Raw genomic sequence first — 52,896 nt, 5'->3', positions numbered from 1 at the left:
GGACAAGGTAACTTCGGTTCTATTGATGGAGATAGTCCTGCAGCAATGCGTTATACGGAGGCAAGAATGCGTAAGATATCGGATGATATGTTGGCAGATATTGATAAAGATACCGTAGATCATTCCCTAAATTTTGATGACACTTTAAAAGAACCAACTGTATTGCCCACAAGAGTTCCAGGATTATTAATCAATGGAGCTTCTGGTATTGCTGTTGGTATGGCAACAAACATGCCTCCTCATAACTTGTCGGAAGTTATAGATGGAATTCATGCGTATATCGATAATAACGATATTGAAATTGACGAATTAATTCAACACGTAAAAGCACCAGATTTTCCAACAGGTGGAATTATCTATGGATATGACGGTGTGCGAGAAGCGTTTAAAACGGGACGTGGAAAAGTTGTCATGCGCGGAAAAGCTGTCATGGAAGAAGTACAAGGTAGAGAATGTATCATTGTTACTGAAATTCCATATCAAGTGAATAAGGCGGATATGATTAAGAAAACAGCCGATCTTATTAATGATAAAAAGATTGACGGTATTTCTACTATTCGTGACGAATCTGATAGAAAAGGTATGCGTATTGTATACATTTTAAAACGTGATGCAATTCCAAATATCGTTTTAAATAAATTATACAAATACACAGCGTTACAATCATCATTTAGTGTAAATAATATTGCATTAGTTCATGGGCGTCCACAATTGTTGAATCTTAAAGATATGATTCACCACTTTGTAGAGCACAGACACGAAGTTGTAACACGAAGAACAGAATACGAATTAAAGAAAGCAGAAGAGCGCGCACATATATTAGAAGGATTAATTATTGCTTCTGATAATATTGATGAGGTAATTGCCATCATTAGAGGTTCGCAAAATGCTGAAGATGCTCGTAACAATTTAATTAAGCGTTTTGAATTGACAGAAATTCAAGCGAAAGCAATTGTTGAAATGCGATTACGTCAGTTAACAGGTCTGGAACAAGACAAGTTACGCGGAGAATATGACGAAATCATGAAGAGTATTGAAGATTACCGTGATATTTTGGCAAATAAGTCAAGAAGAATGAACATCATCAAAGATGAACTTGATGTTATTAAGGATAAATACGGTGATGAAAGACGTTCATTAATTGAGTATGCTGGTGGAGATGTAAGTATTGAAGATTTAATTCCAGATGAAAAAGTAGTAATTACAATTTCGCATGCGGGTTATATTAAGCGTACTTCATTAAATGAATATAAAAGACAAAATAGAGGTGGTGTCGGACAAAAAGGTAGTGCAACGCGAAATGAAGATTTCTTAGAGCATTTATTTGTTGGGACAAATCACCAATATATGTTATTCTTCACACAAAGAGGAAAATGTTTCTGGATGCGTGTGTATGAAATTCCAGAAGGAAGCAAAACATCGAAAGGTAGAGCAATTCAGAACTTAATCAATATTGAAAAAGATGATAAAGTAAAAGCATTTATTTGTACGCAAAACCTGAAAGATGAAGAATACATCAATAGTCATTATGTAATTATGGCTACGAAAAAAGGTCAAGTTAAGAAAACACCTTTAGAGCAGTATTCTCGTCCACGTACTAATGGTATTAATGCAATTACTATTAAGGATGGAGACGAATTACTAGAAGCTAAATTAACAACAGGAAACAGTCAAGTAATGTTGGCAGTAAAATCTGGAAAGGCAATTCGATTCGAAGAAGAGAAAACACGCCCAATGGGAAGAAATGCTTCTGGAGTTCGCGGAATTAGATTAGCCAATGATAATGACGAAGTTGTTGGAATGGTAGCTGTGAATGATATGGAAAGTAACATTCTAGTAGTTTCTGAAAACGGATACGGAAAACGATCTAGCTTAGAAGACTACCGAATCACAAATCGTGGTGGAAAAGGAGTAAAGACTATTTCTGTAACGGATAAAACAGGTGAGTTGGTTGCTATTAAAAATGTAACTGATGACGATGGTTTAATGATTATCAATAAATCTGGAATTGCGATTCGTATGGCTGTTTCTGATTTAAGAGTCATGGGACGAGCAACACAAGGAGTTCGATTAATTAATATTAAAGGAAAAGATTCTATAGCGGCTGTTGCTAAAGTAATGAATGAAGAAGAGGAAGTGGAAGAAAGTATTGAAGGTCTTGAAAACACAGGTGTTACAGAAGATGGCACGGCTGTTGATATAGATGACAATAGTGACAACGAAACAGAAGAATAATAATAACAAAAACCTCAATTATTTTAAACATTAGTAAAATGAAGAAGACAATTTTAATTTTCTCAGCACTGTTTATTACAGCCTTTTCTTTTGCGCAAAAGAAAGAATTAAGAAGTGTTGAGAAAGCATTAAAAAAGGGGAATACAGCAGAAGCAAAAACAATGCTTTCTAGTATTTCTTCTACAATCGAAAGCGCAGATGCTAAATACAAAGCACAATATTACTATTTAAAGGGAAAAACGTATCAAGATTTAGCCGATAAAGGTATGGATACGGATGCGTCTTTAAAAACTGCTGGAGAAGCGTATAATAAATTACTTGCTTTTGAAAGAGAGCAAAAAGAATTTAAGTACACTAAGCAAGCGAAGCCTAATTTACAAACAATGATTAGTAAAATGGTGGACAAAGCTATTAGTGCGCAAAATGGAAAAGATTATGCGAAAGCTTCAGATCTTTTATATTTAACGTATACGTTGCAGCCTGAAAATAAAGATTTCTTATACTTTGCAGCATCTAATTCTATTACAGGAAAAGATTATGATAAAGCTTTGAAATACTATGAAGAGCTAAAAGAAGCAAACTATACAGGTGAAAAAACACAGTATTTTGCAATTAATGTTTCTACAGGGAAAAAAGAGCCATTTCAAGACAAAACGGTTAGAGATTTATCTATAAGATCAAAATCTCATGCAAGTCCAACGCAAGAGAAATCAAAATCAAGATTACCAGAAATCGTAAAAAACATCTCTTGGATTTACACAAATCATGTAGGTGACAACGAAAAAGCGTTGAAAGCTGTAGAAGATGCAATTGCGATCAATCCTAACGATCCTTCTCTTTTATTGACAAAAGGAAATATCTACTACAAAATGGGAGATACGGCGAAGTTCAAGGAAATCATGAAGGAAATCATTACTAAAAACCCTAATGATGTAGATTCTTATTACAATATTGGAGTAATTAGTGCAGAGAACGGTGATGTTGAAGAAGCAAGATCTGCTTACAAAAAGGTGCTAGAATTAGATCCAGGATATATCAATGCAGGAATTAACTTGTCTAAAACATATTTAGATGAAGCTTCTAATGTTGTTGATAAAATGAATGAATTAGGAAATTCTTCTGCTGATAACAAGAAGTTTGAGCAGTACCAAAAGCAACAAACTGATTTATACAGAGAGTCATTAACAATCTTAGAAGGAATCATTGAGAATGTTCCTGATGATGTTAGTATCTTAAAGCAGTTAAAAGGATTATACTCTTTCTTAGGTGAAGATGAAAAATTCAAAAAAGTAAAAGCTAAATTAGCTGAGCTAGGACAATAGTCTGCTTACTTTATATAAAACAAAAAACCTCGCAATGTAGATTGTGAGGTTTTTTTATGTTTATTTTTTAAGTTTCTTTCTGTATAAAACTTAAGCTTAAATGATTTTCTTAATTACACGAAGTCTATGTGTATGTCTGTTGGTTTCCACATTAAAAATTCCTGAATGGTCAATACGATCAATGCGAACTTTTCCATGTGCATGAATAATATAGTTGTCTTCCATAATGATTCCGACATGAATAATTTTTCCTTCTTCATTGTCAAAAAATGCCAAATCACCAGGTTCACTTTCTTCAATAAAACTTAATGCTTCACCTTGGGTTGCTTGTTGAGAAGCATCACGCAACAACTTATAGCCATTAAGCTTATATACCATTTGTGTAAAGCCAGAACAATCAATTCCGAAAGGTGTTTTTCCGCCCCATAAATATGGCGCACCTAAATACATGTATGAAGTTTTAATGATATTTTCTTTAGAAATAATTCCGCTTATTGTGTTTCCATCATGGTCATGTGAAAGTAATTCCATGGAGTTTAATACAGATCCGATAGGAATAGGCATTAATAGTGTTTCATCTGTGATAAACTCTACTAAGTCGGAAGATAAAATTAAATCTTCTTTGTCTTTTTCTTTGTAAATATCTTCAGTAACTTCTAAATACTGTTTATTATCAATCCAACCTTCATACTTATCAAAGGCAATGCGAACCTTGCTCCATTTCTTACGTTGTTCCAGTACTTTAAAATGTTCTCCATACAGCACTTGCGATACAAGTTCACTCATATCGCTTGGTTCGGCACGAAGCGGAACAATACTTAAATTGCAAATTCCGTATTGCATGTATTAAAATCGGGTGTTTTTTTGGATTGAAAAATTAAGCTCTTTCAACAACAAATGCAGAAGCACCACCACCGCCATTGCAAATAGCTGCGGCTCCTATTTTTGCATCATTTTGTGCTAAAACATTTAATAAAGTAATTAGAATACGTACTCCAGAGCATCCTAATGGATGTCCTAAAGAAACAGCTCCACCATTTACATTCACTTTATCATCAGTAAGTCCAAGGATTTTCATATTTGCCAATCCAACAATAGAGAATGCTTCATTGAATTCAAAATAATCAACATCGTCAATACTTACATTTGCTTTTGCTAATGCTTTTGGAAGTGCTTTTGCTGGCGCAGTTGTAAACCATTTTGGTTCATGTGCTGCATCGGCATATCCTTTTACAGTTGCTAAAGGTGTCAATCCTAATTCTTCTGCTTTTTCAGCACTCATTAATACCATTGCTCCAGCACCATCATTAATAGTAGAAGCATTTGCGGCAGTAACTGTGCCATCTTTTGTAAAGGCTGCACGTAAATTAGGAATCTTTTCCATTTTTACGTTCTTGTATTCTTCGTCCTCGTTCACAATAACAGGTTCACCTCTTCTTTGTGGAACTTCAACAGGAACGACTTCATTTGCGAATTTTCCATCTGCCCACGCTTTTGCAGAACGTTCATACGATTGTATTGCAAAGGCATCTTGGTCTTCTCTTGAAAAATCATATTCTGTAGCGCATGCATCTGCACAAACGCCCATTGCTACATTGTCATATACATCTACCAAACCATCTTTCTGCATTCCGTCTTCCATTTTAGCAGGACCAAATTTTGTAGCAGTTCTTGCATGGTAATAATGTGGAATTAAACTCATATTTTCCATTCCTCCAGCAACAACAATATCAGCATCGCCTAAAGCAATAGCTTGTGTTGCTTGCATTACAGCTTTCATTCCTGAAGCACATACTTTATTTACGGTAGTACATGGAACTGTATCTGGAATTCCAGCAAAAATTGCGGCTTGTCTAGCAGGAGCTTGTCCAGTACCAGCTTGAACAACATTTCCCATAATCACTTCTTCAACGTGTTCTGGAGCTAAATTTATTTGTGCCAAAGCACCTTTAATAGCTGTTGCTCCTAACTTTGGAGCTGGTATAGTAGATAAAGCACCTAAAAAACTTCCGATTGGAGTTCTTGCAGCTGCAACAATAACAACTTTTTTACTCATGATTTTTGCTTATAGTTTAATAGTTGCGAATTTAATTATTTTTTAGAAGAATTCAGTATAAATTATCAATTTAAGAGATAAAAAAAAACAGAGTCTTATAACAAGTTTACAACATGAAAATATGACAGATAGCATAAGTTGATCAACTTATAATTTAGGCTTTGTCTGGCAGACTTCTAAAAATTGGGATTTACAAATATATAAGACACAGTTAATTTTAGTACTTTTGATTATTAACATATATTCGTTTAATGAAGAAGCTCATCACTAAGTTATATAAAAATCAATCGTTTATATATAAACTACTTTTGCACATTCTTACCACAGTATTGGTAGTATATCTTTTCCCGAAAGGAGGAAAGTTTCAGTATGAGTTTCAAAAAGGAAAACCTTGGCAGTATGAAACTTTGGTAGCTCCTTTTGACTTCCCTATAGCAAAAACAGCTAAAGAACTTGAAGAAGAGAAAACGTTGCGTACCGCCAATGCCAAAACTTATTATGAATATAATAGCGAAGTTGTAACACGTGTTAAAAACAATTACGACAAACAATTCAATCAATTATTTTCTATAGACAGTCTCATTGATACAGGCGGATTTAATAGCTTAAAACGTAAAACGAGTCAATTACTAGATAATTTTTATCGTAGTGGAATCATTGCTGTAGTCGATGAATCTAAATCAAATAAGTTGGTAGAATTGATTGAGAATAATGAGGACAAAGGAGCGGTGAGTTATGATCGCTTTATAAAGCTAAATAACCTTCGAGAATATATTAAAAAGTTTGCAGAACGAGAAGGGCTTGAAAACTACGAAACGCTTATATATAATCTCTTTTTTGAAATTCTTGATCCCAATGTTGCTATAAATCAAGAACATACAAACTCTGTACTAGCACAGGAATTAAGCGGAATTTCTCCTGTTCATGGAAATGTGCAAAAAAACATTCGAATCATCGCCAAAGGAGAAGTGGTGGAAGGACAGAAGTTAAAACAATTAAATTCACTCAAAAAAGAATACGAATCACAGGTTTGGAATAAGTCAAACTACAATTGGATTGTATTTGGGTATATTATTTTAGTAGCATTAGCCTTAATGATGCTGTTATTATTTATTCGAAAATACCGCCCGGAAATTTATGAAAACAACAATAAAGTCACCTTTATCTTTATGAATATTGTATTCATGATTGTATTGACGACTTTGGTTGTAAAGTATGATTCAAACTACGTATATATAGTACCTTTATGTATTTTGCCTTTAATCTTAAAAGCGTTTTTTGACGCACGTTTAGGTTTATTTGCACATGTACTTACAGTATTGTTATTAGGTTTTATTGTGCCGAATAGTTCGGAATATATCTTTTTACAAATTATTGCAGGAATCGTTACCATTTTAACCGTCTCAGAGCTATATAAGCGAGCGAATCTCTTTATTTCTGTCGGACAGATCACATTGATCTATATCGTAGCTTATTTTGCGTTTTACATAACACATGAAGGTGGAATTAAGTTTTCGGAAGTCTTCAGTAGAAACGAATCGGGGAGTTTACATGTAATTTGGATTTATTTCATGCAATTTATGCTCTGTGGATTGGCAACTTTATTTGTACAGCCATTAATTTATATTTATGAAAAGATGTTTGGACTTGTGTCAGATGTATCTTTATTGGAACTCTCTGACACCAATTCAAAACTATTGAAACGACTCGCAAACGAAGCGCCAGGAACTTTTCATCATTCACTTCAAGTTGCAAATCTAGCGGAAGCTGCAGCAAGTGAAATAGGAGCAAATACCATGTTGGTTAGGGTAGGAGCATTGTATCATGATATTGGAAAAATGACCAATCCGACGTTTTTTATTGAAAATCAGGCAACTTCGGTAAATCCACATGATGAATTGGCGCCAGATGAAAGTGCAAAAACCATTATAGATCATGTATTGGATGGAATTGAAATAGCTAAAAGCAACAAATTACCAGATAGAATCATCGATTTCATTCGTACACATCACGGAACTTCTACGGTGTATTACTTCTATCAAAAAGCAAAAGAACTAGATGAAGATGTAGCTATAGAAAAATTTCAATATCCTGGACCGATTCCATTTTCAAAAGAAACGGCAATTCTCATGATGGCAGATTCGGTAGAGGCAGCTTCTAAAAGTTTAAAAGAACCTACATCACAAAAAATAGATCAATTTGTAGAACGCATTATAGACAAGCAAATGGAAGCGCAGCAATTTATGAATGCTGACATCACTTTAAAAGAAATTGTAACCATAAAAAAAGTGCTCAAAAAGAAGCTAAACAACATATATCATTTACGAATTGAATATCCAGAATAATCAGTAGGTAATTGAAAATTAAATTATTGCAAAAAAAATAGAAAAAAACACTAAAAAAAAGCCTTAAATAGTTGCTTCATACAAAATGAACTGTTACATTTGCAACCGCAATTTCACAATTGTGTAAGTTCTTAAATCATAAGAAATATTGGAGAGGTGGCAGAGTGGTAATGCAGCAGCCTGCTAAGCTGTCATCCTTCGGGATGCCTGGGTTCGAATCCCAGTCTCTCCGCTTTTTTTGATTTTTTTGTAACTTTTCGGGGTGTAGCGTAGCCCGGTTATCGCGCCGCGTTTGGGACGCGGAGGTCGCAGGTTCGAATCCTGCCACCCCGACTACATTAGAGTTACGGGCTCGTAGCTCAGCTGGATAGAGCACCTCCCTTCTAAGGAGGCGGTCATAGGTTCGAATCCTATCGGGCTCACAAGAAAAAAGCCTTACTAGCAATAGTAAGGCTTTCTTGTTTTTTAAATATTAATATTTAAAATCGTGTAGAATTTCGCTTCACCAATTTCGTTTCAAGTTCAATAATTTTAGGAACGATATCTTTTTTCTTTTTCTTAGCTTTTAACTCTTTATATAATTGTTTAAATGCCATTTTTCCCATTTCAAAACCTGGTTGATTAATTGTTGTCAAAGAAGGTGTAATGGCAGAAGACATAAACCAATTGCTAAAACCAACAATAGAAATATCTTCAGGGATTTTGATATTTTGTCTATTGAATTCAGTAATTGCGCCAATGGCAACTAAATCGGTATTGACAAAAATGCCATCTACATCTGTATGTTCCGATAAAATTTTCCGAGCAAACATTTCGCCTACTTCAAAAGTCATGTCGTCAAAAATATAAACCAAAGAAGGATCGTATGTCATATTATTATCGAGCAAGGCTTTCTTATAACCCAAAAAACGATCAATAGAATTTTGTGGTAACAATGGACCTCTAAAATGGGCAATACGCTTGCATCCTGTATCAATTAAATGCTGAGTTGCTGTGTAAGCTGCTTTTCTATCATCTATAATAACTTTAGAACATTTGACAATTTTGGCAATCTTATCAAACATTACAATTGGTTTCCCTTGATCCATGATATCGGTAATGTGTTTAAAATCGGCTGTTCCGTTAGCGAGTGATATCAGAATTCCGTCGACACGTTTATTCATCAACAAGTCAAGTTGTTTCTTCTCTAAGGCATACGACTCATTCGATTGCAAAATGATAACCAAATACCCTTTCTTTTCTGCCTGACTTATAATTCCTTTAATCACGCTTGAAAAAAAGTGATGTACAATCTCAGGAATAATCAAACCGATTGTTTTAGATTCTTCCGTTCGTAAATTAACGGCGAAAGCATTGGGCTTATAGTTCAATGTTTCGGCAAGCTCTTTAACTAAAGCACGGGTTTTTTTACTAACATCAGGATATCCTTTTAAAGCTTTTGATACTGTAGTGACAGAAATCCCTAAAGTCTCTGCGATATCTTTTAAAGTAACTGGTTTCATGGAAACTAAAGTAGTTTTTTTATTTAAAGAATGACCAAAATACAAAATCGAAAACGTTTTCGGTAAAATCGAAAACGTTTTCGATGAGAAAAATGTAAAATAGTAGCATCATAAATATAATTTAGCTAAAAATTAATCCAAAAAACTATAAATAATACAATGAAAAACTATACTAACTTAAAAGGTCTTTGTTCCTTATTATTACTTTTGGTTACGACGTTATCATTTGCGCAAACCAAAATTTCAGGTACTGTAAATGATCAAAAAGGAATGCCTATCCCAGGTGTAAATATTATTCTTGACGGAACTACAAAAGGAGCCGTTACTGATTTTGATGGAAAGTTTGCTATTACAAATGTGGAAGATGGAACTTATACATTGAAAGCTTCTTCAATAGGATATTCAACGTACAGTCAATCAATAACAGCAAACGGAAGTGCTATTGTACTTAAAATAACATTAGCAGACGATGCCGAATCTTTAGATCAAGTAATTATTACAGGTGTAGTAAATCCGAGGTCAAAAATAGAATCGAGTATATCTGTTACAAGTATGCAGCCTGCAACTATAAAACAATCGGCACCAAGAACTACCGCAGAAATTTTTAGAACAATTCCTGGTATTCGTGCAGAATCATCTGGTGGAGAAGGGAACGCAAACATCGCAGTACGCGGTGTGCCAATATCTTCTGGCGGATCTAAATACGTACAATTACAAGAAGATGGCTTACCGGTATTATTATATGGTGATATTTCTTTTGGAACAGCAGATATTTTTACTCGATTTGATTATAACGTAAAAAGAATAGAAGCAATTCGAGGAGGTTCAGCGTCAACATTAACGTCAAACGGACCTGGTGGAATTATCAATATTATCAATAAAACAGGAAAAAATGAAGGTGGAGCTATCGGAACTACATTTGGTCTGGATTACAACTCGTTCAGAACTGATTTTAGTTATGGTTCAAAAATAGGAGATGGTTTATACTTTCACACAGGTGGATTTTACAGAGCTGGAGAAGGTGTCCGTGAAACAGGATTTACAGCCAATAATGGAGGACAATTGAAATTAAGCTTAACAAAAGAGTTTGAAAAAGGTTCAATACGTGTGTATGCAAAATACCTTAATGATAGAGCTGCTGCATACTTACCAATGCCAATACAAGTAACAGGTACAAATAGTGATCCAGATTGGGGAAATGCGCCAAACTTTGATGCTACTACAGGATCGTTACACAGTGCAAATTTGACACAAACAGTTGGACTTGGTGCTGATGGACAATTACGTAGAGGTGATGTAACAGATGGAATGCGTCCAATATCAACTTCAGTTGGAATGCAAGCTAATTTTGATTTAGGAAATAACTGGAAAGTAAGTAACAATGGACGTTTTTCTTCTAATAACGGAGCTTTTGTATCGCCATTTCCATCGCAAGTAGCAGATGCAACTACTATAGCAGATTCTTTTGGAACAGGTTCAACACTAGCTTTTACAGATGGAACTCCAGTAAGTGGAAGCAGTTTAGTTGCTAGAATTCACATGTTTGATGTAGAACTAAACAACTTCAATAATTTTATGAACGATTTCAAATTATCTAAATCGTTTGATAATTTAGATGTTACCGTAGGATATTTCAAATCATTTCAAAGTATTTCAATGTCATGGTTATGGAATTCATATTTACAAGAAGTAAACGATGATAATGCACGTTTAATTAATGTATTTGATGCAACAGGTGGCGCGTTGAGTGAAAATGGTTTGTATGCGTATGGAACTCCTTTTTGGGGGAATTTACACAGAAACTATGATACGGACTACAATGTTTCTGCTCCGTACGTGAATTTTATACTAGAAGCATCTGATAAGTTTACTATTGATGCAAGTTTACGTTATGACAAAGGACGTGTTTCAGGTTCATTTACAAGTGGAACAGAAAGAGAATTTGATGTCAACAATGATGGAGTTATTTCTGTGCCAGAGCAAAATGTATTTGCTGTTGATACTGCAAATCCTACTGCCGTAGATTACGATTACGACTATGTATCGTATTCATTAGGATTGAACTATAAATTACAAGACAATCAAGCTGTTTTCGGGCGTTACAGTAGAGGTGCTTCTGCAAAAGCAGATCGTATTTTATTCTCGGGATTAGATTATTTAGATGGAGATCGTATAAATGCATTAGATTTTATCAATCAGGCAGAAATAGGATATAAGAGAGGTTTTGAAAACGGAGCAATCTATGCAACAGCATTCTACGCAAAAACAGAAGAAGAAGGCGGATTTGAAGCATCTACAAATAGTATCGTTGAAAATGATTACAAGTCATTGGGTATTGAATTAGAAGGTTTTTACAGATTTAATGACTTCAGTTTACGTGGAGCAATTACTTGGACAGACGCAGAAGTAGATTCTGGAGACAACGCAGGAAACACGCCAAGAAGACAACCAGATTTCATTTATAACTTAATTCCATCATATAACTTTGGAAATGAAAAACAAAATTCAGTTGGATTAAGTTTCATAGGACAATCGAAAGCATTTGCACAAGATTCTAACGAATTGGTAATGCCAGGATTTTTAATAGTAAACAGTTTTGTTAATGTTGGGATCACAAAATCACTAAACGTAAACATAGCAGCAAATAATATATTTGATTCTTTAGGAATTACAGAATCAGAGGAAGGAAGTATTGTAGAAGGACAAACAAATATTGTAAGAGCAAGACCTTTACCTGGAAGATCAATCTCTCTTACATTACAATACATGTTTTAATTATTTGAATACCATAAGTTTTTTAATTAGTTTAAAAGAGTTGATGTCAACTGATATTGGCTCTTTTTCTCATAAAAAATCACATACTATGAAAAGCTTTTTTTATAGCTGTATACCATATTTTCTTTGTGTATATTGAAATAGATTAAGTTTCTTATTTTGAGGATACTACGATTAGTAAGTAACTAGTTGAAAAGAGAAGAAATTGCGTTTGAAAACATTCTAGAAAAAATAACTGAGTAGCATGAAGTTTAAGAAACCTAAATTAAGTTTTTGGCAAATATGGAATATGAATCTTGGGTTCTTCGGAATTCAATATAGCTTCGGATTACAACAAAGTGCAGTAACTCCAATATATGATTTTTTAGGAGCTGATCCATCGCAAATTCCTTTATTACATCTTGCAGGACCTATGACTGGTTTATTGATTCAGCCCATAATTGGAGCAATGAGCGATAAAACATGGCATTCAAAATTTGGGCGAAGAAAACCTTATTTTTTTATTGGCGCAATGATTTGTAGTATTTGTCTCTTAGCATTTCCTTTTAGTAGTTCCTTATGGATGGCTGCAGGTTTGCTTTGGATTTTAGACGTAGGAAACAATACAGCAATGGAGCCCTATCGAGCTTTTATAGCAGATAAATTAGATAAAGAACAACAACCATTAGGATTTCAAATGCAGAGCTTCTTTACTGGTTTGGGACAAGTGTTAGCAAATGTCTCTTTGTTTATATTTCCAATGATTTTTATTGGAACAACAGGTTCTTTACCAACTTGGGTGTATGCATCCTTCTTTTTAGGAGCAGTTTGTTCTATTGGTTCCATTTTATGGACTATGAAAACCACAGATGAAATTCCTCCAACAGAAGAAGAGTTACTAACTTTAAAAAGTGAGAAGCGAAGTGTTTTTTATCCTTTTATTGAAATATACGAAGCAATTGGCGATATGCCTAAGGTAATGTGGCAATTGGCGCTGGTATATTTATTTCAATGGTACGCATTGTTTTGTTATTGGCAAAACTCTTCTAAAAGTGTTGCGCTTTCTGTATGGAATGCCACACCAAAAAGTAATCCGGAAGCTTATGAACAAGCTGCAAGTTGGACAGGCTTGGTAAATGGTTGGTATAATGCTGTTACTTTTTTAGTTGCCTTTGCGTTGGTTGGGTTCGCAAAAAAATACAGCCCAAAACGTGTACACGCTTTTTGTTTAGTCCTAGCGGCTATTGGATTCTTAGTGTTTCCACACATAGAAAATAAAAACATATTATTCTTTGCCATTACTGGATTTGGTATTGGTTGGGCTAGTATGATGGGAATTCCGTATTTAATGGTGGTACACAAAATTCCAAAGGAGCGTTACGGTGTGTATATGGGAATTATTAATATGATGATTGTCATTCCAATGTTGCTTCAAACCGTATCATTTGGCTATATACTAGAACATTTTTTAAACAACGATCCGCGAAATGCCATCACATTTGCAGGTGTATTATTATTAATTAGTGCTGTATGTACATTATTGATTCAAACAAAATCAAAAGAAAAAGTTGCAATTACATGATAAATCAATCATACATACAAGCTAAAAAACTACTTTTTAAAGCGAGTTCTGAAAAAGGTTTTTTAGCGAGTGCCGAAAATATCACAAATTATAAACGTGTTTGGGCGCGCGATGGTGTTATTTGCGGACTTTCTGCCTTGTTAGATGGTGATGAAACTTTAGTGAAAACATTCAAAAACACACTACAAACTCTTGCGAATCATCAACATGAATTAGGACACATTCCATCTAATGTTTTTTTTAAAGAAACTAATGAAATTGAGGTTAGTTTTGGCGGATTAGCAGGTCGCGTAGATACTATTTCATGGTTTATAATAGGTGTTTGTAATTATTGTTGGGTAAAGAGGGATGATGAATTACTAGAAAAATTACTCCCAAATATTGAAAAAGGATTCAAGCTATTGGAAGCATGGGAATTCAATAACAATGATTTAATATATACGCCACGATCTGGGAATTGGGCAGATGAATATATTACTGAAGGACATACATTTTACGATCAAGTTTTACGCTTATGGGCGTTGCGATGTGTACAAAGGTTAAAACCGTCTGAGAAGTTTCAAATAAAGATTGATCGCATCACAGAGAAATTAAACGGAAATTATAGAAAAACAAGCTATCAAACACCTTTTCATCCAAAGGCATACAACAATTTGGAAGATACTTCTTATTGGATGGCTTCTGTAAATCCTTCAGGGTACCAAACGATGTTCGATGCATTTGCAAATTCCATTGCACAACTATTACAACTTGGAGATTCTGTTTTTCAAAAAGAAGTAACACGTTATTCTGAAGAATTGCGAGAAAGCTTACCGCTAAATTTATTACCTGCATTTTGGAAAACGATTCAAGAAGAAGATGACGATTGGAAATTGCTTGTCAATAATTGTAAATATGAGTTTAGAAATTTCCCATATGAATTTCATAATGGCGGTACTTGGCAAATGGTAAATGGTTTTTACGGAATGAGTTTGGTAAGTCAAAATTATATAGAGAATCCTCAAAGTGTGTTGAAAGCAATACAGCAATTAAACGCTAAAGAGAATTATGGCTTCTATGAAAATTTCAACACTAAAACTCAGAAAGCTATCGGAGTTCCGCAGTGCACATGGAGCGCCGCAGGAGAAATATTATTAGAACAATACATTAACGGAAAAAGATTATTAGTTTGATCACAAATAAAGAAATAGATATTCTTTGCGTAGGTGAAGCCTTGGTAGATTTTATTGGACATCAAGAAGGTGTGCTTACCAACAATACCAGAGATTACCATAGATATTTAGGTGGATCGCCAACCAATGTAGCGATGAATACGGCACGTTTAGGACTCAGCACAACGTTGGTGGCAAGTATTGGCGATGACGGATTGGGTGCGTATATTTTAGAAAGATTAGATGAAGTTGACATCAACGTTGACCATGTTAAAACTGTTGCTACAAATCCTACATCAATTATTTTTGTATCACGATCGCTACACACGCCAGATTTTATTCCATATCGAAATGCAGATGTTTTAATTACAGAAGATCAAATACCAACAAGTTTATTGGAAAAATCAACTATTTTTCACACTACTTGTTTTGCGCTAAGTAAAAATCCTGCTCAAAAAACAATCATTTCAAAAGCGAAAGAAGCATCTGAATTAGGTTGTAAATTGAGTATTGATATTAATTATTCTGAAAAAATATGGAAGGATAAAGAAAATGCGTTGCAAATTATCAAAGAATATTGTAGTTACAATCCGTTGGTGAAAATTAGTGAAGATGATATTTCACGCTTATTTGATGATGTATTAACTCACGAAGAAGTTTTTGATTTTTTTCATAATTTAGGTGTTGATTTGGTTTGCTTGACCTTAGGTAAAGAAGGTGTGAAACTATCACAACGCAACCAAAAAGTAATAGACATGCCAGCCATAAAAATCAATAAAGTTATGGACGCAACGGGTGCAGGAGATGCCTTTTGGTCAGGATTTTTGTTTGCTTACCTAAAACACAATACCATTGAAAATTGCCTTCATATAGCATTAAACTTAGCAGCACTTAAACTTCAAAATGTAGGTAGATTGCCCAATAATATCAATATACTGTCTGAGCTATTGAAAAAATAAGTTACACATTTTCACAAACAAACCAATCTCCTTCAAACCTTCCACCAAAAAGTTCGAACTTTGAAGGTTCGAGGTCACATTTAAGCTAGAAACCACATCAATTTGACGTGGTTTTTTGTTTTTAGAAAAAATCAAACGTATGCTTTATTATAAAATTAAAGAATTTGAGCGATAGCTCTCGTTTTCTTATTTGCTGTAGTGAGTATGAAAAGAATTGTTTAAGTAATCGGACTGTGGTCACTGAAATAAACTGTTCTATATAAAGAGTCTTTTCGGTAGAAAGGGATTATCAATAAAATTTAGGGGTATTATAGCTAAGTGTAAATCAATAGCTATATTTTACGTTGCTTCAAAAGTTTTTTATAAAGGTTCTAAGTGTAATAGATGTATCTAATGCTAATTTGCGTCGTATCCTATTTTGAGAAGATTTATAAGCATTCAAATTCACTTTCATTAAGTTCATGATTTCACTACGACTTCTATCTAAATGAACGAGCAAGCAAAACTGTATTTCCCGTTTTGTAAGATTTGGAAATTTACTAATTAACTTCTTTTGAAATAATGGGTTCGTTTCGTCTAGACTTTCAATGATATGGCTATAAGCACTTGTGTCATTCAAACGCTCATTCGTATTGATGATTAGTGACTTCACATGTTTTTTTACGTCTAAAATGTCTTTAGTGCCTGCAATTTCTTTAAGATCTTTCAACCATGTTTTGAGCAGTTGGTTTTTAACTAAATTATCTGATTTAATATTGTCTAACAGCGACTTGTTTGCTTCTAATTCTAATTTTGATTGAACAAACTTCATTTCTGCAAGTTCGGCTTTAATCTTTTGATTGTTCTTTTGAGCTCTAATTCTTTTAATGTAAATTCTGGAAGCAATTGCAATGCTTATTAAAACTACGACAAGTAATAGTAAGATTACTTTTGATTGATCGCTGTTTCTTTTTTCGTTCTTTAATAAGTCGGATTCTATTTTTAGTTTTTCAGTGACATCATTATAAACGGTACTGAAATAGGATTTAGAAAATGAAATTTGAGCTTTTGATATTTCTTCATAATACGATTGAAGTAATAAAGTACCTAAATCTAAAGCATCATTTTTTGAGGTTTCTTTCGTTACTTTTTTAGCATACGAATTTAAGAGATTACTAAATTTAAGCTTATCTGTTCTATCAATTACTTCTGGAGTATTTTTATAGGCTTGCAGCAAACCATCCATATAAGTAACAAATTTAGATTCTGGATAATGATGTAAATACAATTCGGCTAAATACAGTTTTGCTCGAATGGATTTCGTATTATGATGTGTTCTATATTTTTGTACATTAATATAGATTTCTTCTGCTAAGGTAAAGTTTCCTTTCTCGACATACACATGTGCCAAATTTTCTCTTACATTCCACATGGCTAGTGTATCTCTTTGCGAATTTTTTGAAGGAGACATCTCTACTAAGTTTTTTAATGCTTTATTAAAGCATATTTCTGCTTTTAAAGTATTTTTTAATTGTCGTAATTGGAGATACCCAAGGTTATTATAATATGTGGATAGTCTGAATGATTTTCGTTGTTTTTCTTCTATTTCAATCATTTGATTGAGCAACGATTCTGAAATAGTCCATTTATCAGTTTCTCCAGCAATGGAGCTCAATACTCCTAAAACTTCTAAAGAATTAATTAAATCATCATTTCCACAGTTTTCATGAAATATTTCCAAAAGTTCTTCTAGCATTTTTTGCGCAGGTTGATACATTTTTTGCGCTCTTAAATGCCTCACATAATTTACAGTAACAAAGTAGATATAGCGATTAGACTTCTTTTTTAAAGCCAGTGACAACGCTTTATGAAAATAAAGGTTTGTATCTTCATATTTCTTGACTCTATTACTAAGCCCTGCATACCAAACATAAAGTACAATAGTTTTAAGATCATCTTCACCATTCATGGCGTTTTCTTGAAGAATAGCATATGTTCGTTGTCGTTCTATTTTTATGATTTCTTCATCGCTATGCAATTCTTCAAACCAGTCTTTGCCAACATAACTATTTAACTCTTCAACGGTAAGGTTGGGTATTTTACAGAAATCAATTTCTTGAGTATCTGCAAACATGTTTTTTGCACATAAAAAAAATAGTATCACAAGGGTTCTTTGCAGCATTTTCAAATAGAAATATGTTATTTTTTTATAAATCATAATATACAACAATGAAACAAATAATAAATTGAATTTTAAAACTATAATCATTCTTTTTTCTTATAAGTACCCTTTTAAAACCCCTTTTAAAGCCTTGCAAATAATAACTTCTTGAAAATTTACCCAATTCCCTTCAGAATTTATTTTCTACTGAAAAGGTTGATGAAAAGAGGTTTAAACGCCTTAAAAAATTATGAAACCCCATTAGTACCCTTCAAATACCAATCATGTATTTAAGATTTGATTTTATTTGTTGTAAGATTTTTTGAAACCCCTAAAGTTATCCCCTTTTTTCGAGGTGTAATTATTTTCAAATTGAATAAGAACTTATAAAACCTACACATGTACAATTCTACTTTTTTAAAACTTATTTTTTTTAGGTCTTTACGCATTACAAATAGTAAGAACCCCAATTTTATAAAGGTACGACTCATTTTGTCTGCAATCCCATTATGTTTTTACGCATAATTCATACTCAAGAGATTAATATTTTACAGAAATAATAGAATAAAATATGAAAAAAATACTATTTATTTTAACAGTACTAATTCCAATGATTAGTTTTTCACAAACTCCAGAAGGTTTTAACTATCAATCAGTAGTACGAGATGCTTCAGGAGATGTATTACTTAACCAAAATATTGGAGTTGAATTTAAGTTACGACAAGCTTCAGCTACTGGAACAGTTGTTTATACTGAAACCCATACGCTAACAACAAATACTTATGGTATAATATCAACTATTGTTGGTCAAGGAACTTCTTCAGATGATTTTACAGCAATAGATTGGTCTTCACATTTATATTTTATAGAAATAAGTGTCGATGTTACTGGAGGAACAGCTTATACTAGTATTGGAACCTCTCAATTAATGAGTACGCCTTATGCTTTAATGGCTAAAAATGTAGAAAATGGTGATGATTTAGGAAACCATACAGCCACAGAAAACCTAAAAACAGGAGGAAATTATATTTCTAATGATGGAGACGACGAAGGTATAACTATAGATGAAGAAGGTAGAGTTGTAACCAGTAATGTAATTACTCTAGGAGAAAACGAAGCAGAGAGCGATGCCATAGGTTCAATTCGATACAATCCAGAAACAAATGATTTTGAGGGTTTTAAAAATGGAAAATGGCATTCGTTAACAGGATATTCATTAGGGAATAATACATTATCTGGTACCATGACAGCTCCAACATTAGGAGCATCAGAAGTTCAAGCTAGCAATGAATCTACTAACGATCGCTTTGGTGATCGTGTAGCCATAGATGGCAATATAGCTGCTGTGACTGCATATAGTGATTCGTCTATTGCTGGTCAGGTATATATATTTATAAATGATGGAGCTGGAAATTGGACAGAACAAACCATATTATCTGCAAGTGATGCTTTTGCAAATGATGATTTTGGTAGAAGCGTGTCCTTAGAAGGAAATAAATTAGTAGTTGGAGCCATATCACAAACAAATACATCAGGAATAGCAAGTGGAAAGGCCTATTTATTTGAATATGATGGCATAAGCACTTGGACAGAAACAGCAATTTTTGAACCTAGTAATGGAGCAGATGGTGATCGATTTGGAGAAGATGTCGATATAGAAGGAAATATGGTATTGGTAGGGGCTAGAAATGCCTTTATTGGTGGAGGCGCTTATTCTTATGAGGATAATGGAAATGGTACTTGGACAGAAAATACATTAGAACCAACAATTGCTTCTAACTATGATCAAACACGATTTGGTGAAGCCGTTATATTGTCTAATGGAAAAGCGTATGTAGGCGGACCAGATCGTTATAATAGCGGTAGTGCGCAAGTAGGAGCTGTTCAAATTTTTGAACAAGCTGGAGATGGTACTTGGTCAATAACTCAAGATTTAAGAGGCGGCAATAGTTATCGCTTTTTTGGAACAAGTATCGCGGTAGATGGAGAATATATGGCTGTAGGAGCTGCTTGTCAATCGGATAGTTGTGACGGACGCGTATATATTTATAGAGTTGATGAGAATGGTGATTATTTAGAGGCCAATCGTGTGATGGTTCAGAATGATGATAAAGATAGTTTTAACAATCAACAATTTGCTTCAGATGTCGTTTTAGATGGAAATCACCTATACGTATCCTGTTTTGGAGGCGGTTCTGGAACAGAAGGAGATGCTGTTTATGTATTTGAAAATGATGGAAATCATAATTGGTCACAAATAGCAAAAATCACTCATGGAGCTGGTTATTTTACTTGGTTTGGAGGAAAAGCTATTGGTTTTTCAAATGGAACTTTAGTGGTAGGTGCTAAGTACACTAATTTTCCAAATGATTCTGGTGCAGTATACTTTATTCCAATCCAAGCGCAAAATCATCCAGGAACTGCAACGCATAATTCAGAGATGAATGGAAATTGGATATCTGGAGATGGTGATAATGAAGGGATGTATGTTGATACTAGTGGAAACATTGGTGTAGGAACCGATGCTCCAAGTGCTAACTTACATGTTATATCAACTTCAGAAAATGCTACAATTAAATTAACACCTTCTTCGGGATATAACCCACGCATTTTGTTTGACAAAGATGATGGTACTAATACAGTGTCTTGGAATTTAGGAACGAATAGTACTAATGATAGTTTTAATTTTTACGATAGTCTTAATGATAATTCTCCAGTTACTATAGAAACAGGTGCTAGAGCAAACGCATTGTATATAGATACAAATGGTTATGTTGGCATAGGAGAAGCTGTCCCGCAAACAAGTTTGGATGTTGTTGATACTGCTGTGATAGGAAACATAAGTATTGGTTCTGAAAGTACAGATCAAGCGGCATCAAGTAATAGCGGCTTAGGATATACAACAACACCTTGGGTGTACACTAACGCTATTGAAGCTCAGAGCGAACGAGGAACAGGATCTACACTTATTACTATTGGAAATGATGGGAATTATGGAGGCAATGATGAAATTCATTTTGTAACCGATGGAGATTCACAAGTGAATATTACAGAAAATTTGTTGTACGTGGCAGGAAGTATAGAATACACAGGAACTATAACGGATGTTTCTGATAGACGCTTAAAAGAGAATGTTAAGTCAGTAGAAAATGTTTTAGATAAGTTAAATGAAATTAATGGCTATAGCTACAATATGATTAATGATGAAACTAAGCAACGCGAATATGGTGTAATGGCTCAAGATGTTCAAAAAGTGTTTCCAGAAATGGTTAAAGAATTGAAAGATAAAGAAGGCTTTTTTGGTGTTAATTATATGCAGTTAATTCCAGTTTTATTAGAAGGAATGAAAGAACAACAAAAGCTAATAGATATTCAAAATAAAGAAATAGAAAACTTAAAAAAAGAAATAGAATTAATCAAAGAATTGATAAAAGCAAAAAAGTAACTGTATAAGAATTATACAATTAAAAAATAACGAATCTATGAATAGAGTATTACTATTGTTATTGCTATTAAGTTTTAATTCAATTTTAGCTCAAGACAATTTTGGAAAAGTAAGATTAAAAACGATTCAAGAGTCAAAACAAAAAATGACGGATCAAAGTGTTTTTCTTGCAGAACTGAAACCTGTTTCAGGAACAGAATTCCGTCTTATCAATACTAAAACTGATAAATTGGGAATGCAACATTTTGTTTATCAGCAGTACTATAATGGTGTTAAGGTTGAATTCGGGATTCTAAAATCACATAAAACCAACGGTGTTATAAAATCTTTTAACGGAGCTTATTTTGATCCAACAGGAATTTCTACACAAGCAAGTATTTCAAAAAGTTCGGTATATAATATTGCCAAAAACTACATGAAAGCTAATGATGTTTTTTGGGTGAATGCAGATGGAATTTCAAAAAGCAATCGACCAGAACCAGCATTAGTTATTTTACCAAATAGAAGAGATGAAACACTCAATCTAGCATATAGTATAGGTATTGGTACTTCTAAGCCAGCACTAAAAATGGGCGTTATATATATAGACGCAAGAACTGGGGACGTTTTAAAATATAAAAACTTAGTGTTCTCTTGTTTTGATGATCATGAAGCAAAAGACACTCAAAAAACATTAAATACAGCAAGTTCTCTTTTTCCTTTTGTATCAGGAACAGCCGCAACCGTATATTCTGGTTCTCAAAATATAGAAACTACGCTTGATGCATCAGATTATATTTTATACGATCAAACGCGTGCAAATACAGGACAAGCTCATAATCATGGAAGTGGCCAACGGTACGGTATAGTCACCGTAAATTTTAATCATGATGATGATGTAAATAATTATGGTAACGGAACTATCGTTACAGATTTTACAGATGCTAACAACAATTGGACAGCGGCCGAAATGAGCACTGATGAAGATCAATATGCCTTAGATGCACATTGGGGCGCACAGGTAGTGTATGATTATTGGAAAAACGAACACGGTAGAAATAGTTACGATGATGGAAACTCTACGATAGCATCGTATGTACATTTTGGAACAGATTACACAAATGCTGGTTGGTTAGCATTTAACAGCTCTAAAGGATTTATGGTATATGGTGATGGAGGAGGTTCTTTTACGCCATTAACAAACCTAGATGTGGTATCACATGAAATAGGACATGGTGTTACCAATGCGAATTCTAATTTAGATTACGAGTTAGAATCAGGAGCATTAAACGAAGGTTTCTCTGATATTTGGGCAATGGTCATTGACAATTATTCAAATAACACGTACGGAACTACTAAAAACATTGGGTTATTAAATGATGAAAATGGAGGAGGTACTTTACGCTCTTTGTCTAACCCAAATACTTATGGACAACCAGATACATATGGCGGAACGTATTGGTATGATGTAAGTGGTTGTACACCTAACGGAACGGCTAATGATTATTGTGGCGTACATACCAACAGTGGTGTATTAGCGTACTGGTTTTGGTTACTATCTCAAGGCGGATCGGGAACGAATGATAATGGAGACAATTTTACTGTTACAGGAATAGGAATTGAAGCAGCAGCAGCTATAGCTGTCCGTATGGAAAGTGTCTATTTAACAAGTACTAGTGATTATGCAGATGCGCGTGATGCTGCCATACAAGCTGCTAAAGATATATATGGTAATTGTTCTGCTGAAGAGGAAGAAGTAACCTATGCATGGTATGCTGTAGGAGTTGGAAATACTTATAGTGGTAGCAATCCTGTAGTAACAACTGACACATCAGATCAAATAGTGTGTGTAGATGAGATTGGGACATTTTATGCCGAAGCAGACTATGCAGATACTATGATTTGGCAAAATGACGCTAGTGGTAGTTGGGCCGATTTAAGTGATGACGCAACCTATTCTGGAGTAGCAACAAATACCTTAACAATAACAAACCCAACTGAAGCATTAGATGGCGTTCGTTTTAGATTGAAATTTTCTAATGGTTGTGGTAATACTACAACAACAAACAATAGATATCTTGATGTAAAAACGACTCCAATTGTAACTAGTGTAGTGCCAAACGGAGCTGGATGCTCAAGTACTACAGATGGTTCACTAACTGTAAGTTTTGATGATCTTTCTAATTTAACAAACCTAGAGTTTAGTATTGATGGAGGAGTTACATATCCTTATAATTATGCAGATACTTCTAGTTCACAAACAATATCAGGTTTGGCAGCTGGCGATTATAATGTATGGGTACGAAGAGGAGATGATGATTGTCCACGAGAATTGGGAACCTATACAGTAATTACAGTGCCAACTATTGTAGCAACGATAGATACAACTATAGAAGCAGATATTTCTCAAAGCGATGGTATTTTACAAGTAAGTTTTAATGACGAACCAACACAAGCAACGGTGAAGTTTAGTGTTGATGGCGGAGGAAGCTATCCGTATACTTTTGATGATGCTTTAGGAACTGGAGAGCTTACAGGATTAGCTGCTGGAAATTATGATGTTTGGGTAGCATTTGGAGATGATTCGTGTGCTAAAGACTTAGGAAGTTTTACGGTAAATGAAATGGCGTATACGCAAATACCAGATGCTAATTTTGAAAATGTATTAAATAATTTAACTTATGACAATTATTTGGGCGATAACAAAGTGCCAACTTCACTAATTAATACAATTACCTCTTTAAATGTACGTGTTGAAAACATTGCAGATTTAACAGGGATTGAAAACTTTACAGCACTTGAAACTCTGTATGCAGACAATAATAATTTAACTACTGTAGATGTTAGTAGTAACACTGTATTGAAGGAGTTAGTAGTGTACAATAATCCTAACTTGTCTTCTTTTACTGTAGCAGATCCATCAATTATTACAAGAATAACATTGTCAAATTGTAATTTGTCGGGAGATTATGATTTTTCTGGATATACCTCATTAATTAACTTCTCAGTTCAAAGTAATGATCTTACAGGTTTAAATGTGAAGAATGGAAACAATACCAACTTCACCTATTTTCACGCTGGAGGAAACTCAAGCTTAAACTGTATAATAGTTGATGATGCCGCATGGAGTACAACCAATTGGACCGATAATGGCAGTGCTACTTTTACAAGTAATTATTGTGATTATACAGCCATACCAGATGCAAATTTTGAAGCCGCTTTAGAAGCTTTAGGCTACGATGATATTTCTAGCGACGGTCAAGTACCAACTGCTTTAATAGAAGTGATGCCTACTTTAGATGTTAGCGGACAATCTATTGCTGACTTAACAGGAATTGAAGATTTCACTGCTTTAACCGATTTAATTTGCAGTAACAATTCGTTAACGAGTTTAGATGTTAGCAGCAACGTAAATCTTCAGAATTTAGATTTTGACAATAACAATGTAGCTACTGTTTCTTTTGGAACGAATACAAATCTTAGTGAAGTATCTGGAAGATACAATCAATTAACATCAGTAGATGTAACTGCAAATACAGGTTTGACAAATTTGAATTTAAGAAACAATACTTTTGCAACAGTTGATGTTTCTAACAATACAAGCCTAACTGTTCTTAATCTTAATTCAACAGGAATAACAAGTCTTGACATAACCAATAATACCAATTTATCGCATATTTATCTAAGTGGAAATTCACTAACAAGTATAGACTTTTTGCAAAATCCGTTATTAGAAAATATAAATTTAACGAATAACGATTTAACTTCTATAGATCTATCTAATCAAACTGTTTTACGAATTGTAAGACTTTCTGGAAATAACTTAACTGCATTAGATCTTACTACAAATGTTGCCTTGACACAAGTTGAATGTGCAGACAATAACTTGAGTTCTTTTAATTTTAAAAACGGATTTAATCAAATTATAACAGATTTTGATGCTTCTGGGAATCCTAATCTAAGCTGTGTTTTGGTGGATGATTTAAATAAAGATTATACCTTCTGGACCAAAGATGTGACCACAAGTTTCAGTGATACCTATTGTCGCTACACTGCTATTCCAGATGCAAATTTTGAAGCTGCTCTAGAAGCATTAGGTTATGATGATATTTCTAGTGACGGTCAAGTACCAACCGCTTTAATCGAAGTGATCACTAGCTTAGATGTATCTAATGAGGGAATTAGTGACTTAACAGGAATTAATGATTTTGCAGCTTTAGTAGAGTTGAATATTTCGGATAATAGTATTCTTACTATTGATGTCAGTACTAATATTTTACTTGAAAAATTATTCTATGAAAATAATGGACTTTCAAGTATCGATGTATCACAAAACACAGCTTTAACAGAATTAGACTTAGATGAGAATACCTTAACAACTCTTGATGTATCTCAAAACACAGCATTGACGCTATTAGATTTAAGTGATAACGAATTAACTAGTTTAGATGTTACTACTAATACAGCGTTGACGTTTCTTGCTTTTGAAAGAAATAATGTTTCAGGAGCTATTGATTTAAGTAACCATACACAGTTAATAATACTGGCTTGTGAAAATAATGATCTTACAGGATTAAATTTAAAAAACGGAAACAATACGAATGTTACGTATTATAATTCATCAGGAAATTCAAACTTAAGTTGTATTCTAGTAGATGATCTTGCTAATGATTATAGTACATGGACTAAAGATGCTATAGCTACTTTTTCAGACACCTATTGTCGTTACACCGCAATACCAGATGCCAATTTTGAAGCTGCTTTGGAAGCCTTAGGGTACGATGATATTACAGCAGACGGACAAGTACCAACGGCTTTAATTGAAGTTGTGACCAGTTTAGGCGTTTCTCAAAAATCGATTGCAGATTTAACAGGAATAGAGGATTTTACAGCATTGACGAGTCTAAACTGTAGAACCAATAATTTAACGAGTATTGATCTTTCAAACAATTTGCAATTAGAATCCTTTGTAGCTTGGGAGAATGATTTAACCTCTTTAGATGTTTCAAGCAATACAGCATTAGAAGTAGTATCTATTCACTATAATGAGTTAACAAGCATTGATGTTTCAAACAATGCAGCGTTACGATCTTTACAAGTAAACAATAATGATATTACTTCTGTAGATGTGACTAATAATCCAGCTTTAGAAACATTAAAAGTGTATGGAATGGATCTAACAACTTTAGATCTAAGTAATAATCCTGTGCTAGATCAGTTAGTTGCCTATTCAACACAAATTACCGCTTTCGATTTTTCAAACAATCCAGTATTAAGGATTTTAGAAGTACACAATAATGCAATTACGAGTATTGATTTTTCTAATAATCCGCTACTTGAATCATTACGTATCAACCAAACACAAATAGAAGATTTAGATTTATCGCTTCAGACGAATTTAACTTTTCTACGTTGTTTCCAAACCAATTTATATAATTTAAATGTTCAAAATGGAAACAATACCAATGTCACAAAATTTGACGCTTGGAGCAACCCGAATTTAACCTGTATTCTGGTAGACGATGCTGCGTATAGTAGTGGAAATACCATTTGGGCAGATAATGTTGATTCTGGAGTAACCTTTAACGATGGCACGTATTGTCGCTATACAATCATTCCAGATGCTAATTTTGAAGCAGAACTAGAAGCATTAGGCTACGACGATGTTTCTGGAGACGGACAAGTGCCAACACAGTTAATTGAAGTTGTAGAAACACTAGATGTGGAAAACAAAAGTATTGCCGATGTAACTGGTATCGAAGATTTCCGTGCATTAAAAGTCTTAGATGTTGGTTATAACTCACTAAACACTATAAATCTCGCAAATAACACCGAATTAAGACAATTAATTGTTAGAAGTAATAACCTCACAACTATTGATCTTTCGGCAAATACATTACTAGTAGGATTTAAAGCAGAAAATTGCGGATTAACTACTTTAGACATAACCAATCAAACAGATTTAAAAGTATTATGGTTAACAGGTAATGACTTAACCGCAATAGACGTAAGTAATAACGTGGCATTAACTTCTTTTTGGGGAAATGGAAATGACTTTATCTCGTTAGATTTATCTAATAATCCAGCACTAAATTCATTCAGAGCTAGCAGTAACAGTTTAACAGCTCTAAATCTTCAGAATGGTACCAATACCAATATTACTGGAGGAACCAACTTCCAATTAACAGGAAATGCAGACTTAGGTTGTGTTTTAGTGGATGATGCAGCGTATTCAGCAACCTATTGGCTTGGAATTGACGGATCTGTAAACTTTAGCGATACCGATTGTGAGTATACATTAATTCCGGATGCAAATTTTGAAGCCAGATTAGAAGCACTTGGTTATGATGATATTTCTGGAGATGGAAAAGTACCGACACGATTGATTGAAGTTGTGACCAATCTAAACGTTTCCAATCAAGATATTACAGATTTAACAGGTATCGAAGACTTTACGGCTTTAGAAGTTTTATTATGTACTAATAACAATTCACTTACATCCATTGATCTTTCTAACAATACAAACTTACTGTCATTAAGTGCGTTCAATTGCGATTTAACAAATTTGGATGTTTCAAATAATACGAGTCTTCAAAGCTTAATTTTATATGGAAACTCACTAACGAGTCTTGATGTTTCATTAAATACACAGTTAACAAACTTAGATTTGTTAGCAAATAACTTAACGTCAATAGATGTAACGAATAATATATTGTTGCAAATATTAGCTATTGAAGATAACAATCTTTCACGCTTAGATTTGAGTAATAATACAGCATTGACAGCATTAACCTGTAGCAACAATGCTAATTTAGCATATCTAAATGTTCAGAATGGAAATAATACGAATGTAACCAATTTTGTAGCTGACAACAATCCAAGTCTAGCATGTATTATAGTAGATGATTTAGCGAATGATTATACAGGCTGGACTAAAGACGTTGCAACAAGTTTTACGATTACCTATTGTCGTTACACTGCTATACCAGATGCCAATTTTGAAGCTGCATTAGAAGCCTTAGGATATGATGATATTTCTGCTGACGGACAAGTACCAACTGCCTTAATAGAAGTAGTGACGTCATTAAATGTAAATAGCCAAGGAATTGCAGACTTAACTGGAATTGCAGATTTTACAGTGCTGGAAAGTTTAGAGTGTAGATCTAACTCATTAACAACGTTAAATGTAGGAGCAAACTTGTCAATAGAAGTGTTAGATTGCCTTAGTAATGTGACGCTTAGTACTATTAACTTAGGTGCGAAAGCAAATTTCACCACACTTCGCGCGCATAATAACAATATAGAAAGCATCTATCTTGGTGGTTGTCCAGCGTTAACCGATCTTAATATAAGTTTTAATCCGCTTACTTCTTTAGATCTATCTAACAATACCAATTTGGAAACTCTTTTTGCTGAAGAAACCGCTATTGTACAGGCAGATTTAAGCATGTTGCCAAACTTACTTGAAGTAGAGCTTACAAACTGTAGTAATTTGACGTATCTAAATATTCAGAATGGAAACAATACTAATATTACAGACTTTCTAGCAACGGGCACACCTTCATTATCATGTATTATAGTAGATGATATTGCGTATAGTTCAGGAAATGCTGATTGGGAAAAAGACAATGCCACAAATTATACGTTAACAGGATGTCGTTANNGCACTAGAAGCTTTAGGCTATGATGATATTACTAGCGACGGACAAGTACCTACCTATTTAATAGAGACAGTAACAAATTTAGATGTAAAAAATCTTAGCATAGCTGATTTAACGGGAATCCAAGACTTTGCTGCGCTTACGACTTTAAACTGTTCATCAAACTCATTAACTGCTTTAAATGTAAGCTCAAACACAGCATTAGAAAACCTTAATTTTTCAAGAAACACCATTGCGTCAATAGATGTCACAAACAATATAGCTATTAAAACAATATTAGCTTTTGAGAATAATTTAACTAGCATCGATTTATCTCAAAACACGATATTAGAAAATTTAGATATCGATACTAATTTCCTTACTGCATTAGATGTTAGCGCCAATACACTATTAGAATCATTAGATGCTTATAGCAATTCAATTGTTGAAATCGATGTGTCTAACAACCTTCAACTAATAGGAATCTACTTATCGTTTAATACAATTACCAGTCTAGATTTAAGCAATCATACACTATTAGAAGATGTAGAATGTATTGATTGTGAACTGACAAATTTGAACCTTAAAAATGGTACTAATGGGATTATTGGTTATTTTGATATGACTTCAAATCCAAATTTAACCTGTATTCTAGTAGATGATGTAACGAACAATGACTATAGCTCATGGAGTAAAGACATCACAGCAAGTTTTAATGATACCTATTGTCGTTATACGGCAATNNCCAGATGCAAATTTTGAAGCTGCATTAGAAGCTTTGGGCTATGATGATATTACAGCAGACGGACAAGTGCCTACTGCGTTAATTGAAGTAGTAACGAGTTTAGATGTAAGAAATGAAGGGATTACAGATGTAACAGGAATAGAGGATTTTACAGCCTTAGAAACGTTCAATTGTAATCTTAATAATATAGCTGTTTTAGATGTTAGTACTAATGTAAGCCTAACAGCACTACAATGTACTGCAAATCCTATAGAGAGTTTAGATTTAACAAATAACACACTATTAAGAGAGCTCAACTGTAGAGGTACAGACATCACGTCTTTAGATGTTACGAATAATACCTTATTAAAAAGATTAATATGCTTTGATACAGATATTGTAACTATAGACTTATCACAGAATCTTTTATTAGAGGACTTATACTGTTATAGTACAACCTTAACAAGCTTAAATCTTTCGTTAAACACCGCATTAAAAATAGTACAAGTACAAAATAGTGATTTAGTAAGTTTAACTATTAAAAACGGCAACAATACGAACATCACAAATTTTAACGCGTCAGGAAACCCTAATTTAACCTGTATTGAGGTGGATGATTTAGTAAATGATTACAGCACATGGAATAAAGATGCCACTGCAAGTTTTACAGATTCTTATTGTCGTTACACCGCAATACCTGATGCAAACTTTGAAACTGCATTAGAAGCGCTAGGATACGATGATATTACAGCAGATGGACAAGTGCCAACAGCTTTAATAGAAGTAGTGAACTCACTAGATATAAGTAACTTGTCTATTGCTGACCTAACAGGAATTGAAGATTTTACATCTTTAAAAATTTTAACAATGCCTTTCAATAGTATTCCAGATTTAGATTTAAGTGGAAATACCGTTATCGAAGAATTATACTGTTACAGTGCTGTAGGTAATTCGCTAAATGTGAGTAATATGACAGCTTTAAAAATACTACATTGTTATGAAGCTGGCTTTACAACATTAAACCTAACCAATGCAACAGCTTTAGAAGAACTACAAGTATACCATAGTAACTTAAGTAGTTTAGATGTAAGTACCAATACGGCATTAAAAAAACTATATAGTTATGAAAATGCTCTTTCAAGCATCAATCTAAATGGAGCAATAGCATTAGAGGAATTATATATTTATCGAGGTGGCGTAACAAATGTAGACATCTCAACAAATACAGCATTGACAACATTACATTCTTATGAAGGTGATTTAACGACATTGAATACCGCTGGCATCACAACACTGGAAGACCTGCAAGTATACAATAATAGTAACCTCACAACATTAGATGTAAGTAGTAATATAGGTTTAAAAACACTAAATGTTTCTGGAGCTGCATTAACATATCTAAACGTTCAAAATGGTACAAATACTAGTATTACTTCTTTTGATGCAACTACCAATGCCGATCTTACTTGTATTTTAGTAGATGATGCAACGTATAGTACAACAAATTGGACAAATAAAGATGTCACAGCAAGTTTTAACGAAATCAGCTGCGAGTATGTAATAGTGGATATTGATGTCTTTTTACAAGGTGCTTTATTAAATCCAAATGTAGGAGAAGAAAACCTAATGCGTGACGATTTAAGAGTAAATGGACATATTGATTCGGATACACCATATACCGATGGAGCGTCAATTAGTGAAGCAGTAGGAATAACCGATAACGGTAATAACTCAATAGTCGATTGGGTTTGGGTGGAATTACGAGATGCAACTGATCCTACAACCGTAGTAGCTGGACAATCGGCCATATTACAACGTGACGGAGATGTCGTAGATGTTGCAGACGATTTAATAACACCATTAACCTTTCATAATGTTCCTGCGGGTGATTATTATGTGGTCGTAAAACACAGAAACCACTTAGGAATCATGACGGCAAATACAATAGCTTTAAAAGAAGTAATAAGCACGGTAAACTTTACAGATGCTACAAATCAAATTACTTATGGTACCAATGCACAAACAACCTTTGGAATGCCAAGTGGAATCGTGGCAATGTGGTCAGGAAATGTAAATGAAGATGCAATTGTACAATACTCAGGAACTAGTCCAGATGTGCCAAATATACTTTCATTAGTATTAAATGATGCTGGTAACTTTTTAAATTTACCAACCTATGCTGTATCAGAATACAATACTGCCGATATTGATATGAACGGTACAATTCAGTATACAGGAACAACACCAGATACACCTTTCATTCTTCAAAATGTGTTAGCACATCCTGGAAACTTTCTGAATTTTAGCACGTATCAAATACAAGAACAATTACCAGAAAATTAATAAAACTATGAGACATTACTTTTTATTTTTGGGAATTATATTTATAAGCTTTTTTAGTCAAGCTCAGAGTGTTGAACGTCAAGTTGTAGCCTCAGTAGGAGAAACGGTAGCTAATGGAACTACTACTTTAGATTTCACAGTGGGAGAACTTGCTGTTACGACTATTACAGATGGTAATTCGACTTTAACTCAAGGGTTCCATCAAACAACTATTCTTTTAGGCATAAAAATAGATTTGATCGTTTTTTTACAAGGCGCATTATTAAATAGTTCTAGTAATTTAATGCAAGATGATTTACGTAGCTCTTTAGTAACAACAACGTCTCCATACAGCGATGGACTAACCTGTGTTGCTAGTGTTTTAAATACAGGTGGCACATCAGGAACAGGAATGGATAATGATGATATTGTAGATTGGGTTTTTGTGGAACTTCGTGATGCTGTAGATAATACCATAGTAGTATCAAGTCAATCTGCCTTATTACAACGTGATGGCGATATTGTAGCAACAGATGGATTATCTAATATTGAAATAGAAGTAAGAGCAGATGATTATTACGTTGTTATAAAGCACAGAAACCATTTAGGAATCATGACAGCGAATGCAGTAACACTATCAGGTACAAGCGCTACGGTAGACTTTACAGATGCTACAAATCAAATTACTTTCGGAACCAATGCGCAAACTACTTTTGGGATACCAAGTGGAGTAGTAGCGATGTGGGCAGGAAATGTAAATGGAGATACGGTTATACAATACTCAGGAACGAACCCTGATGTGCCAAGTATACTTTCATTAGTATTAAATGATGCTGGTAACTTTTTAAATTTACCAACCTATGCTGTATCTGCATACAATACTGCCGATATTGATATGGATGGTACAATTCAATATACTGGGACAACGCCAGATACGCCTTTCGTCCTTCAAAATGTATTAGCGCATCCTGAAAACTTTTTAAATTTTAGCACGTATCAAATTATAGAACAACTACCAGAAAACTAGAAATATACAATGATAAGATTATAAATAAAAACAAACTCATGGAACAAAGTTTATAAAGGAATAGCTTGATATTATGATTTAACTGTATTGCAAAAAGTGTAAAATTTAAAGATTTGGGTCAAAGAAAGCCTTACTGTTTCTAGTAAGGCTTTCCTGTTTTTTTGAGTCGCTTTGTAGTTTGTAAAAACTGAAATTAGATTACTTTTTTTTATATCTTAATTTACCTGTTTCAATTCCAATAGCTGTTCTTGCTAAAATTGTAAATATAAATGCTCCTAATGCCCAAATACCTAAAGTAACGCCAATTTCAATTCCTGTAGGAGTGTATTCTGCTATTTTTCCGTAAGGTCCAGGAATAAATCCAGGAACTATAAGTCCAAACCCTTTTTCAATCCAGATGGCAACAAATAGCATGAAACAAGCAAAGAATAATACTCTAAAATTGTTTCTAAGCTTATGGAACGTTAGCATTACGGTTGCTACTACATTCATAGTGATTGCTGTCCAAATCCAGGGTAATAAAGCTGTTTTTCCTTTCAACCCAAAGAATAAATAATATGCACTTTCACTGTGATGCGTTGGTGCGTAGAATTCTTTAAACAATTCAGAAACCAACATAATTAAGTTAATCTGCGCTGCTACAGTAACTACCATAGCAATCTTTTTAAGTGTTTTATCTTCTATTTTAAAGGCTGTATAGGTTCTAATAATTGCTAAAACTAAAATAATTAATGCAGGTCCGGCTGCAAAAGCGGAAGCTAAAAATCGTGGTCCTAAAAGCGCATTATTCCAAAAAGGTCTTGCTTGTAATCCTTGATATAAGAATGCCGTTACTAAGTGAATTCCAACTGCCCAAAATACTGATAAAATTGCACCAGGAACATACACGCTTTTTTTAGACTTTTTACCTTGATAATGTCTAAAAAGAATATAAAACGGAATCGTAATATTTAAAAATAAGTAGCCGTTTAATACTAATACATCCCAAGTAAGCATTGAGTTTGGAAAGTTAAATACACCTATTCCAGGCAACATATGCCACAATACAGATGGTCCGCCCATATCTGCAATAACAAATGCTAAACACATAATAAGCGCAGCTACAGCTAATCCTTCCCCAATAAGAACCGCTTGTTTAAAATCGATATCTTTTAGTACATACGTTGGCATTACTAACATTACGGCAGCGGCGGCAACACCGACTAAGAATGTAAAGTTAGAAATGTACAATCCCCAACTTACTCTATCAGTCATTCCTGTTACGCTCAATCCATGTTCTAATTGAATTGAATAGCAGTACATTCCAGCAAGCATGACTATGGTTAAAAAAGCCATCCATAAATGGTATCTCTTTGAGCCATGCGTAATAGTATCTAAACTATCTCTAACTAAACTTCCAAAAACTTTAAGTCTTCTCATTTACGTATACTTTAGCTTATTTCAAGTTTTATATTTTATTAATCCATAAAGTACCAGAACTTAGGCTCTGTACCTAAATCTTCTTTAAGTCTAAATACTTTTTTATTCTCAAGAACCCAGCGTATTGTACTATTTGAGTCTAATAGGTTTCCAAAAATGCGGGCGCCAGTAGGGCATGCTTCTACACAAGCAGGGTTTTTTCCAACTCTAGAACGTTGTACACAAAATGTGCATTTTTCCATGACTCCTTTTTTGCGCATTCTATTTCCTAAATAATGCTGATTTTTATTAACCTCTTCTTCAGGAACAGTTGGTTTACTCCAATTAAACCTACGACCGTCATAAGGACAAGCTGCCATACAATAACGACATCCTACACACCAATCATAGTCTATTACAACCAAACCATCATCTTCTCGCCATGTGGCTTGTACTGGACAAACATCTACACATGGCGGATTGTCACAATGAAAACATTGCGTTCCCATGTAAAAATGTCCTTCGGCAGGAACTTCGTGGTAATAATTATCATCAGCTTCATTAAAGTTGAATCCTTTTCCGTCTTTCATTTCGTGAATACGGATGTATTGCATTTGAGAATTTCGGTCTTGGTTATTTTCTTCAACACAAGCCGTAACACAATCCATGTACCCTTGACATTTGGAAATATTAAAAGCGTATCCAAAGAGTACATCTTCTTCTGCATTTTTGGAAGACATGCTAATGGTTTTTCCAGTTCGTAGCTGATAAGAACGAACAAGTCTATCTACTGTTCCTTTTTTCTCATCATTGGTCATCAATTTATAATTGCCTTTAAATTGTTCTTCCCAATCTATTTGTGCTTTTTCTTTGGTGTCATCACCAGCAATAACGCTGGTGCAAGAAGATACAGCGCCAGCTCCAATCAATAAGCTTGCTGTCAATTTTTTAAAGGCAGACCTTCTATCCATTTTAACATCAAACACTTGGTCAAAGCCATCTTTAGTTCTTTCATCACCTATAGAGGCATCTATTGCTGCTTCAAAAAACTCTTTTTCATTTAATTCTTCTTTTGAACTACTAGAATTGCATCCTCCAGAAGGATTTCCACAACCACAAGAGTGAGAAGTATCTTTTTCTTTTCTTCCAAAATTTAGAGAAAACCATTTATTATTATTGCTCATACCTAAAATGATGTTATTAGTCTATACAAAAACTCTTATTACTCTCTTTCTTTTACTTTTTGAGTATTAAACCTTGCGGGCCATTTAGACTCAAAATGTGGTTTGTGTGGGTTATGACAGTTTACACAAGTCATTGATGCTCTTGGAGGTGCCCATCCACCAATACGTTTTCCGTGTGCGCCGCCTTGCCAATCATCAAATTGTTTTGTGTGACATTGTGCGCATAATTGATAACTTTTATTAAAATCAATAGTGTGTCCTGTTAAACTTGTTAAGTCGTTCATTTTCTTTTCATTATGGCAAGTTGTACAGTTCATTGTATTTTGATCAGCATGATTTAAAGCGATATCCCAATGTGCTTTCTTTATTCCTTCAGAACTCTGTAATTCATTTAAAGGTTTTGAATGACATTCGGTACAGGCAAATGACTTAATTTGACTCTTGCGCTCTGGAATTAAAAAAGTATGCTCTCCTACAGTAATTTCGATCATTTTTTCATCTCCTAAATGACCTTCTGAAGAAATAGAAGTACCGTGGTAGTTTTTACTTTCAGCTTCAATTTTGTCTGTAATACTATGATATTCTTCTCCGTGATGTTTACATGAAAATATAGACATAGAAAGAAACACAGTTGCTATGATTATGATGTAGTTTTTATTGTCCATTTTTTTGTCTAGTAAAAATTCCGATATCTTTAACTTCTTTATTATTAATAACATGACATTGTCTGCAATTGATTCGCTCTGGATGTGTTACTCTAATTTCTTTTGGAGCGCTTGGTCCTGCGTGGCATGACAAACAATTTTCTCGCATTTGAATTTGATGCGGTATTACTGGCGGACTTCCATCTAATGCGTTATTAATTCCAACTTTAGGTGCAAGTACTTTATGAAAAGCAGTTTCCTTAAATAGTGACTTTGTGTTTTCTGCAACATGACATTGCCTACAATTTATCATTTCTGGATGCGGCGTTACTGGAGCATATGCATTAAACTTTGTTACAAATCCTCCATTTTGATGACATTGCAAACAGTTATTTGCGCCCATGCTTCGTTCACTCTTTACCTCATGTGGAATACTTGGAGGCGCTCCATGATACGCTCTATTATCATAATAAGTTGCTAAAGATCTTTGATGATTTTCGTCGATAGGCATATTAGCATAATCTAACGCAAATTCTGAACGTTGAAAAACGCCTGTTTCAGATGGAATAGAAGGAGTTGGGTTATCATTGGTCATTGGAATATAAGCGTCTTCTAACCCAGTTTGATAACTATAATTCCATACAACTATAAAAGCTATAAATAACAGTGTAAATAATGATATGATACCTAATCTTTTCATGCGTATATATTTATTACTTTTTATCGGTCACATGTTGTTTGCTATTAATTATTTCCTTTGAGGAAGAAACTTTTTAACATGCTCGTTTCATACATTAAGCTTTTTCTACTTTAACAGCACATTTCTTATAATCGGGTTCTTTAGAGATAGGACAAAAAGAATCTAACGTGATGTCATTGATTAACATGTTTTCATCAAAGAATGGTACAAACACTTGCATTGGCGCAGGAACACCTCTTTGATTGATAGATGCTGGCATTATAATTTGCCCTCTTCTAGTTGTCAATTTTACCTGATCTCCATTTTTTATTTGCATGCGTTTTGCATCTCTAGGATTTAGTTCTACATATCCATGAGGCATTGCTTTGTGCAGTACAGGAATTCTACGTGTCATAGAGCCTGTGTGCCAATGTTCAACCACACGACCAGTATTTAACCAAAATGGATATTCAGCATCTGGTTCTTCTGCAGCTGGTTCATAAGGACGTTGCCAAATAATGGCTTTTCCATCAGGTTTTCCATAAAAATGAAATTCTTCACCATTACTACACGCAGGATCATATTTTGAATTGAATCGCCATTTCGTTGGTTTTCCATCTACATACGGCCATTGCATTCCAGGATTTTCTTTTAAAACCTTAAGAGGCGCCATATTGTGTTTTTTATTATCGTGATGTCTACGATATTCAGTATAAATCTCTTCAATATGTGTCTCTTCTTTATAGTAGAATTGTTTTTCAAATCCCATACGTTTCGCTACTTCCACCAACTGCCAAGTATCGCTAATTGCTTCTCCAGGCGGCTCAACCATTTGTTCAAAATACTGTGTACGTCTTTCAGAGTTTCCATACATTCCTTCACGTTCTACCCACATTGCAGAAGGCAAAATTACGTCGGCAATATCTGTTGTTGGAGTAGGATAGATGTCAGAAACTACAATAAAACGACCTTCTTTTTTAGCTCCATCTCTATAGCGTTTTAACTTAGGCATGGTTACCATAGGATTTGTAACCTGAATCCACATGAAACGAATATCTCCACGATCTAATGCTCTAAACATTTCTACCGTATGATAGGTTGGTTTTGGATCTATATTTTCTACAGGAACATCCCAAATTTTTGCTGCAAACTCTCTGTGTTCTTTCTTCATAACTACGCCATGCGGAAGTTTGTGAGTTAGCGTTCCTACTTCTCTCACAGTTCCACAAGCACTAGGCTGTCCTGTTAAAGAAAATGGACTGTTTCCTGGTGTTGAAATTTTTCCTGTTAACAAATGAATATTATAAATAAGATTATTCATCCATGTACCACGAGAATGTTGATTTGGTCCCATACACCATAATGACATTACTTTCTTATTAGGATCACCATAATAAGCCGCCATATATTTAATGTCTTTTGCAGATACTCCAGATATTTTTTCTACTTTCTCAGGAGTATAATCTTCCAAGAATTTTTTATAAGATTCAAAATCGATCTTTTCAGGCTTATCTTTAAACTTATATTTGTCTTCAAGACCATATCCCATATTGGTCAATCCTTTATTGATATTACAATGCTTTTCTACAAAAGATGTATTAACCCAACCATTTTTTATAATCTCATAACAAATAGCATTTGCTACTGCTAAATCAGTTTGTGGAAGAAATAGGATAGATTTATCGGCTGCCATACTCGTACGTGTGGTACGTGTTGCGAAATCAATGATTTTTACGCCTCTTTTTAAGCGTTGATCTAACATTCTAGAGAATAAAACAGGATGCATTTCAGCCATATTATTTCCCCATAAAACAAATACATCCGCATGATCTATATCTTCATAACAACCCATTGGTTCGTCAATTCCAAAAGAAGTTAAAAAACCTGTTACGGCACTCGCCATGCACAAACGTGCGTTTGCCTCAACATTATTGGTTCCGATACATCCTTTAAATAATTTGGAAGCTACGTAACCATCGGGAATTGTCCATTGTCCTGAACCATATATAGAAACTGAATCTTTTCCATGATCTTTAATCGTTTCTTTCATCTTTGAAGCAATAAGATCTAAAGCTTCATTCATAGAGGTTGCTACATATTTTCCATTCTTCTTTACCAAAGGTTTTGTCAATCGGTCTTTACCGTACATAGCCATAACAGAATGATATCCTTTTACACAACAAAGACCTTTATTTACTGCAGATTTTGGATCACCTTTTACGGCTACTGCTTTTCCGTTATCTACACCAATTAATACACCACAACCAACTCCACAAAACCTACAGGGTGCTTTTTTCCAGTCTAAATTACCGCCTTTAGGTAATCCTCTTTCTTGCTCTTCTGCGAAAAGAATTCCAGGAAACATAGTTGCTGCGGCCGTCATAGCAGAAAGTAAGGCCATTTTTTTTATAAAACTTCGTCTGTTTGTTATAGAAGTATACATAGTATTAATTCTTTTTAGGTGTATTAAATCCTGAAACCATTGCTAACAATTTTAGACTATCAATAGCTTCTATTTGTTCTTTTAAATGATCTTCTTCACTATTACTTTCTGTATCAGTCACAATAATTACTAAATCTTGATTTTGAGCAGGAACAACTTCACATTGCTCAAACTTTGATAAAGCTTCTATCAATTTGTGCTTTTTACCTTCATGCGGATGTGCTAAATAACTTTTAACGGGCATTGTTTTTCTTTAATGTTCTATTACAAATTACTATAAAGAATAAGGTTTAAAACATGATATTTATCATATACATATTAAAAATCAAAGCGTTATATTTGTTAGGAGATAACGAAACTGCTTTTAAGAGTAGTAATAATTTTAAGTAATGATAAGTACGCAAGAAGCGAAACAACTCATATTAAATAGTATAAGTATCGCTAAAATAGAGGAGAAATTTTTAACTGATAGTGTTTCTAATTATCTATCAGAAGATATAATCTCGCCTATAAACATGCCGCCTTTCCGACAATCTGCCATGGATGGATATGCACTTTGCTTACATGATTTAGATACTTATGAAGTAATTGACGAAATAAAGGCTGGTGACGGACATCATCCAAGGTTAAAGAAAGGAGAAGCTGTTCGAATTTTTACAGGAGCTGCTGTGCCAGATGATGCCAATGCAGTAGTAATGCAAGAACGCGTAATTTCTAATAATAACAGGATAACAGTAACAAGCGAAGTTGCTTTAAATGCTAATATTCGACCATTAGGCGAACAAGTTCAACAAGGAGCAATTGCATTAAAGAAAGGAACTTGTTTAACAGCTGCTGCCATAGGTTTTTTAGCTTCTATAGGAATAGAAAAAGTTTCTGTTTTCAAAAAGCCTTCTATAGCAATTGTTGTTACAGGAAATGAATTGGTTGAAGTAGGGAACCCTTTAAGTTACGGAAAGATATATGAAAGCAATTCAATAATGCTGCAAAGTGCTTTACAAGCTTCGGGTTTTACAAATGCACATGTATATAAAGTTCCAGATGATTATAACGAAACGCTTCAGCTGTTAGATACGGTAATTACTAAAAATGATGTCGTGCTGGTTACTGGCGGTATTTCTGTTGGAGATTATGATTTTGTTGGAAAAGCACTGAAAGAGTTAAATGTAAATCAACTGTTTTATAAAGTGAAACAGAAACCAGGAAAACCATTATTCTTTGGAAAGAAAGAGAATACTTCAATTTTTGCGCTTCCAGGAAATCCTGCTGCTGCTTTAAGTTGTTTTTATATATATGTATATGCAGCATTAAAAAGAATGTCTGGTATTGCAAATTTTCAGTTAAAAGAATCTATAGAAACATCAACATCAGCTTTTACTAAAAGAGGAGATCGAGCACAGTTTTTAAAAGCCATCTATAAAGAAGGGAAAGTAAGCATTCTTGAAGGACAAAGTTCGGCAATGCTACAAACATTTGCACTCGCAAATGCTTTTGTATATGTGCCTGAAGATATGAATCAAATTTCCATAGGAGATAAAGTACAAGTCATACATATTCCTAACTAAAAAAGAACATTATGGACTACAAAATAAAAAGCAGAATTTGGATTGAAGTAGGTGATAAAGTACTCATTGGTGAAGGACGCGTTCGCTTATTAAAAGCGGTTGAAGAAACAGGTTCATTATCTAAAGGAGCTAAACAGTTAGGAATGTCTTATAAAAAAGCTTGGAGACTTATTGATGCAATTAATAAATCGGCAAAAGAGCCAGTAATAGTTGCAAGTGTTGGTGGAAAAGATGGCGGTGGAACTAAATTAACAACGTATGGAAAAGAATTAATTATTGCTTTTGATAAGATCAATAAAAATTGTTGGAAATATCTAGATAAACAACTTTCTAAAATAGAAATTATTTAATGTTAGACGTCGCTACATATTGGATTTTTATATTGATATTACCCGTAATATCGTTTCTCTATGCAAGTGTAGGACATGGTGGCGCTAGTGGTTATTTAGCCTTAATGGCTTTATTTTCCTTTGCTCCAGAAGTAATGAAACCAACGGCATTGTTACTAAATTTATTTGTAGCAGGCATTGCGTTTTATCATTACTATAAAGAAGGATATTTTAATCGAAAGTTATTTTTATCATTTGCGATAACGTCTATTCCAATGGCGTTTATAGGCGGAATGATTATAATTGATGCTTCTATCTATAAAAAAATATTGGCGTTACTATTAATTTTCGCCATTCTTAAAATGTTGAATGTTTTCGGAAATGAAAAATCGAAAGTAAAAGATATTAAAATATGGCAAGGACTGCTAGTAGGAGCAATTATAGGCTTCTTTTCAGGGTTGATTGGCATTGGTGGCGGAATTATATTAAGCCCAGTGATTTTAGTATTGCATTGGGGAAAAATGAAAGAAGCTGCAGCAGTTTCTGCCTTATTCATTTGGGTAAACTCAGCAGCAGGTTTAATAGGTCAATTAAGCAGTGGCGCTTCTTTACCAAATGAAGCGTTCATCTTTGTGGTTTTTGCACTTATTGGAGGCTTTTTAGGAGGTTACTATGGAAGTAAAAAGTTTAATAACAAGAGCTTACGATATATGCTAGCTTTTGTATTAATTCTAGCATCTTTTAAATTGTTTTTAATCTAATATGGAAGCAACTAAAAAACAGATCACGGGAATTATCCTTGCTGGAGGAAAAAGCAAGCGTATGGGAAGCGATAAGGGCTTTATATTATATAATGGAAAGCCTTTTATTCAACATAGTATCGATGCCTTAGAACCATTGGTTACAGAAATTATCATTGTGAGTAATAATAAAGAGTATGATGTTTTTAAGAAAAAACGAGTAGTAGATATCATTCCTGATGCAGGACCATTAGCGGGTTTGTATACAGGATTGCAACATGCTACAACGGAAGATAATTTAGTGTTGAGTTGTGATATTCCATTAATCAATACAACTATTTTAAAGGAATTAATCAATCATTCAACAGAGGCAGACATTGTGCAAGTACAAAGTCAAGATCGGAAAATGCCGCTCATCGCTTTGTATAAAAAGAAATGTAAAGATCAATGTTTATCATTATTAGAACAAGGAGAAAGACGCTTAAGAGTATTAATAGAGAAATCAAATACAAAAACAATTAGACTAAATAAAACAATGGAAATTTATACTAAGAATGTAAATACGCCAATAGAATTAAAAGATATAATTAATGCAGATAACAATTAAATATTTTGGAATGCTTGCAGAAGTTACCAATTGTCAAGAAGAAACGCTAGATGAAAAAGTAACGACTGTTTTAGACGTACTGAATATTCTGTACAGTAAGCATCCTTTATTAAAAACGAAAGATTTTCAAGTAGCTCAAAATCAAGTGTTGGTTGCTAAAGAAGCAGTTTTAACTCAAGGAGAATTGGCATTATTACCACCTTTTGCTGGTGGATGATTTATAAATAGATGAATAGATATAACAGACATATCATATTGCCCGAAATAGGCGAGAAGGGACAACAGCAATTACTAAACTCTAAAGTGTTGGTAGTTGGTGCTGGCGGTTTGGGTTGCCCAGTTCTTCAGTATTTATGCGCAGCAGGAGTTGGAACTTTAGGAATTATTGATGATGATGTTGTGGATGAATCCAATCTACAACGACAAATATTATATGGTTCATCTTCTTTAGGAAAGCCTAAAGCATTGGCGGCTAAAAAACGTTTGGAAGATTTAAACAATACGATTACCATTCATGCGTATGCAGAAAAACTAACACATGCAAATGCTATTGAATTGTGTAAACAATACGATCTTATCGTAGATGGAACAGACAATTTTTTTACACGTTATTTAATAAATGATGCAGCTATCATTACAAAAAAGCCTTTAGTATACGGAGCTATCTATAAATTTGAAGGACAAGTAGCCGTTTTCAATTATAAAAATGGACCAAGTTATCGTTGTTTATTTCCAAATCCGCCCAAGGCAGATACCATTCCTAATTGTTCTGAAATAGGTGTTTTAGGCGTACTTCCAGGAATTATAGGAACAATGCAAGCCAATGAAGTATTGAAAATTATATTAGGAATAGGAACTGTATTGTCTGGAAAAATATTGTGTTACAATGCATTAACAATGCAATCCAACACCTTTGCTATTCAAAAAACGGAACAGGCAGATTATGATACAACTGTTGCTCAATTTCAAAAACAAGAAACAGTTTTTAGTTGTGCTTCAGAAATTCAAGAAATCACCATAGCAGAAGCATTACAGAAGCAAAATGTACAATTTATAGATGTACGTGAAACACATGAAGTTCCTAAAATAACGACTCTAAATTACATCAATATACCATTAAGTCAATTTGAAAATCAATTAGAAATCATTGATACTGCAAAAGAAAAAATTCTATTCTGTCAATCAGGAATACGAAGTAAAAAAGCAGTAACACTATTACATAAACATCATATTACAAATTGCTATAGTTTAAAAGAAGGTGCTTCTAGTTTACAAAAAGCACTTAACACAATAGAGACTAACTAACGAATGAAAGTTCCTGAATGTATTCATGTTTTTTGAACATTTAGAAGTTAAAAAATATTAAACAGATGAAAAAAGATAAAAAGATAAAAAACGTATTTATTCAAGGACCTATTACGGCTGAGTTTATAGGGAATTCTATTGCGAAACATCAATCAAAAACAACGATTGGCGCACATGATATTTTTTTAGGTCAAGTACGTGCCGACGAAGTTAATAATCGTGTGGTAGTATCTATAGAATATACAGCATATGAAGAAATGGCAAATCAGAAATTTCATGAAATACGTGAAGCTACTTTTGAAAAGTTCAATCTAACCTGTATGCATATATATCACAGTTTAGGAAATGTAAAAGCTGGTGAGTTGTGTTTGTTTGTATTTGTATCTTCTCCAAGAAGGAAAGAAGTTTTCAAAGCTATCGAATATGTAGTTGAAGAAATAAAAACACAGGTTCCGGTTTTTGGAAAAGAAATTTTTGAAGACAGTACGCATCAGTGGAAAGTGAATTCTTAAATTGACTATTTATTATTTTTAATTGATTATTATGAAAAATTAATTTCATTAAGAAAACAGTTAAACGCAATAATCAATAACAACTAGTCAATAGCAAATAAACAATAATCAATAAAAAAATAGTCAATACAAAATGGTAGACATTACACATAAAGTCAATACACTCAGAATTGCCACAGCGCAAGCAATTGTTCGCGTGAGTAAACAGGAGACAATCACGGCTATTTTAGAAAAAACAGTTCCGAAAGGCGATGTGTTTGCCATGAGTAAAGCCGCAGGATTATTAGGTGTAAAAAAAACACCTGAATTATTACCCGATTGTCATCCGTTACCAATTGAATATACTGGAATTGACTACGAAATCAACGGATTGGAAATTACGGTAGTATGTACCATAAAAACAATTTATAAAACGGGCGTTGAGGTAGAAGCGATGCATGGCGCAAGTATTGTTGCTTTAAATATGTACGATATGCTAAAGCCAATAGACAAAGGCATTGAAATTCATCAAATAAAATTGATCTCTAAAAAAGGCGGAAAGTCAGATTTTAAAGATCGATTCAGAAAAGATATCACGGCAGCAGTAATTGTGTGTTCGGATACGATTTCTGCAGGACAGAAAGAAGACAAAGCAGGAAAGGCAATCATAAAAAAACTGGAAGAAAGCAGTGTTGCAATTGCTGATTACATCATCATTCCAGATGAAAAAGAAATCATTCAACAAAAAGCAAAACAATATCAAGCACAAGGAGTTGATTTAATCATCTATACAGGTGGCACAGGATTATCCAAAAGAGATATTACTCCTGAAGCTTTACGACCTTTATTAGATAGAGAAATTCCTGGAATAGAAGAAACAATTCGAAGTTACGGACAAGACAGAACGCCATATTCCATGCTTTCAAGAAGCGTAGCAGGAACATTTAAAGATACATTGGTATTAGCATTGCCAGGTTCAACCAATGGCGCTAAAGAATCTATGGATGCAATATTTCCTTCTTTATTACATGTTTTTAGAATTTTTAAAGGTGCGAGACACGATTCATGAACACAAACCAAAACATACTAACTGATACTTTTGGAAGAGCACACCAATATTTGCGCATTTCTTTAACGGAACGCTGCAACTTGCGGTGCACATATTGTATGCCTGCGGAAGGAATTCCGTTATCTCCAAAGTCACACTTGATGACAGCTGAAGAAATCTACGAGATCGCCAAAACTTTTGTAGATCATGGCGTGACTAAAATCAGATTAACAGGCGGAGAACCATTGGTTCGCAAAGATGCGCCAGTAATTTTAGAAAAACTAGCAACGCTACCAGCAGAATTGGCTATCACAACCAATGCAATTATAGTAGATAAATATGTTTCAATCTTCAAAACTTGTGGAATAAAGAACATTAATGTCAGTTTGGATTCTTTAGATCGAGAAAAATTTAAACAAATCACACGAAGAGATTATTTTGAAAAAGTGTACGCTAACATATTGCTTTTAGTAGCTGAAGGATTCAAGGTGAAAGTGAATGTTGTATTGATAAAAAACTTCAATGATGATGAAATTATAGATTTTATAAACCTAACAAAAGAACTTCCTGTAGTTGTTCGTTTTATAGAATTTATGCCTTTTGACGGTAATCAGTGGAATCTTAAAAAAATGGTTTCTTTAGATGAAATCATGAACACCGTTTTTAAAACATTTCCAGCTTTAGATGTTGCCCGACTAGAAGATGCATCGAATGATACGTCTAAAAACTATGGAATAAAAAACTATAAAGGATCTTTCGCTATTATTAGTTCTGTGACGAATCCGTTTTGTGATTCTTGTAATAGATTGCGATTAACAGCAAACGGACAAATCAAAAACTGTTTATTCTCAAGTTCGGAATCAGATGTACTATCTGCATTGCGTTCAGGAAAAGATATCACAACGGTTATTCAAAAGGCTGTGCAAGCAAAACTAAAAGTTCGTAGCGGAATGAATACACTCGAAAAACTTAAAAATCCAGAATTACATTCAAAAAACAGAAGTATGATAGCTATTGGCGGATAAATAAAATAGAACTAATCGAGATAAAATTGTTATCTTCAAAAACCAAAAAAAATTACACCTATGACAGATTTAGACATTGCTAAAAAAATAGAACTAAAACACATTAGTACAATTGCTGAAAAATTAGGCTTAAATATCAACGATATAGACATGTATGGTAAGTACAAAGCCAAGTTGCCACATTCAATTATCGATCTTGAAAAAGTACAAAAAAGCAACCTCGTATTGGTAACAGCTATTTCTCCAACGCCAGCAGGTGAAGGAAAAACAACAATGTCTATTGGATTGTCTGAAGGATTAAATCAATTAGGAAAACAAACTACAGTAGTATTAAGAGAGCCTTCTTTAGGTCCTGTTTTTGGAATAAAAGGTGGCGCCACTGGAGGCGGATATTCTCAAGTACTTCCTATGGAAGATATCAATCTACATTTTACGGGCGACTTTTCAGCTATTGAAAAATCACACAACTTATTAGCTGCTGTAATTGACAACAATATTCAAAGCAAAACAAATTCTTTAGGAATTGATGCAAGAACGGTTACATGGAAACGTGTAATGGATATGAATGACAGATCGCTTCGAAATATCGTTATCGGACTTGGAGGAACTACTTCTGGAGTCCCAAGACAAACAGGTTTTGACATTACGGCTGCATCAGAAATCATGGCAATTTTATGTTTGGCAGATGATTTAGAAAATTTAAAAGAACGTTTAGGAAATATCTTTATTGGTTATACTCTTGACAGAAAACCTGTGTATGCAAGAGATTTAAAAGTACAAGGTGCTATGGCAGCTCTTTTAAAAGAAGCGGTAAAACCTAACTTGGTACAAACCATTGAAGGCAATCCAGCGATTATCCATGGTGGTCCTTTTGCAAACATTGCCCAAGGAACCAATTCGGTGATTGCTACTAGAATGGGAATGTCGCTATCTGATTATACAGTAACTGAAGCAGGATTTGGAGCAGATCTTGGAGCAGAAAAATTCTTAGACATCAAATGCCAAAGTGCTGGAATTGCTCCAAAAGCAGTTGTGCTAACTACAACTATCAGAGCACTAAAATATCATGGAGGAGCAGATTTAAAAAATCTAACAGAAGAAAATGTAGAAGCATTGAAAAACGGATTGCCAAATCTTGAAAAGCATATTGAAAATGTAAAACAATTTGGAATTACGCCAGTCATAGCGATCAACAGATTCCTTTCTGATTCAGATGCAGAAATAGAAGTCATTAAAACCTATGCTAAAAACAACAACATTCGTGTAGCATTAGCAGAAGTATGGGCAAAAGGAGGAAAAGGAGCTTTAGAATTGGCACAACATGTAGTAGATATTGTAGAATCTTCATCATCAAAATTTACGCCTATATACAATTGGGATATGGATGTGAAATCTAAAATAGAAGCTATTGCTACTAAAATATATGGAGCAAAAAATGTAGAATACACTTCAACAGCTAGAAAAAACTTAAGAACGATAAAAAAATTAAAGCTTGAAAACCTTCCAGTTTGTATGGCTAAAACTCAAAAATCACTTTCTGACAATCCAAAATTATTAGGGAGACCTAAAGATTTTACGATTACAGTTCGAGAAATTGAAATTGCTGCTGGAGCAGGATTTGTAATTCCAATTACTGGAGATATGATGCGAATGCCAGGATTACCAGCACATCCAGCTTCGGAAAACATTAGTATAGATAATGACGGAGTAATATCTGGGTTGTTTTAAATTTAATTTTTCATAAAATAGAATAACATTGCAAAGTGTGTCATTCTGAGCTTGATTCAGAATCACATACAGAAGTGAACCAATAGAAATTTTAACTAATGACTTATCATAATTTCTAGTAACTTTGTGTAAAACGAGGTTATTAGGGTACTATTTATGGCAATAAGAAATTATAACGGTAAAAAAATCATAGCAAATTCGGTAAAGCATACATTAGATGCGCTTACCGTTGAAGAAGCCTTGCAAATAAATATCAACGGAACACCTTTTACTGTAACCATGCGAACTCCAGGACATGATAAAAGTCTAATTCGTGGGTTATTGCATTCGGAAGACCTTATAAGAAATAAATCATTTCATCCAGAAATTACGCTAAAAAGAGAAAGTGAAAACTCTATAGTTACCATTGCAGATATTACAGTTCCAGAAAATGAACTTGGAAAAGGATATGCAAATAGTAGAAGTTTATTGTCAGTATCATCCTGTGGAATTTGCGGAAGAACTGAACTTGGAGAACTTACTTTTGATAAGACTCCAAATAAAGCAAAAGACAAAATTGATGGTAATTTGATTCATAATCTTTTTACGGATATGAGTGCTTTACAGCACGATTTCAATAAATCGGGAGGAACACATGCTGCTGCTGCTTTTACTATTAATGGCGAATTGGTATGCGCTATGGAAGATATTGGAAGGCACAATGCAGTCGATAAAGTAATAGGAAAACTAATATCGTCAAAACAACTGGAAAAAGTAAAAATACTTACGGTGAGCGGACGTGTTTCTTATGAAATAATAATGAAATGCTTCAAAGCGAATCTACCGTTTTTAGCGGCTGTTTCAGCACCGTCGTCATTGGCTGTAGACTATGCAAAAGAATTTGGAATTACACTATTTGGATTTTGTCGTGATGGAAGAGCTACTTGTTATTCGCATGCGGATAGATTAAACCTAGTTCAAGAATCACCTATAACAATTGAATAAAAATTAGCAATCAAAGTATATGTCAGATAATCTAAGTGAATTATTAGGAAGAAAAGGATTAAAAGATAATCTCTTTCAACGATTGGGAGAAACTGCCCAAGCTGATGGCGCACCAAGCGATGAAGAATTGGCAAAACTAGCAGATAAATTTCTAATAGGAAAAGCAAATACGTACGGAACAGCTAGTTTTTACGATTTTTTAAAGCCCGAAAACAAAGGGAAAAAAGTATATGTGTGTAATGGTACTGCCTGTGTTTGTGCTGGAACGCAAGATCAAGTTATAGAGACACTAAAAGATCGTTTTCAAGAAGATGAAATAGGGCACATGACCTGTTTAGGACGCTGTCATGAAAACAGTGCATTTCACTATGGAAAGAAAAACTATTCAGGCGATGCTATAAATAAGATTGATAAAATTGTTGACGATGCTACCGATTTAAATAACGATACATATCACGTAAAAGCAAGTGGGAAAGCAATACTTACTCTGCCTTATACAAATCTTGAAGAATATTATAATCCTTTCAAAGAAGCGTTGCAAAGAGATGCTTCTGAAGTATTAGAAGAAATAAAAACGGCTAACATTCGCGGTCGTGGAGGTGCAGGTTTTCCAATGGGATTAAAATTGGAATTCTGCAAGAATCAAGATAATGACACAAAATTCATAATATGTAATGCGGATGAAGGTGATCCTGGAGCCTATTCAGATCGATACTTACTTGAAGAAAGACCACATTCTGTTTTATTCGGAATGTTGATTGCTGGATATGTAACACATGCAAATTACGGAATTTTATACATCAGAGCAGAATATCCTGAAGCTGCAACAATTGTACAAAATGCTATTGATGAATTACGACAAGCAGGATTGATAGGAAACAATATTTTAGATAGTGGATTCTCTTTCGATCTTAAAATAATTCAAGCACAAGGATCATACATTTGTGGAGAAGAAACAGCATTGATAAACTCAATAGAAGGTCAACGTCCAGAAGTACGTGTTCGTCCGCCATATCCTGCTCAAAAAGGACTCTTCAACAAACCAACAATAGTAAACAATGTAGAAACCTTAGCGGCTGTACATTACATAATAGCTAATGGAGGAAATGCTTGGAAACAACTAGGAACTGAACGATCTTCAGGAACAAAACTAGTATCGTTAGACAGTTTCTTTAACAATCCAGGAATGTATGAAGTTGAAATGGGAACACCGTTAAATGTGGTAATCAACGAACTTGGTGGAGGATTTAAAGAAGAAGTAAAAGCACTTCAAATTGGTGGTCCGTTAGGAGGATTGGTACCAATATCTAAAGTAGATGATCTAACGTTAGATTTTGAATCGTTTTCGAAAGAAGGATTTTTATTAGGACATGCTTCAATTGTGAGTATTCCTAAAGACTTCCCAATGATCAAATTCTTAGAACATTTATTTGATTTTGCGGCGTATGAAAGTTGTGGAAAATGTTTCCCGTGCAGATTAGGTACAAAACGAGGACATGAACTTATAAGCAAAGCAACACAAAGTGATTATAAAATAGACAGAACTTTATTTAATGATCTATTAACGACATTAACCGAAGGATCATTGTGCGCGCATGGAGGCGGAATTCCACTTCCAGTAAAAAATGCGATGCAATATTTTGAAGAAGAATTAAAAACATATTTTAATTAATTATTTCTAGTTTCTGATTTCTGATTCCTTATTTGATTGGAAACCAGAAATCAGAAATCAAGAATAAGAAACTAGAAACTATATATATGAAAACTGCATACATAGACAATCAAGCGTTTGAAATAGTTGAAGGAGAAATGATACTATCTTTCATAAGAAGATACAAGGAAAAAGGATTGATTCCCACATTATGTGATGCACCAAACCTTGATCCGTTTGGATCATGTCGCGTATGTAGTGTTGAGGTAACATTGCAAGAAAACGGACCTTTAAAAACAGTCGCATCTTGTCATACTCCAGTTTCTGAAGGTCATTATATATACACAAGTACGGAAGCTGTAAAAGCGTTGCGTAAAAACATTATAGAACTTGTATTAACAGATCATCCATTAGATTGTTTGACTTGCGAAGTAAACGGAAATTGTGAATTACAAACCGTAGCGGCTCAAGTTGGAATTCGTGAAGTACGATATCCAGAAGGTGAAAATCATCTAGACAGAGAAAAAGATTTAAGTCATCCATATATGACTTCAGATTTATCAAAATGTATCAACTGTTACCGTTGTGTTCGCGCTTGCGATGAAGTACAAGGAGAATTTGTATTAAACATGTCTGGACGTGGTTTTGATACTAAAATCATCAAAGGATTAGATACTTCATTTATGGAATCAGATTGTGTAAGTTGTGGTGCATGTTCGCAAGCATGTCCAACCTCTGCGATCTCTGATGTATTCCAATCAAAAGCAATAGCAGCAACAGATACTACACGTACTATTTGTACATATTGTGGTGTAGGATGTAATTTAGAAGTTTCTACCAGCAATGGAGAAATTCTAAGTATTCAAGCACCGTATGATGCAGAAGTAAATCAAGGACATACCTGCCTTAAAGGTCGTTATGCATTTAAATTCTACGATCATCCAGATCGATTAGATGCACCAATGATCAAAAGAAATGGCGAGTTTGAAAAAGTAAGTTGGGATGAAGTATATACATATTTAGCTTCAAAACTGACAAATTATAAAAATGAATTTGGCGCAGATGCCATTGCAGGAATTTCTTCTTCTAGATGTACCAATGAAGAAAACTATTTAATGCAAAAATTCTTTAGAGCTGTTATACAAACAAATAATATAGATGGTTGTGCAAGAGTATGTCATTCGCCAACAGCACTGGGAATGCAACGCGTTTTTGGAACTGGAGCAGCTACAAACTCTATTGAAGATTTAAAACATACCAACTGTATCATGGTCATTGGAGCAAATCCAACGGATGCACATCCAGTAACTGGAGCTAAACTGAAGCAGTTTGCTATGAAATCTGGAAATGTGTCCATTGTCATAGATCCTCGACGTACAGAATTGGCAAAATATGCAACACATCATTTAGCATTACGTCCAGGAACAAATGTTGCGGTGTTGAACATGATGATGTATTATATTGTTACAGAAAATCTTATAGACACTTCTTTTATTGCTGAAAGAACGGAAGGCTTTGAAGATTATAAAAATGCATTGCTAAACATTGATATCGATAAATTAGAACAGGTTTCTGGTGTAGATAGAAACGATGTAAAAGCTGCAGCGATATCGTATGCAACGGCTCCAAATGCAATGTCGTTCCACGGTTTAGGTGTTACAGAACATTCTCAAGGAACATTTACAGTAATGCAAATTGCTGACTTAGCATTGCTTACAGGAAATATAGGAAGAAATGGTGTTGGAGTAAATCCATTACGTGGACAAAATAATGTGCAAGGATCTGCCGATATGGGCGTACAACCACATCAAGGAGCTGGATATTTAGATGTCACCAAAGATGAAATAAATAAAAAATACAATGAATTTTACGGAGTAGAAGTACCAAAACAT

At 34.0% G+C, this 52,896-nt stretch carries 33 protein-coding genes, 3 tRNA genes and 1 pseudogene (1 of these 37 running past the window's edge); 27 read left to right on the top strand and 10 right to left on the bottom strand.

The window, feature by feature from the left end:
- On the top strand, positions 1-2,235 hold a 2,235-nt coding region (gene gyrA / locus ACRBBL_RS19695; RefSeq protein WP_431370795.1), incomplete at its 5' end, for a DNA gyrase subunit A.
- 38 nt (positions 2,236-2,273) lie between these two features.
- The gene (locus tag ACRBBL_RS19690; RefSeq protein WP_431370794.1) at positions 2,274-3,557 is read left to right on the top strand and encodes a tetratricopeptide repeat protein; all 1,284 of its coding nucleotides are present in this window, start codon (positions 2,274-2,276) and stop codon (positions 3,555-3,557) included.
- A 96-nt stretch (positions 3,558-3,653) separates the two neighbouring features.
- Here the strand turns inward: ACRBBL_RS19690 and ACRBBL_RS19685 are convergent, their stop codons facing one another.
- Complete coding sequence (locus ACRBBL_RS19685; protein ID WP_431370793.1) at positions 3,654-4,400, bottom strand: NlpC/P60 family protein; 747 nt, start codon at positions 4,398-4,400, stop codon at positions 3,654-3,656.
- Between the two features lie 34 nt (positions 4,401-4,434).
- A complete protein-coding gene (locus ACRBBL_RS19680; RefSeq protein ID WP_431370792.1) occupies positions 4,435-5,613 on the bottom strand; it encodes an acetyl-CoA C-acyltransferase in 1,179 nt (392 codons plus the stop codon).
- Positions 5,614-5,864: 251 nt separating this feature from the next.
- Between ACRBBL_RS19680 and ACRBBL_RS19675 the strand changes: the two genes are divergently transcribed.
- The 4 genes from ACRBBL_RS19675 (at position 5,865) to ACRBBL_RS19660 (ending at position 8,380) form a co-directional block, all read left to right on the top strand.
- Positions 5,865-7,958 (top strand): HD family phosphohydrolase, encoded by a 2,094-nt coding sequence (locus ACRBBL_RS19675; RefSeq protein ID WP_431370791.1) that lies wholly within the window; start codon positions 5,865-5,867, stop codon positions 7,956-7,958.
- A gap of 150 nt (positions 7,959-8,108) precedes the next feature.
- A tRNA-Ser gene (locus ACRBBL_RS19670) sits at positions 8,109-8,190 on the top strand.
- Positions 8,191-8,216: 26 nt separating this feature from the next.
- Positions 8,217-8,291, top strand: a tRNA-Pro gene (locus tag ACRBBL_RS19665).
- Positions 8,292-8,306: 15 nt separating this feature from the next.
- Positions 8,307-8,380 (top strand) — tRNA-Arg (locus tag ACRBBL_RS19660).
- A 57-nt stretch (positions 8,381-8,437) separates the two neighbouring features.
- On the opposite strand, the gene ACRBBL_RS19655 is transcribed toward ACRBBL_RS19660, so the two are convergent.
- Complete coding sequence (locus tag ACRBBL_RS19655) at positions 8,438-9,460, bottom strand: LacI family DNA-binding transcriptional regulator (RefSeq protein WP_431370790.1); 1,023 nt, start codon at positions 9,458-9,460, stop codon at positions 8,438-8,440.
- Positions 9,461-9,619: 159 nt separating this feature from the next.
- Here ACRBBL_RS19655 and ACRBBL_RS19650 point away from each other — a divergent pair, with 159 nt between their 5' ends.
- The 4 genes from ACRBBL_RS19650 (at position 9,620) to ACRBBL_RS19635 (ending at position 15,906) form a co-directional block, all read left to right on the top strand.
- Positions 9,620-12,235 (top strand): TonB-dependent receptor domain-containing protein, encoded by a 2,616-nt coding sequence (locus tag ACRBBL_RS19650; protein ID WP_431370789.1) that lies wholly within the window; start codon positions 9,620-9,622, stop codon positions 12,233-12,235.
- Positions 12,236-12,479: 244 nt separating this feature from the next.
- Positions 12,480-13,796 (top strand): MFS transporter, encoded by a 1,317-nt coding sequence (locus ACRBBL_RS19645; protein WP_298515787.1) that lies wholly within the window; start codon positions 12,480-12,482, stop codon positions 13,794-13,796.
- The gene (locus ACRBBL_RS19640) at positions 13,793-14,968 is read left to right on the top strand and encodes a glycoside hydrolase 100 family protein (protein ID WP_431370788.1); all 1,176 of its coding nucleotides are present in this window, start codon (positions 13,793-13,795) and stop codon (positions 14,966-14,968) included. Before ACRBBL_RS19645 ends, ACRBBL_RS19640 begins: the two co-directional genes overlap by 4 nt.
- Entirely contained in the window at positions 14,968-15,906 is a 939-nt protein-coding gene (locus ACRBBL_RS19635) for a carbohydrate kinase family protein (protein WP_431370798.1), read from the top strand. The genes ACRBBL_RS19640 and ACRBBL_RS19635 overlap by 1 nt, the downstream gene beginning before the upstream one ends.
- Positions 15,907-16,255: 349 nt before the next feature.
- On the opposite strand, the gene ACRBBL_RS19630 is transcribed toward ACRBBL_RS19635, so the two are convergent.
- Complete coding sequence (locus ACRBBL_RS19630) at positions 16,256-18,019, bottom strand: tetratricopeptide repeat protein (protein ID WP_431370787.1); 1,764 nt, start codon at positions 18,017-18,019, stop codon at positions 16,256-16,258.
- A 598-nt stretch (positions 18,020-18,617) separates the two neighbouring features.
- Here ACRBBL_RS19630 and ACRBBL_RS19625 point away from each other — a divergent pair.
- The 4 genes and pseudogenes from ACRBBL_RS19625 to ACRBBL_RS19610 all read left to right on the top strand — a co-directional run bounded on the left by ACRBBL_RS19625 (position 18,618) and on the right by ACRBBL_RS19610 (position 33,183).
- Positions 18,618-21,491 carry a tail fiber domain-containing protein gene (locus ACRBBL_RS19625; RefSeq protein WP_431370786.1) on the top strand — a complete coding sequence of 958 codons (2,874 nt, stop codon included), beginning with the start codon at positions 18,618-18,620 and terminating at the stop codon, positions 21,489-21,491.
- Between the two features lie 37 nt (positions 21,492-21,528).
- A pseudogene (locus tag ACRBBL_RS19620) lies at positions 21,529-29,132 on the top strand (M4 family metallopeptidase); the annotation flags it as partial.
- Positions 29,133-29,855: 723 nt separating this feature from the next.
- Positions 29,856-32,177 (top strand): hypothetical protein (locus ACRBBL_RS19615; protein ID WP_431370785.1); only part of this gene is annotated, 2,322 nt, incomplete at its 5' end.
- A 7-nt stretch (positions 32,178-32,184) separates the two neighbouring features.
- A complete protein-coding gene (locus ACRBBL_RS19610; protein WP_431370784.1) occupies positions 32,185-33,183 on the top strand; it encodes a hemagglutinin protein in 999 nt (332 codons plus the stop codon).
- Between the two features lie 198 nt (positions 33,184-33,381).
- Here the strand turns inward: ACRBBL_RS19610 and dsrP are convergent, their stop codons facing one another.
- The 6 genes from dsrP to ACRBBL_RS19580 all read right to left on the bottom strand — a co-directional run bounded on the left by dsrP (position 33,382) and on the right by ACRBBL_RS19580 (position 39,775).
- On the bottom strand, positions 33,382-34,602 hold the full coding sequence (gene dsrP, locus ACRBBL_RS19605) for a sulfate reduction electron transfer complex DsrMKJOP subunit DsrP (protein ID WP_431370783.1): 1,221 nt from the start codon (positions 34,600-34,602) through the stop codon (positions 33,382-33,384).
- Between the two features lie 38 nt (positions 34,603-34,640).
- On the bottom strand, positions 34,641-35,765 hold the full coding sequence (locus ACRBBL_RS19600) for a 4Fe-4S dicluster domain-containing protein (RefSeq protein ID WP_431370782.1): 1,125 nt from the start codon (positions 35,763-35,765) through the stop codon (positions 34,641-34,643).
- 38 nt (positions 35,766-35,803) lie between these two features.
- Positions 35,804-36,430: a cytochrome c3 family protein gene (locus ACRBBL_RS19595; protein WP_431370781.1), complete on the bottom strand. Its 627-nt coding sequence runs from the start codon at positions 36,428-36,430 to the stop codon at positions 35,804-35,806.
- Complete coding sequence (locus ACRBBL_RS19590) at positions 36,420-37,109, bottom strand: multiheme c-type cytochrome (protein ID WP_431370780.1); 690 nt, start codon at positions 37,107-37,109, stop codon at positions 36,420-36,422. Before ACRBBL_RS19590 ends, ACRBBL_RS19595 begins: the two co-directional genes overlap by 11 nt.
- 94 nt (positions 37,110-37,203) lie before the next feature.
- Entirely contained in the window at positions 37,204-39,489 is a 2,286-nt protein-coding gene (locus ACRBBL_RS19585) for a molybdopterin-dependent oxidoreductase (protein ID WP_431370779.1), read from the bottom strand.
- A gap of 46 nt (positions 39,490-39,535) precedes the next feature.
- Positions 39,536-39,775, bottom strand: a complete 240-nt coding sequence (locus tag ACRBBL_RS19580; protein ID WP_431370778.1) for a hypothetical protein — start codon at positions 39,773-39,775, stop codon at positions 39,536-39,538.
- Between the two features lie 145 nt (positions 39,776-39,920).
- Between ACRBBL_RS19580 and ACRBBL_RS19575 the strand changes: the two genes are divergently transcribed.
- The 13 genes from ACRBBL_RS19575 to fdhF form a co-directional block, all read left to right on the top strand.
- Positions 39,921-41,096: a molybdopterin molybdotransferase MoeA gene (locus ACRBBL_RS19575; RefSeq protein WP_431370777.1), complete on the top strand. Its 1,176-nt coding sequence runs from the start codon at positions 39,921-39,923 to the stop codon at positions 41,094-41,096.
- 11 nt (positions 41,097-41,107) lie between these two features.
- Complete coding sequence (locus ACRBBL_RS19570) at positions 41,108-41,446, top strand: winged helix-turn-helix domain-containing protein (RefSeq protein ID WP_431370776.1); 339 nt, start codon at positions 41,108-41,110, stop codon at positions 41,444-41,446.
- Entirely contained in the window at positions 41,446-42,186 is a 741-nt protein-coding gene (locus ACRBBL_RS19565) for a sulfite exporter TauE/SafE family protein (protein ID WP_431370775.1), read from the top strand. The genes ACRBBL_RS19570 and ACRBBL_RS19565 overlap by 1 nt, the downstream gene beginning before the upstream one ends.
- A 1-nt stretch (position 42,187) precedes the next feature.
- A complete protein-coding gene (locus ACRBBL_RS19560) occupies positions 42,188-42,772 on the top strand; it encodes a molybdenum cofactor guanylyltransferase (RefSeq protein ID WP_431370774.1) in 585 nt (194 codons plus the stop codon).
- Positions 42,756-42,989, top strand: coding sequence for a MoaD/ThiS family protein (locus tag ACRBBL_RS19555; RefSeq protein ID WP_431370773.1), 234 nt, complete (start codon positions 42,756-42,758; stop codon positions 42,987-42,989). The genes ACRBBL_RS19560 and ACRBBL_RS19555 overlap by 17 nt, the downstream gene beginning before the upstream one ends.
- 11 nt (positions 42,990-43,000) lie before the next feature.
- Positions 43,001-44,077, top strand: a complete 1,077-nt coding sequence (moeB, locus tag ACRBBL_RS19550) for a molybdopterin-synthase adenylyltransferase MoeB (protein ID WP_431370772.1) — start codon at positions 43,001-43,003, stop codon at positions 44,075-44,077.
- Between the two features lie 65 nt (positions 44,078-44,142).
- Entirely contained in the window at positions 44,143-44,589 is a 447-nt protein-coding gene (locus ACRBBL_RS19545; protein ID WP_431370771.1) for a molybdenum cofactor biosynthesis protein MoaE, read from the top strand.
- Between the two features lie 133 nt (positions 44,590-44,722).
- Positions 44,723-45,637, top strand: a complete 915-nt coding sequence (moaCB, locus tag ACRBBL_RS19540) for a bifunctional molybdenum cofactor biosynthesis protein MoaC/MoaB (RefSeq protein WP_431370770.1) — start codon at positions 44,723-44,725, stop codon at positions 45,635-45,637.
- Positions 45,634-46,641: a GTP 3',8-cyclase MoaA gene (gene moaA / locus ACRBBL_RS19535; protein WP_431370769.1), complete on the top strand. Its 1,008-nt coding sequence runs from the start codon at positions 45,634-45,636 to the stop codon at positions 46,639-46,641. Before moaCB ends, moaA begins: the two co-directional genes overlap by 4 nt.
- Positions 46,642-46,701: 60 nt before the next feature.
- The gene (locus ACRBBL_RS19530) at positions 46,702-48,369 is read left to right on the top strand and encodes a formate--tetrahydrofolate ligase (protein ID WP_431370768.1); all 1,668 of its coding nucleotides are present in this window, start codon (positions 46,702-46,704) and stop codon (positions 48,367-48,369) included.
- 156 nt (positions 48,370-48,525) lie between these two features.
- On the top strand, positions 48,526-49,353 hold the full coding sequence (gene fdhD, locus ACRBBL_RS19525) for a formate dehydrogenase accessory sulfurtransferase FdhD (protein WP_431370767.1): 828 nt from the start codon (positions 48,526-48,528) through the stop codon (positions 49,351-49,353).
- A 19-nt stretch (positions 49,354-49,372) separates the two neighbouring features.
- Positions 49,373-51,025, top strand: a complete 1,653-nt coding sequence (locus ACRBBL_RS19520; protein WP_431370766.1) for an NADH-ubiquinone oxidoreductase-F iron-sulfur binding region domain-containing protein — start codon at positions 49,373-49,375, stop codon at positions 51,023-51,025.
- Between the two features lie 86 nt (positions 51,026-51,111).
- Positions 51,112-52,896, top strand: partial view of a formate dehydrogenase subunit alpha gene (fdhF, locus tag ACRBBL_RS19515; protein WP_431370765.1) — the 5' portion only. It continues 948 nt past the right edge of the window; 1,785 of the gene's 2,733 nt are visible here — the first part of the coding sequence; it begins with the start codon at positions 51,112-51,114; its stop codon lies beyond the right edge, outside the window.

Origin of the sequence: Kordia sp. (assembly GCF_050633145.1) — a bacterium.
Taxonomy (GTDB): domain Bacteria; phylum Bacteroidota; class Bacteroidia; order Flavobacteriales; family Flavobacteriaceae; genus Kordia.
The sequence above is the reverse complement of the archived record's forward strand: the minus strand, read 5'-3'. Positions and strand labels throughout refer to the sequence as shown.

Coding starts and splice junctions, on each gene's coding strand:
- ACRBBL_RS19690 (WP_431370794.1), top strand. CDS start 2,274: ATGAAGAAGACAATTTTAATTTTCTCAGCACTGTTTATTACAGCCTTT.
- ACRBBL_RS19685 (WP_431370793.1), bottom strand. CDS start 4,400: ATGCAATACGGAATTTGCAATTTAAGTATTGTTCCGCTTCGTGCCGAA.
- ACRBBL_RS19680 (WP_431370792.1), bottom strand. CDS start 5,613: ATGAGTAAAAAAGTTGTTATTGTTGCAGCTGCAAGAACTCCAATCGGA.
- ACRBBL_RS19675 (WP_431370791.1), top strand. CDS start 5,865: ATGAAGAAGCTCATCACTAAGTTATATAAAAATCAATCGTTTATATAT.
- ACRBBL_RS19655 (WP_431370790.1), bottom strand. CDS start 9,460: ATGAAACCAGTTACTTTAAAAGATATCGCAGAGACTTTAGGGATTTCT.
- ACRBBL_RS19650 (WP_431370789.1), top strand. CDS start 9,620: ATGAAAAACTATACTAACTTAAAAGGTCTTTGTTCCTTATTATTACTT.
- ACRBBL_RS19645 (WP_298515787.1), top strand. CDS start 12,480: ATGAAGTTTAAGAAACCTAAATTAAGTTTTTGGCAAATATGGAATATG.
- ACRBBL_RS19640 (WP_431370788.1), top strand. CDS start 13,793: ATGATAAATCAATCATACATACAAGCTAAAAAACTACTTTTTAAAGCG.
- ACRBBL_RS19630 (WP_431370787.1), bottom strand. CDS start 18,019: ATGTTTGCAGATACTCAAGAAATTGATTTCTGTAAAATACCCAACCTT.
- ACRBBL_RS19625 (WP_431370786.1), top strand. CDS start 18,618: ATGAAAAAAATACTATTTATTTTAACAGTACTAATTCCAATGATTAGT.
- ACRBBL_RS19610 (WP_431370784.1), top strand. CDS start 32,185: ATGAGACATTACTTTTTATTTTTGGGAATTATATTTATAAGCTTTTTT.
- dsrP (WP_431370783.1), bottom strand. CDS start 34,602: ATGAGAAGACTTAAAGTTTTTGGAAGTTTAGTTAGAGATAGTTTAGAT.
- ACRBBL_RS19600 (WP_431370782.1), bottom strand. CDS start 35,765: ATGAGCAATAATAATAAATGGTTTTCTCTAAATTTTGGAAGAAAAGAA.
- ACRBBL_RS19595 (WP_431370781.1), bottom strand. CDS start 36,430: ATGGACAATAAAAACTACATCATAATCATAGCAACTGTGTTTCTTTCT.
- ACRBBL_RS19590 (WP_431370780.1), bottom strand. CDS start 37,109: ATGAAAAGATTAGGTATCATATCATTATTTACACTGTTATTTATAGCT.
- ACRBBL_RS19585 (WP_431370779.1), bottom strand. CDS start 39,489: ATGGCCTTACTTTCTGCTATGACGGCCGCAGCAACTATGTTTCCTGGA.
- ACRBBL_RS19580 (WP_431370778.1), bottom strand. CDS start 39,775: ATGCCCGTTAAAAGTTATTTAGCACATCCGCATGAAGGTAAAAAGCAC.
- ACRBBL_RS19575 (WP_431370777.1), top strand. CDS start 39,921: ATGATAAGTACGCAAGAAGCGAAACAACTCATATTAAATAGTATAAGT.
- ACRBBL_RS19570 (WP_431370776.1), top strand. CDS start 41,108: ATGGACTACAAAATAAAAAGCAGAATTTGGATTGAAGTAGGTGATAAA.
- ACRBBL_RS19565 (WP_431370775.1), top strand. CDS start 41,446: ATGTTAGACGTCGCTACATATTGGATTTTTATATTGATATTACCCGTA.
- ACRBBL_RS19560 (WP_431370774.1), top strand. CDS start 42,188: ATGGAAGCAACTAAAAAACAGATCACGGGAATTATCCTTGCTGGAGGA.
- ACRBBL_RS19555 (WP_431370773.1), top strand. CDS start 42,756: ATGCAGATAACAATTAAATATTTTGGAATGCTTGCAGAAGTTACCAAT.
- moeB (WP_431370772.1), top strand. CDS start 43,001: ATGAATAGATATAACAGACATATCATATTGCCCGAAATAGGCGAGAAG.
- ACRBBL_RS19545 (WP_431370771.1), top strand. CDS start 44,143: ATGAAAAAAGATAAAAAGATAAAAAACGTATTTATTCAAGGACCTATT.
- moaCB (WP_431370770.1), top strand. CDS start 44,723: ATGGTAGACATTACACATAAAGTCAATACACTCAGAATTGCCACAGCG.
- moaA (WP_431370769.1), top strand. CDS start 45,634: ATGAACACAAACCAAAACATACTAACTGATACTTTTGGAAGAGCACAC.
- ACRBBL_RS19530 (WP_431370768.1), top strand. CDS start 46,702: ATGACAGATTTAGACATTGCTAAAAAAATAGAACTAAAACACATTAGT.
- fdhD (WP_431370767.1), top strand. CDS start 48,526: ATGGCAATAAGAAATTATAACGGTAAAAAAATCATAGCAAATTCGGTA.
- ACRBBL_RS19520 (WP_431370766.1), top strand. CDS start 49,373: ATGTCAGATAATCTAAGTGAATTATTAGGAAGAAAAGGATTAAAAGAT.